General features: G+C 40.2%; 55 protein-coding genes and 2 pseudogenes (1 of these 57 running past the window's edge). 42 read left to right on the plus strand and 15 right to left on the minus strand.

Features of this window, described 5'->3' with window-relative positions:
- Positions 1–229 precede the first annotated feature (229 nt).
- Together ntdP and recX are read right to left on the minus strand one after the other, a co-directional pair.
- A complete protein-coding gene (gene ntdP, locus ACFOSE_RS03565; protein ID WP_380430601.1) occupies positions 230–763 on the minus strand; it encodes a nucleoside tri-diphosphate phosphatase in 534 nt (177 codons plus the stop codon).
- A gap of 87 nt (positions 764–850) precedes the next feature.
- Positions 851–1,627, minus strand: coding sequence for a recombination regulator RecX (gene recX, locus ACFOSE_RS03570; protein WP_380430604.1), 777 nt, complete (start codon positions 1,625–1,627; stop codon positions 851–853).
- 146 nt (positions 1,628–1,773) lie between these two features.
- On the opposite strand from recX, the gene rlmD reads away from it, so the two are divergent.
- The 19 genes from rlmD (at position 1,774) to ACFOSE_RS03665 (ending at position 21,480) form a co-directional block, all read left to right on the plus strand.
- On the plus strand, positions 1,774–3,129 hold the full coding sequence (gene rlmD, locus ACFOSE_RS03575; RefSeq protein ID WP_380430607.1) for a 23S rRNA (uracil(1939)-C(5))-methyltransferase RlmD: 1,356 nt from the start codon (positions 1,774–1,776) through the stop codon (positions 3,127–3,129).
- A gap of 115 nt (positions 3,130–3,244) precedes the next feature.
- Positions 3,245–3,874, plus strand: coding sequence for a hypothetical protein (locus ACFOSE_RS03580; RefSeq protein ID WP_380430610.1), 630 nt, complete (start codon positions 3,245–3,247; stop codon positions 3,872–3,874).
- An 88-nt stretch (positions 3,875–3,962) separates the two neighbouring features.
- Positions 3,963–4,895, plus strand: coding sequence for a manganese-dependent inorganic pyrophosphatase (locus ACFOSE_RS03585; protein WP_380430613.1), 933 nt, complete (start codon positions 3,963–3,965; stop codon positions 4,893–4,895).
- Between the two features lie 154 nt (positions 4,896–5,049).
- Complete coding sequence (gene proB / locus ACFOSE_RS03590; RefSeq protein ID WP_380430616.1) at positions 5,050–5,850, plus strand: glutamate 5-kinase; 801 nt, start codon at positions 5,050–5,052, stop codon at positions 5,848–5,850.
- Between the two features lie 3 nt (positions 5,851–5,853).
- Entirely contained in the window at positions 5,854–7,104 is a 1,251-nt protein-coding gene (locus ACFOSE_RS03595; protein ID WP_380430619.1) for a glutamate-5-semialdehyde dehydrogenase, read from the plus strand.
- Between the two features lie 328 nt (positions 7,105–7,432).
- Positions 7,433–8,383, plus strand: a complete 951-nt coding sequence (gene rsmH / locus ACFOSE_RS03600) for a 16S rRNA (cytosine(1402)-N(4))-methyltransferase RsmH (RefSeq protein WP_380430622.1) — start codon at positions 7,433–7,435, stop codon at positions 8,381–8,383.
- An 8-nt stretch (positions 8,384–8,391) separates the two neighbouring features.
- Entirely contained in the window at positions 8,392–8,727 is a 336-nt protein-coding gene (ftsL, locus tag ACFOSE_RS03605) for a cell division protein FtsL (RefSeq protein ID WP_380430625.1), read from the plus strand.
- 3 nt (positions 8,728–8,730) lie between these two features.
- Positions 8,731–10,989 carry a penicillin-binding protein PBP2X gene (pbp2x, locus tag ACFOSE_RS03610; protein ID WP_380430627.1) on the plus strand — a complete coding sequence of 753 codons (2,259 nt, stop codon included), beginning with the start codon at positions 8,731–8,733 and terminating at the stop codon, positions 10,987–10,989.
- Position 10,990: 1 nt separating this feature from the next.
- Positions 10,991–12,007 carry a phospho-N-acetylmuramoyl-pentapeptide-transferase gene (gene mraY / locus ACFOSE_RS03615; RefSeq protein WP_380430630.1) on the plus strand — a complete coding sequence of 339 codons (1,017 nt, stop codon included), beginning with the start codon at positions 10,991–10,993 and terminating at the stop codon, positions 12,005–12,007.
- Positions 12,008–12,433: 426 nt separating this feature from the next.
- On the plus strand, positions 12,434–13,777 hold the full coding sequence (locus ACFOSE_RS03620; protein WP_380430632.1) for a DEAD/DEAH box helicase: 1,344 nt from the start codon (positions 12,434–12,436) through the stop codon (positions 13,775–13,777).
- A 142-nt stretch (positions 13,778–13,919) separates the two neighbouring features.
- A complete protein-coding gene (locus ACFOSE_RS03625) occupies positions 13,920–14,753 on the plus strand; it encodes a transporter substrate-binding domain-containing protein (RefSeq protein WP_380430634.1) in 834 nt (277 codons plus the stop codon).
- A 270-nt stretch (positions 14,754–15,023) separates the two neighbouring features.
- Positions 15,024–15,881, plus strand: a complete 858-nt coding sequence (locus ACFOSE_RS03630) for an amino acid ABC transporter permease (RefSeq protein ID WP_380430778.1) — start codon at positions 15,024–15,026, stop codon at positions 15,879–15,881.
- Entirely contained in the window at positions 15,868–16,611 is a 744-nt protein-coding gene (locus tag ACFOSE_RS03635) for an amino acid ABC transporter ATP-binding protein (RefSeq protein ID WP_380430636.1), read from the plus strand. Before ACFOSE_RS03630 ends, ACFOSE_RS03635 begins: the two co-directional genes overlap by 14 nt.
- Positions 16,612–16,685: 74 nt before the next feature.
- Positions 16,686–16,913, plus strand: a complete 228-nt coding sequence (locus ACFOSE_RS03640; RefSeq protein ID WP_380430638.1) for a DUF4059 family protein — start codon at positions 16,686–16,688, stop codon at positions 16,911–16,913.
- 62 nt (positions 16,914–16,975) lie between these two features.
- Positions 16,976–17,890: a thioredoxin-disulfide reductase gene (gene trxB, locus ACFOSE_RS03645; RefSeq protein ID WP_380430641.1), complete on the plus strand. Its 915-nt coding sequence runs from the start codon at positions 16,976–16,978 to the stop codon at positions 17,888–17,890.
- Between the two features lie 126 nt (positions 17,891–18,016).
- Entirely contained in the window at positions 18,017–19,474 is a 1,458-nt protein-coding gene (locus ACFOSE_RS03650) for a nicotinate phosphoribosyltransferase (protein ID WP_380430644.1), read from the plus strand.
- Positions 19,475–19,485: 11 nt separating this feature from the next.
- Complete coding sequence (gene nadE, locus ACFOSE_RS03655; RefSeq protein ID WP_380430647.1) at positions 19,486–20,310, plus strand: ammonia-dependent NAD(+) synthetase; 825 nt, start codon at positions 19,486–19,488, stop codon at positions 20,308–20,310.
- Between the two features lie 78 nt (positions 20,311–20,388).
- On the plus strand, positions 20,389–21,081 hold the full coding sequence (locus ACFOSE_RS03660; RefSeq protein ID WP_380430650.1) for a LexA family transcriptional regulator: 693 nt from the start codon (positions 20,389–20,391) through the stop codon (positions 21,079–21,081).
- A gap of 192 nt (positions 21,082–21,273) precedes the next feature.
- Complete coding sequence (locus tag ACFOSE_RS03665; RefSeq protein WP_380430653.1) at positions 21,274–21,480, plus strand: bacteriocin; 207 nt, start codon at positions 21,274–21,276, stop codon at positions 21,478–21,480.
- Between the two features lie 75 nt (positions 21,481–21,555).
- On the opposite strand, the gene ACFOSE_RS03670 is transcribed toward ACFOSE_RS03665, so the two are convergent.
- Positions 21,556–23,835: a Xaa-Pro dipeptidyl-peptidase gene (locus ACFOSE_RS03670; RefSeq protein WP_380430655.1), complete on the minus strand. Its 2,280-nt coding sequence runs from the start codon at positions 23,833–23,835 to the stop codon at positions 21,556–21,558.
- 192 nt (positions 23,836–24,027) lie between these two features.
- Between ACFOSE_RS03670 and gla the strand changes: the two genes are divergently transcribed.
- The gene (gla, locus tag ACFOSE_RS03675) at positions 24,028–24,834 is read left to right on the plus strand and encodes an aquaglyceroporin Gla (protein WP_380430781.1); all 807 of its coding nucleotides are present in this window, start codon (positions 24,028–24,030) and stop codon (positions 24,832–24,834) included.
- A gap of 44 nt (positions 24,835–24,878) precedes the next feature.
- On the opposite strand, the gene ACFOSE_RS03680 is transcribed toward gla, so the two are convergent.
- Complete coding sequence (locus ACFOSE_RS03680; RefSeq protein ID WP_380430658.1) at positions 24,879–25,760, minus strand: sodium:solute symporter; 882 nt, start codon at positions 25,758–25,760, stop codon at positions 24,879–24,881.
- Between the two features lie 112 nt (positions 25,761–25,872).
- On the opposite strand from ACFOSE_RS03680, the gene ACFOSE_RS03685 reads away from it, so the two are divergent.
- The 3 genes from ACFOSE_RS03685 to ACFOSE_RS03695 are packed head-to-tail and all read left to right on the plus strand — an operon-like array spanning position 25,873 to position 28,063.
- Positions 25,873–26,625, plus strand: coding sequence for a CppA N-terminal domain-containing protein (locus tag ACFOSE_RS03685; protein ID WP_380430661.1), 753 nt, complete (start codon positions 25,873–25,875; stop codon positions 26,623–26,625).
- Positions 26,622–27,554 (plus strand): serine hydrolase domain-containing protein, encoded by a 933-nt coding sequence (locus ACFOSE_RS03690; RefSeq protein WP_380430663.1) that lies wholly within the window; start codon positions 26,622–26,624, stop codon positions 27,552–27,554. The genes ACFOSE_RS03685 and ACFOSE_RS03690 overlap by 4 nt, the downstream gene beginning before the upstream one ends.
- Before the next feature lie 11 nt (positions 27,555–27,565).
- Complete coding sequence (locus ACFOSE_RS03695) at positions 27,566–28,063, plus strand: DUF1697 domain-containing protein (protein WP_380430666.1); 498 nt, start codon at positions 27,566–27,568, stop codon at positions 28,061–28,063.
- A 52-nt stretch (positions 28,064–28,115) separates the two neighbouring features.
- On the opposite strand, the gene ACFOSE_RS03700 is transcribed toward ACFOSE_RS03695, so the two are convergent.
- The 3 genes from ACFOSE_RS03700 to pflB form a co-directional block, all read right to left on the minus strand.
- Positions 28,116–28,550, minus strand: coding sequence for a GNAT family N-acetyltransferase (locus ACFOSE_RS03700; protein WP_380430669.1), 435 nt, complete (start codon positions 28,548–28,550; stop codon positions 28,116–28,118).
- Positions 28,551–28,722: 172 nt separating this feature from the next.
- Complete coding sequence (locus ACFOSE_RS03705) at positions 28,723–29,385, minus strand: alpha/beta fold hydrolase (protein ID WP_380430784.1); 663 nt, start codon at positions 29,383–29,385, stop codon at positions 28,723–28,725.
- A 438-nt stretch (positions 29,386–29,823) separates the two neighbouring features.
- Positions 29,824–32,151 carry a formate C-acetyltransferase gene (gene pflB, locus ACFOSE_RS03710; protein WP_380430671.1) on the minus strand — a complete coding sequence of 776 codons (2,328 nt, stop codon included), beginning with the start codon at positions 32,149–32,151 and terminating at the stop codon, positions 29,824–29,826.
- A 247-nt stretch (positions 32,152–32,398) separates the two neighbouring features.
- On the opposite strand from pflB, the gene dinB reads away from it, so the two are divergent.
- Positions 32,399–33,493 carry a DNA polymerase IV gene (gene dinB, locus ACFOSE_RS03715; RefSeq protein ID WP_380430674.1) on the plus strand — a complete coding sequence of 365 codons (1,095 nt, stop codon included), beginning with the start codon at positions 32,399–32,401 and terminating at the stop codon, positions 33,491–33,493.
- Between the two features lie 41 nt (positions 33,494–33,534).
- On the plus strand, positions 33,535–33,768 hold the full coding sequence (locus ACFOSE_RS03720; protein WP_380430676.1) for a GlsB/YeaQ/YmgE family stress response membrane protein: 234 nt from the start codon (positions 33,535–33,537) through the stop codon (positions 33,766–33,768).
- 62 nt (positions 33,769–33,830) lie between these two features.
- Here ACFOSE_RS03720 and ACFOSE_RS03725 read toward each other — a convergent pair whose 3' ends face one another.
- The 5 genes from ACFOSE_RS03725 to rnhC form a co-directional block, all read right to left on the minus strand.
- Positions 33,831–34,310 (minus strand): hypothetical protein, encoded by a 480-nt coding sequence (locus ACFOSE_RS03725; protein WP_380430679.1) that lies wholly within the window; start codon positions 34,308–34,310, stop codon positions 33,831–33,833.
- A 65-nt stretch (positions 34,311–34,375) separates the two neighbouring features.
- Complete coding sequence (locus ACFOSE_RS03730) at positions 34,376–34,837, minus strand: hypothetical protein (protein WP_380430681.1); 462 nt, start codon at positions 34,835–34,837, stop codon at positions 34,376–34,378.
- 33 nt (positions 34,838–34,870) lie between these two features.
- Positions 34,871–37,294, minus strand: a complete 2,424-nt coding sequence (gene recD2 / locus ACFOSE_RS03735) for an SF1B family DNA helicase RecD2 (RefSeq protein ID WP_380430684.1) — start codon at positions 37,292–37,294, stop codon at positions 34,871–34,873.
- A 95-nt stretch (positions 37,295–37,389) separates the two neighbouring features.
- Positions 37,390–38,058 carry a signal peptidase I gene (gene lepB, locus ACFOSE_RS03740; protein WP_380430686.1) on the minus strand — a complete coding sequence of 223 codons (669 nt, stop codon included), beginning with the start codon at positions 38,056–38,058 and terminating at the stop codon, positions 37,390–37,392.
- A gap of 9 nt (positions 38,059–38,067) precedes the next feature.
- Entirely contained in the window at positions 38,068–38,976 is a 909-nt protein-coding gene (gene rnhC, locus ACFOSE_RS03745; protein ID WP_380430688.1) for a ribonuclease HIII, read from the minus strand.
- Positions 38,977–39,153: 177 nt separating this feature from the next.
- Here rnhC and ACFOSE_RS03750 point away from each other — a divergent pair, with 177 nt between their 5' ends.
- From ACFOSE_RS03750 to ACFOSE_RS03825, 17 genes and pseudogenes are all read left to right on the plus strand, one after another.
- A complete protein-coding gene (locus tag ACFOSE_RS03750; RefSeq protein ID WP_380430690.1) occupies positions 39,154–39,468 on the plus strand; it encodes a hypothetical protein in 315 nt (104 codons plus the stop codon).
- A 726-nt stretch (positions 39,469–40,194) separates the two neighbouring features.
- Entirely contained in the window at positions 40,195–41,016 is an 822-nt protein-coding gene (locus ACFOSE_RS03755) for a ZIP family metal transporter (protein WP_380430693.1), read from the plus strand.
- A 117-nt stretch (positions 41,017–41,133) separates the two neighbouring features.
- Positions 41,134–43,479, plus strand: coding sequence for an endonuclease MutS2 (locus ACFOSE_RS03760; protein WP_380430696.1), 2,346 nt, complete (start codon positions 41,134–41,136; stop codon positions 43,477–43,479).
- Positions 43,480–43,503: 24 nt separating this feature from the next.
- Positions 43,504–43,932: an acyl-CoA thioesterase gene (locus ACFOSE_RS03765; protein ID WP_380430787.1), complete on the plus strand. Its 429-nt coding sequence runs from the start codon at positions 43,504–43,506 to the stop codon at positions 43,930–43,932.
- Between the two features lie 47 nt (positions 43,933–43,979).
- Positions 43,980–44,803, plus strand: a pseudogene (locus ACFOSE_RS03770) (Cof-type HAD-IIB family hydrolase).
- Positions 44,804–44,853: 50 nt separating this feature from the next.
- On the plus strand, positions 44,854–46,002 hold the full coding sequence (gene nagA / locus ACFOSE_RS03775) for an N-acetylglucosamine-6-phosphate deacetylase (RefSeq protein WP_380430699.1): 1,149 nt from the start codon (positions 44,854–44,856) through the stop codon (positions 46,000–46,002).
- Positions 46,003–46,125: 123 nt separating this feature from the next.
- Positions 46,126–46,536 (plus strand): annotated as a pseudogene (locus tag ACFOSE_RS03780) (SRPBCC family protein).
- Positions 46,533–46,991 carry a MarR family winged helix-turn-helix transcriptional regulator gene (locus tag ACFOSE_RS03785; protein WP_380430702.1) on the plus strand — a complete coding sequence of 153 codons (459 nt, stop codon included), beginning with the start codon at positions 46,533–46,535 and terminating at the stop codon, positions 46,989–46,991. Before ACFOSE_RS03780 ends, ACFOSE_RS03785 begins: the two are co-directional and overlap by 4 nt.
- Entirely contained in the window at positions 46,984–47,394 is a 411-nt protein-coding gene (locus ACFOSE_RS03790; RefSeq protein WP_380430705.1) for an EVE domain-containing protein, read from the plus strand. The genes ACFOSE_RS03785 and ACFOSE_RS03790 overlap by 8 nt, the downstream gene beginning before the upstream one ends.
- 280 nt (positions 47,395–47,674) lie before the next feature.
- Positions 47,675–47,956 carry a GFA family protein gene (locus ACFOSE_RS09710; RefSeq protein WP_447449904.1) on the plus strand — a complete coding sequence of 94 codons (282 nt, stop codon included), beginning with the start codon at positions 47,675–47,677 and terminating at the stop codon, positions 47,954–47,956.
- Entirely contained in the window at positions 47,859–48,071 is a 213-nt protein-coding gene (locus ACFOSE_RS03795) for a glutathione-dependent formaldehyde-activating, GFA (RefSeq protein WP_380430708.1), read from the plus strand. Before ACFOSE_RS09710 ends, ACFOSE_RS03795 begins: the two co-directional genes overlap by 98 nt.
- Before the next feature lie 205 nt (positions 48,072–48,276).
- Entirely contained in the window at positions 48,277–49,194 is a 918-nt protein-coding gene (gene glyQ / locus ACFOSE_RS03800) for a glycine--tRNA ligase subunit alpha (protein ID WP_380430710.1), read from the plus strand.
- Positions 49,194–51,233, plus strand: a complete 2,040-nt coding sequence (gene glyS / locus ACFOSE_RS03805) for a glycine--tRNA ligase subunit beta (RefSeq protein ID WP_380430713.1) — start codon at positions 49,194–49,196, stop codon at positions 51,231–51,233. The genes glyQ and glyS overlap by 1 nt, the downstream gene beginning before the upstream one ends.
- Before the next feature lie 112 nt (positions 51,234–51,345).
- A complete protein-coding gene (locus ACFOSE_RS03810) occupies positions 51,346–51,603 on the plus strand; it encodes a DUF896 family protein (RefSeq protein WP_380430716.1) in 258 nt (85 codons plus the stop codon).
- A gap of 142 nt (positions 51,604–51,745) precedes the next feature.
- On the plus strand, positions 51,746–54,571 hold the full coding sequence (uvrA, locus tag ACFOSE_RS03815) for an excinuclease ABC subunit UvrA (RefSeq protein WP_380430719.1): 2,826 nt from the start codon (positions 51,746–51,748) through the stop codon (positions 54,569–54,571).
- Positions 54,572–54,642: 71 nt separating this feature from the next.
- On the plus strand, positions 54,643–55,593 hold the full coding sequence (locus ACFOSE_RS03820; RefSeq protein WP_380430721.1) for a zinc-binding alcohol dehydrogenase family protein: 951 nt from the start codon (positions 54,643–54,645) through the stop codon (positions 55,591–55,593).
- Between the two features lie 160 nt (positions 55,594–55,753).
- Positions 55,754–56,206, plus strand: coding sequence for a deoxycytidylate deaminase (locus ACFOSE_RS03825; protein WP_380430724.1), 453 nt, complete (start codon positions 55,754–55,756; stop codon positions 56,204–56,206).
- A gap of 51 nt (positions 56,207–56,257) precedes the next feature.
- Here ACFOSE_RS03825 and ACFOSE_RS03830 read toward each other — a convergent pair whose 3' ends face one another.
- The 3 genes in view from ACFOSE_RS03830 to ACFOSE_RS03840 are tightly spaced (each overlapping or abutting the next) and all read right to left on the minus strand, a layout consistent with a single transcriptional unit that may run on beyond the window.
- The gene (locus tag ACFOSE_RS03830) at positions 56,258–56,785 is read right to left on the minus strand and encodes a ClbS/DfsB family four-helix bundle protein (protein ID WP_380430726.1); all 528 of its coding nucleotides are present in this window, start codon (positions 56,783–56,785) and stop codon (positions 56,258–56,260) included.
- Positions 56,782–57,414, minus strand: coding sequence for a GyrI-like domain-containing protein (locus tag ACFOSE_RS03835; RefSeq protein ID WP_380430729.1), 633 nt, complete (start codon positions 57,412–57,414; stop codon positions 56,782–56,784). Before ACFOSE_RS03835 ends, ACFOSE_RS03830 begins: the two co-directional genes overlap by 4 nt.
- Positions 57,411–57,671 carry the 3' portion of a GyrI-like domain-containing protein gene (locus tag ACFOSE_RS03840; protein WP_380430731.1) on the minus strand. 150 nt of this gene lie beyond the right edge of the window, so the window shows 261 of its 411 coding nt (coding positions 151–411); the start codon falls outside the window, past its right edge — the gene reads right to left on this strand; it ends in the stop codon at positions 57,411–57,413. The genes ACFOSE_RS03835 and ACFOSE_RS03840 overlap by 4 nt, the downstream gene beginning before the upstream one ends.

The following is a 57,671-nucleotide window of genomic DNA, read 5'->3' on the forward strand; positions in this document are numbered from 1 at the left end:
CTTAGCTCAGTTGGTAGAGCATCTGATTTGTAATCAGAGGGTCGCGTGTTCAAGTCATGTAGCCGGCATTTTAGATTTAGATTTTTAAGCTGGAATTTCTTCCAGCTTTTTATATATCAAATTTTAAAGAGAATGGGATCAAAATCGGTAAACTGTAATCAACTACTGCATTAATCTGGTAAAGCAAAATAAAAAAGCAGGACTTTTGTCCCAGCCTCTTTTTGCAACTTTAACGACTCTTGAGTTCAAGATAACGTTTGTACCAAATATTGATGTATGACTCTGAAAAAGGCCCTTTTTCATTATTAATCCAATCAACAAGAATTTTAACATTTTCTTTTAAGATGAAATCAATATCTTTTGAATAGTGCATTTCTCTCTTGTGAGTCTCATACTCGTCTACATCGAGCAATTTTTTTTCGTGATTCTCAAATACTTTAACATCTAGATCATAATCTATATATTTGAGAGCCTCTTCATCCATAACATAAGGACTTGCCAGATTACAGTAATAGGAAACGCCATTATCACGAATCATTGCAATGATATTAAACCAAAATTTTTTATGGAAATAAACAATTGCTGGTTCACGAGTCACCCAACGTCGGCCATCACTTTCAGTTACGAGTGTGTGGTCGTTAACGCCGATAATAGCATTTTCTGTTGTTTTTAGTACCATAGTGTCGCGCCAGGTTCGGTGCAAACTACCATCATGCTTATAACTCTGAATTGTAATAAAGTCGCCTTCTTTTGGTAATTTCATGGCATCTGACCTTCTACAATTAGTTTATCTGTTATAGTTTATCATAATTTAGTAGAAAAATCACTGCTGAAAGCTGAAAAGGTCTTTTTAGAGGTAATCACGTAGAGCTGCTTCTATATCTGTAAAGTCATATCCTTTTCTAGCTAGAGCTTGAGTCAGTCTTTGTTTCAAATCATAGCCTTCATATTTTTTTTGATATTTTGGTAATAGTTTATCTAACTCACGATAGATGAGTTCCATATCATCTAGGTCATCTTTTTGAATAGTAAGGCCTGCAAGAGCTATTTTAGCTGCTTGATAATCAAATCCTTTATTGAGTAAATTTTGGGTGATTTTATCTTTAATAGCTTTGGTCGGAAAACGCCCTTCGTATTTTTTATACAATTTTTTAGCGGTTCGCTCAGCAATTTCTGAGAAATCTTGGCTTTCTGTTACTTCTGAAATGACAGACTTAGGGATTCCCTTTTGACTAAGCTTTTGGCTCAATATATGAGGGCCTTTATCACCATTATAAAAGTTTTGAGTGATTATATTTTCGGCATAGCGATAATCATCAATCCACTTATTTCTTTTAAGATTATCCAGAACTTGGGGAATTATGTTACTATCAATTTCATGTTTATAAAGATAGTCTTTAATCTCTTTTTCAGTTCGTTGTTTAAAGGAAAGATAGTAGAGAGCAAGATTTTTGCCATAAGAGAATTGTGCGAAGGTTTGAATATCGTCTAGTTGTTCTTTACTGATATCCATTCCTTTGGAGAGCATAAATCGGACAATGGTATCTTCAGTAATATAAAGTTTTTCTTTGTCATCTAATTCAAGGAAATAAAGGTGTTTTTTCTTTTCAATTTTAGTGATTTTCATAGGTTTATTATAGCAAAAATGTTAGAATAAAAGGGCATCTAGCAAGAGTTTTGTCTTAGGTGCAAAGCTATCAAGAGCTGCTTTATCAAGCTACTTATCAGTAAATTTAATTGTTTTTTATAGCATTTTTAGAAAGGTTTCCCATAATGAATTTACAGCTTAAGCAAAGAATCCCGCTAAAAATAAAGCGTATGGGGATAAACGGCGAGGGAATTGGATTTTATAAGAAAACCTTGGTCTTTGTTCCAGGAGCCCTCAAGGGGGAGGATGTTTTTTGTCAAGTAACAGCACTTAAGCGTAATTTTGCGGAAGCTAAACTATTAAAAATTAATAAACATTCCAAATTTCGTGTAAAGCCTCAGTGTCCTATTTATGAGGAATGTGGAGGCTGCCAAATTATGCATTTGCGGTATGATAAACAGTTGGATTTCAAAGATGATATGGTTGTCCAAGCCTTAAAAAAATTTAAACCTTCAGACTATGAATCTTATGAAATCCGTAAGACCAAGGGAATGGAGGAGCCCTATCATTATCGCGCAAAATTGCAATTTCAAACACGCTCATTCGGTAATTCAGTTAAGGCGGGGTTGTTCGCTGCTAATTCTCATCGTCTGGTATCTCTACAAGACTGCTTGGTGCAGGATTCATTGACACAAGAAATTGTTAATAAAGTAACTCTTTTATTGACTAAATATAAGATTCCTATTTATAATGAACGTAAAATTGCTGGTATTCGAACCGTCATGGTACGTAAGGCTCAGGCTAGCTCCCAGGTGCAAATTATCTTTGTCACGAGCTGTCAGCTTCGTTTGACAGCTCTTATTAAGGAGTTACATCTAGCCTTTCCAGAAATCGTGACGATTGCAGTCAATTATAACCGCTCCAAATCGAGTGAAATTTATGGAGAAGAAACGGAAATCATCTGGGGGCGAAAAACTATTCAAGAAGAAGTGCTTGACTATAGTTTTGCCCTTTCTCCTCGTTCTTTTTATCAGTTGAATCCTGAACAGACACAGGTGCTTTATACTGAAATTGTCAAAGCTCTTGATGTATCTCCAAATGACCATTTGATTGATGCTTATTGTGGTGTGGGTACTATTGGTTTTGCTTTTGCAAACAAGGTGAAGTCGGTGCGTGGTATGGATATTATTCCGGAAGCTATAGAAGATGCCAAGAAAAATGCCTATGCTATGGGATTTGAAAATACATATTACGAAGTTGGGAAAGCAGAGGATTTAATTCCAAAATGGTATGATGAAGGCTACCATGCCGATGCTCTCATTGTGGATCCACCAAGAACTGGCTTAGATGATAAACTTTTACAAACCATTATTGAGGCTGCACCAGAAAAAATGGTTTACGTCTCCTGTAATGTTTCGACTTTGGCACGAGATCTGGTTCGACTGACACAAATTTATCAAGTTGATTATATTCAATCGGTAGATATGTTCCCACACACCGCTAGAATAGAGGCGGTTGTTAAGCTGAAAAAAAGAGCTTAGGGTAAGACTATTTTGATGATATTTTCAAGTTGACTATCTTCAATAATAGGGAGAATGCCTATTTTGACAGCATTGTGAATTTGTGATATGATGAATCGAGAAAGTTGAGTATTGTATGTATCGCGTATTGAGAATTGATAACGAGGTCGTTGTCCTTGCTAATACGGACGGTCAAGTTAAACGGATTGATCGTTCGTCTTTTAGTTTTGTCCCTAGGTTAGGAGATAGGGTGGATCTTTTTCAAGATGACAATGGCGAATTTGTAGCGGTGAGAGCTAGAGAGCAAGGTGACTCTAAAAATGGGTCAAGGCATGTTAGATCGGCTCTTTTGCAGGGGATTTTCGATTTATTTATGGAAATCGTTTCACTCCACAATGATCAAGTGGGTGATTTAAAGCGTATCCTGACACAAATCTTTATCACCTTTTTCATGATTTGGGGTTTGTTGGGCGTTGTTGTTGTTGAAATTATTATTTTTATTGAATCATTATTAATTTGGGCTTATCAGCTGGCTCTGATTGCTATTAAGTATCTTCATGATCTTATTAGTAGAAAAATGGCTGAAAGAGATAAGAAGCGTGATTCTCAGCTTTATGCCTCTTATCAGGAGCCGATTTACGAACATGGGCAGGACTATGCTGATTCTGTAAATCCAGAAGCTTATGACGAATATGAAGGTGATTCATATATTATTGATTTAGATTCTCTGGAACTCTCTCCAGATGAGTCTGACAGAGATTATTGAGAGAAATGGGAAATTTCCTATTTCTCTTTCTTTATGTTTGGAAATTTGCTAAAATGTTAAGGAAATAAAGTTTTTACGAGGTAGAGTCATGTCACAAATTTTAGTTTTTGGACACCAAAATCCTGATACTGATGCGATTGCATCATCATATGGCTGGGCTTATTTAGAACGTACAGCTTGGGGACGCAATGCTGAGTGTGTTGGGCTGGGAGAACCAAACGAAGAAACAGCTTTTGTATTAGACTACTTTAAGGTTGAAACTCCGCGTGTAGTAGAATCTGCTAAGGCAGAAGGAGTAGAACAGGTTATCTTAACAGACCACAATGAATTCCAACAATCTATCAAGGATATTAGTGATGTTGAAATCATGGCTGTCATTGATCACCACCGTGTTGCCAATTTTGAAACAGCTAATCCACTTTACATGCGCCTTGAACCTGTTGGTTCCGCCTCGTCAATTGTTTTTCGTGCTTTCAAAGAAACTGGCACAGCAATTCCTAAAGAAGTAGCTGGCCTGCTCTTATCAGGCTTGATTTCTGATACTCTGCTTTTGAAATCACCAACAACTCATGCGTCAGATCCAGCAGTTGCCAAAGAATTGGCTGAAATTGCTGGTGTTGATCTGGAGGAATACGGTTTAGCTATGTTGAAAGCAGGAACCAATCTTGCTAGCAAATCTGCTGAAGAATTGATTGATATTGACGCTAAAACTTTTGAACTCAATGGCAATAATGTGCGTGTAGCTCAAGTCAATACAGTTGATATCAATGATGTTTTGATGCGTCAAGCTGAAATTGAAGGAGCGATTGAAAAGTCGCGCGCAGCCAACGGTTACTCAGATTTTATTCTTATGATTACAGATATCCTCAATTCAAATTCTGAAATTTTGGCTTTGGGGAGTAACATGGATAGAGTTGAAGCAGCCTTTGATTTCGTCCTCGAAAATAACCATGCTTTCTTGGAAGGTGCAGTTTCCCGCAAGAAACAAGTTGTTCCACAGTTGACGGAGAGCTTTAATTAAGTTATCAATGATTAATTGACAGATTGACTGTCAGATTTTGATAAAATTTTTAGATGGCGAGGCAGTACATCTTAAGGGGGCTGAAGAGAGTTAGTAGCTAGCTTCGAATTCCTTGTGAGATGGATGCCCGCCTTCTCTTTATATAAGAATAAATATGAAACGAAATTTTGATACGGTAAAACGTTTGGTTATTAAGATTGGAACCAGCTCCCTGGTTTTACCAAATGGAAAAATCAATCTAAATAAAATTGACCAGCTAGCTTTTGTCATCGCTAGTCTGATGAATCAGGGCAAGGAAGTCATCCTGGTTTCTTCTGGAGCCATGGGATTTGGTCTCAATGTATTAAATGAGGAGAAACGTCCGACCGATATTGATCAACAACAGGCTGTTTCGAGTGTGGGACAGGTGGCGATGATGAACCTGTATTCGCAAATTTTTTCTCACTATCAAACCAATGTCAGTCAGCTGTTGATTACAAGAGATGTGGTGGTGTATCCTGAAAGTCTGGAAAATTTCACCAATGCTTTTGAAGCCTTGATTGCCAGAGGAATTGTTCCCATTGTCAATGAAAATGATGCGGTCAGTATTGAAGAGATGGATCATCAGACCAAATTTGGGGATAATGACCGTTTGTCAGCCATTGTAACGGGTATCACCAAGTCTGACTTATTGATTATGCTGTCTGATATCGATGGTCTTTTTGATAGGAATCCTAATGTTTACGAGGATGCTGTCTTGCGTGATCATGTCACTGAAATTACCGATGATATTTTGGCCTCTGCAGGTGGTGCAGGTAGTAAATTTGGAACCGGTGGGATGTTGAGCAAAGTCCAGTCGGCTCAAATTATTTTTGATCAGGGTAGACAAATGGTCCTAATGAATGGCAAAAATCCTAGGGATATTCTGCGACTTTTAGCCGGTGATAAGTTAGGAACTTGGTTTAGAAAGGAGTAACCAATGACAGTTATTAATCAATTAGGACAAAAAGCAAAGTCAGCCAGTCGTGAATTGTTAAGCATTGGAGCGATAGATAAGAATGTTATTTTAGAGCTTATTGCTAAAAATTTAATCGCTAATAGTGCTCATTTGTTGACTGAGAACACCAAGGATTTGGCAGTGGCGGAGAAACATGGGATTAGCTCAGTGATGACGGATCGGCTCCGTCTAACTTTAGAACGTATTGAGGCAATGGCAGATGGTCTGCATCAGGTTGCGGATTTAAAGGATCCCATTGGGCAGGTAGTGCAAGGTTTTACCAATAGCGATGGTCTTAAAATTCTACAAAAACGTGTCCCTTTAGGCGTCGTTGGAATGATTTTTGAAAGTCGCCCCAACGTTTCTGTAGATGCTTTTAGTCTAGCCTTTAAAACCAATAATGCGATTATTTTACGCGGTGGTCGTGATGCAATTCACTCCAATATGGCTCTTGTAAATATTATCCGACAAACTTTGACAGAAGCAGGGGTCACACCAGATGCTGTTCAGCTGATTGAAGATACTAGCCATGAAGTTGCCGAAGAGATGATGAAGGCAACCGACTATATTGACGTGCTGATTCCTCGCGGCGGTGCTCATCTAATTCAGACGGTCAAAGAAAAAGCCAAGGTACCTGTCATTGAAACAGGAGTTGGTAATGTTCATGTCTATGTTGATGAAACAGCTGACCTAGAGATGGCTACGAAGATTGTGATCAATGCCAAGACTCAACGCCCTAGTGTTTGTAATGCAGCAGAGAGCCTGATTGTCCACCAAGCTGTGGCTGAAGAGTTTCTAGCAAAATTGGAAGACGCAATTGTTGAGGCTCATGAGGTGGAATTTCGGGCAGATGATCGTGCCAAGAGCTATTTAAAAACCGCTCTTCCTGCTAAGCCAGAAGATTTCGGCCGAGAATTTTTAGATTATATTATGTCGGTCAAGATTGTTGATAATTTATCTCAAGCAATTGACTGGATTAATACCTACACAACTCATCATTCCGAAGCCATTATCACCCAAAATATTGCAGCTGCCGAGGCTTTCCAGGAGCAGGTAGATGCAGCTGTGGTCTATGTCAACGCTTCAACGCGTTTTACAGATGGTTTCATTTTTGGCTTGGGTGCCGAAATCGGTATTTCAACTCAAAAAATGCATGCGCGTGGACCAATGGGCTTGGAGGCTTTGACTTCAACCAAGTTCTACATCAATGGACAGGGACAAATCAGAGAATAATCATAGATGAGATTAGTAATCTTATAATTATGTTAACCAAAAAAAGAAGGCTGGAGCAAGATCCTGCCTTTTTGTTTTGCCCTAGCTTTACCAGATTAAAGCAAAGGTTGATTGGCAGTCCTTATCCCTTGCTAAGCAAGTGATAGCTGGCAACCTAATCAACTGTGCAGAAAAAGGCGGGATGACAAAATCGATAAATTGCGATTGTATCACAGTTTAGTGATTTTTATCCCACTTTCTTTTGTTTGGAGTATTAGTCTAATTAGACGAGTTGTTATTTAAAATATTATTAGCGCAAAATTACCTAAATTATGGTAAAATAAAAGCTATGACAAACGAATTTCACCATGTGACAGTGCTGCTTTCTGAGACCGTAGATATGCTGGCTATTAAACCAGATGGTATCTATGTGGATGCAACCTTGGGTGGAGCTGGTCATAGCGCTTATCTCTTGTCCCAACTGGGCCCAGAAGGTCACCTTTACTGCTTTGATCAGGATCAGATAGCGATTGATAATGCTCAGGTTAAATTGAAAGAGTATATCGATAAAGGCATGGTGAGTTTTATTAAAGATAATTTTCGCCATTTAAAAAAACAGTTGACCCAAAATGAGGTAACTGAGATTGATGGTATTCTATATGACCTAGGTGTTTCTAGCCCGCAGTTAGACGAGCGGGAGCGTGGCTTTTCCTACAAAAAAGATGCGCCACTTGATATGCGTATGAATCAGGAAGCTAAACTGACTGCCTATGATGTGGTCAATAGTTACACCTATCAGGATTTAGTCAGGATTTTTTTTAAGTATGGTGAAGATAAATTTGCTAAGCAGATTGCCCGCAAGATCGAGCAGGAGAGAGCTAAAGGACCAATTGAAACAACGGGTCAGTTAGCAGAAGTTATCAAATCTGCTAAACCAGCCAAGGAACTCAAGAAAAAAGGTCATCCTGCTAAGCAGATTTTTCAGGCCATTCGCATTGAGGTTAATGATGAACTTGGTGCAGCAGAAGAATCCATTCAGCAAGCCATGGAAATGTTAGCGGTTGATGGTCGTATTGCTGTTATCACTTTTCATTCCTTGGAGGATCGATTGATCAAGCAAGTCTTCAAAGAAGTTTCTACGATTGATGTTCCTAAAGGGCTTCCCTTTATTCCAGAGGATATGCAACCTAAAATGGAATTAGTTAACCGCAAGCCCCTTGTACCGACTCAATCGGAATTGGATGTTAATAATCGTGCCCACTCAGCTAAGTTACGGGTGGCTAAAAAAATTCGAAAGTAGATGTTAATATGGCTAATAAAAAGCAAGAAGAAAGAGCAATCAGAGATGCTTTTCAGCGGCGTTTTCGCAAGTTTTCCAGACTAGAGGTGGCCTTTTATGGCTCTATCATCATTGCGGCAGTTTTAATGTCTGTCGGTATCATTTATTTACAGAGTCGCAATCTGCAAGTTAAGCAAGAAATCACGCAGATTAATAGCCAGATTAGTGATGCAGAAACTGATCTGAACAATGCCAAGCAGGAAGTAAATGAATTGACACGCTCCGAGCGTGTCGCTGAAATTGCAGAGCGTGCTGGCTTGTCGATTGATAATTCTAATCTTGGGAATATTGGGAGTAATGAGTAAGACATGAAAAATTTAATCAATCGATTTTTGACTTTTGTAACTAGAGATCGTCGGAGTCCTCGTGTCAATCGTGAGCATGTTGGACAAAATTTGATGATTACGACGGTCTTTATCTTTTTTGTCTTTCTCATCAATTTTGCTATTATTATTGCGACCGATAAGAAGTTTGGAGTTGATTTATCTAAAAACGCTAAGGATGTTTATCAAACAACCGTTACCAAGGCGGCTAAGCGAGGTTCTATTTATGACCGCAATGGCAATGTTATTGCGGAAAATTCTACAACTTATACGGTTTATGCCATTATCGATAAAAAATATGTTTCAGCTTCGAAAGAGAAACTCTACGTTCAAGACAGTCAATTTGATAAATTGGCTGAAATTTTAAACCAGCAGATTGGGATTGATACTGATTACGCCAAAAAACAATTAGAGCAGAAGGATTTAACACAAGTTTATTTTGGATCCAGTGGATCTAAGCTGTCTTATAGCACCATGAAGGCCATTCAAGAAGCTGCTGAGAAAGAAGGGATCAAAGGAGTTGATTTTGACTCCAGCGCTAGTCGTCTCTATCCTAATGGAACATTTGCTTCTGAATTTATCGGGATTGCCCAAAGTAAAAATGGTAAAAAAGGTGATGCTACCCTAGTTGGGACAACTGGAATGGAAGCCTCAATGGATGATACGCTCTCTGGTACAGATGGTAAGATAACTTACGAAAAAGATGAGAATGGTAATATCCTATTTGGTACCGGAAAAACGGTTAAGAATACAGTTGATGGTCGTGATGTCTATACAACGCTTGATGCTACCTTGCAAAATTATCTGGAAACCCAGATGGATGTTTTTATGAAAGACGTTGGTAGTGCGACAGATGCCAGTGCAACCTTGGTTAATGCTGAAACAGGAGAAATTTTAGCAACAACACAGCGTCCAACCTACAATGCTGATACCTTGCAGGGAATGAGTAAAGATGAAGGTTACAACTGGCTCAATATGCTCTATGGGACCAACTATGAACCAGGGTCAACCATGAAGGTTATGCTCCTAGCATCGGCTATCAATGAGGGGGCTTTCAATCCCAATCAGTCCTATTATAATGGGGATGGAATTACCATCGCTGACACAACAATAAATGACTGGTCGGTCAACAACGGAACCTCTACAGGGCAAAATATGACCCTAGCTCAAGGTTTTGCCTATTCTTCAAATGTTGGCATGACCATTCTGGAGCAAGAGTTAGGAGATTCAACATGGGGCAGTTATCTCTCCAAATTCCGTTTTGGTCTTCCAACGCGCTTTGGAATGGCTAATGAAGAATCCGGGTCGGTATCACTGGATAATGAGGTAACGACAGCAATGTCGGCCTTCGGTCAAGGAGTTTCGGTAACAGAGACTCAAATGTTGCGCGCCTTTTCTTCTGTTGCCAATGATGGCGTCATGCTAGAACCCCGTTTCATCAGTCAGGTCTATGATCCTGATAAGAATAGCAGCAGAGTTGGTTCTACCGAGGTTGTTGGTAATCCAGTATCATCAGATGCTGCTAGCCAAACGCGTGATTACATGGTAACTGTTGGGACAGATAGTCAGTATGGAACACTCTATTCATCTTCAACAGCTTCTCCAGTTATTCAGGTTGGAGACTATTCTGTAGCTGTGAAATCTGGTACTGCTCAGTATGCTAAAGAAGACGGAGGCTATGAGGAAGGACAGAATAGTTATATCTACTCTGTCGTCGCCATGGTTCCATCTGATGATCCTAAGTTTGTCATGTATGTTACCTTGAAGAAGCCTGAGCATTTCAGTATCACCTATTGGTCAGATGTCATCAATCCAGTATTGGAACAGGCTATGCTGATGCAGGATGAATTATCTTCAACGGCTGTTGCTTCACAGTCTTCTGGTGAGACAGCTTATAAGATGCCAGATATCACTGGTAAGAGTGCCGGTGATGCTGCTGTCACGCTGCGTCAAAATCTAGTTCATGTGGTTTCCTTAGGAACAGGAAGCAAGGTTAAAAAAACTTCCGTTAAAGCAGGAACGAATCTGTCTGCAGGTAGTCAGGTCTTGATTTTAACAGACAAGATCAAAGAGTTACCAGATATGTATGGATGGACCAAGGAAAATGTACAAACTTTTGCCGATTGGATGGGTCTCAAAGTGACCTTTAAAGGATCAGAATCTGGAACTGTTATCAAGCAAAATATTAATTCCGGAACTGATTTGAAAGACGTTAAAAAATTAACCATTACTCTAGGAGAATAAAATGCTACTCACCTTATTAGCGGGATTGACAGCCTTTATTTTAACGGTTGTCAGCATGCCCTTCTTTATCAAATTTTATCAGAAGAAAAAAATTGCTGGTCAACAGATGCACGAGGATGTTAAGCAACATATGGCTAAGGCTGGAACTCCAACTATGGGGGGAACAGTCTTTATTCTTGCTGCTACTCTTGTGACCTTGATTTTCTCATTTTTAAATTCTTTCAAGGGTCCAGCATTTGGAGCGACAGCAGGTATTTTATCAGTTGTTGTCATTTATGGTATTATTGGTTTTCTCGATGATTTCTTGAAGATTTTTAAAAAAATCAATGAAGGGTTGACACCTTGGCAGAAGATGTCGCTGCAAATTATTGCTGGTCTCATTTTTTACTTTTTGCATGTAAGACCGAGTGGCACCGATGCTATAAATATCTTTGGCTATCAGCTACATATTGGTATTTTTTATCTGATTTTTGTTCTTTTTTGGGTTGTCGGCTTTTCAAATGCTGTTAATCTGACAGATGGGATTGATGGTCTGGCCTCAATTTCGGTAGCTATTAGTTTGGCTGCCTATGGTATTATTGCTTATATCCAAAAGCAGACTGATATTCTCTTGATTATTGTGGTAATGATTGGTGCTCTCCTAGGCTTCTTTGTCTTCAATCATAAGCCAGCCAAAGTTTTCATGGGAGATGTTGGTAGCCTAGCCTTGGGGGCTATGTTGGCTTCAATTTCTATTACTCTGCGTCAGGAATGGACTCTGTTAATTATTGGCTTTGTTTATGTGCTTGAGACCGCTTCGGTTATGCTTCAAGTTTCTTACTTCAAGTACACTAAGAAGAAGTATGGTGAGGGGCAGCGTATTTTCCGTATGACTCCCTTCCACCATCATTTAGAACTTGGCGGTTTAAGCCTTAAAAAAGAGGGAAGTAAGTGGTCTGAGTGGCAGGTTGATGCTTTTCTTTGGAGCCTCGGAGTCCTTGCCAGCTTGATTGTATTGGGGATATTGTATCTCTTGTAAAAAAGCTAGTTTAATAGACATTTGCTTACATGAAGTTCTTAGGTGCAAGTCTGAGAACTTTTCTTGTTCTCAATTATTTTTTAAGGAGGTAAAAATAAAAAGCAAAATTATGATTATGGAATGTATGCTGTTGGTAAAACATTGGTGATTTGATGAAACAAATGCTAAACCCGTAGACAAGAAAAATTTGAGACTAGATAGGTCAAGATAGAGAAGAGTAATCAACTAATAATTATTCAAGAATTTTACCTTACATCATGTAAAAATAATTTATAACTCTTTCCAAACTGAGTTTTAACTGATCATTTGAGAATTTGAAAAAGCGAACAATCCTATTTCATGTTATAATATAAGGGCATTGAGCATTAGCATGGTAAATAAGTTGATAGAAGATCCGACTTTCAGTAATTATAAATTGAGGTAAGCATGTCATTTAAAGATTTTAATTTTAAACCCTATATCCAAAAGAGTTTGGATGAAATGAAATTTACTGAACCGACTCCGGTTCAGCAAAAATTGATTCCCCTCGTTCGTTCGGGTCGTGATTTAGTAGGTGAATCAAAAACAGGATCTGGTAAGACCCATACTTTTTTGATACCTATTTTTGAAAAATTAGATGAAAATGATAAGGATGTACAGGCTGTCATTACAGCGCCCAGCCGTGAATTAGCTAGGCAAATTTATCAGGCTGCTAAACAAATTGCAGATCAGTCTGAGACAGGGATACGTATCGCCAACTATGTTGGAGGAACGGACAAGCTTCGCCAAACTGAAAAATTGAAATCCTCCCAGCCTCATATTGTTATTGGTACACCTGGTCGGATTTACGATTTGGTTAAATTTGGGAGTCTTAACATTCATAAGGCACAGATCTTTGTTGTTGATGAAGCGGATATGACCTTAGATATGGGTTTTCTGGATACGGTAGATAAAATTGCAGCTAGCCTGCCTAAACAAGTCCAATTTTTGGTTTTTTCAGCAACGATCCCACAAAAGTTACAGCCCTTCCTGAAAAAATATTTAACCAATCCTGTTATTGAACAGATCAAGTCAGAAACAGTCATTGCAGATACGATTGATAACTGGTTAATTTCCACCAAGGGACGGGATAAAAATGCACAGATTTTAGAAATTGCTCAGGTCCTGCAACCTTATTTGGCTATGATTTTTGTCAACACCAAGGAAAGAGCTGATGACCTGCACGCCTATTTGACTGGCAATGGTCTCAAGGTTGCTAAGATTCATGGAGGGATTCCGCCGCGGGAGCGTAAGCGGATTATGAATCAAGTCAAAAATCTTCAATTTGAATATATTGTCGCGACCGATTTGGCTGCAAGAGGGATTGATATTGAAGGTGTCAGTCATGTTATCAATGATGCTATTCCTCAAGACCTATCCTTTTTTGTTCATCGGGTAGGTCGAACAGGGCGCAATAGTCTATCAGGAACGGCTATTACCCTGTACCAGCCAAGTGATGACGGTGACATTCGTGATTTGGAAAAGATGGGAATTAGGTTCAGTCCCAAAGTTTTGAAGGATGGTGAGTTTCAGGATACTTATGAACGTGATCGCCGTGCTAATCGTGAAAAATCCTATCAGAAACTAGATACTGAAATGATTGGTCTGGTTAAGAAGAAAAAGAAAAAGGTGAAACCTGGCTACAAGAAAAAAATTCAGTGGAAGGTTGACGAAAAGCGCAAGCGTGAACGTCGAGCTGAAGCACGTGCTAAAAGTCGGGCTAATCGCAAAGCTAAAAAGCAAACATTTTGATGTTTGATAGATACAAGAGGCTGGGACAAAAGTCCTGCCTTTTTGATATGCTTTAGCTATCGACTGATAGAAAATCAGTATTATCCAAAATGTTTTTAAGATGCTAAACTAGTATCATCTTGAAGAATGAGGTGAAGGAAATATGAAATTGAGAAAAATACTAGCAGCAGGTTTGGTCATAGGTCTTGGTATCCTTTCTCTTACGGCTTGTTCTTCTAAAGCAGGATCGGGTAAGGAAGATATTATCGTGGCAACAGACTCTGATACTGCCCCCTTCACCTTTACCAATAAAAATAATAAGCATACTGGTTATGATATTGAGGTATTGCAGGCTGTTTTCAAGGATTCTGATAGATACAATCTAAAATTTGAAACGACCGATTTTGATTCAATTCTGCCCGGAATTGATTCGGAGCGTTATCAAATTGCTGCCAATGATTTTAATTACAATGAAGATCGAGCTAAGAAGTACCTCTTTTCTGACCCTATCTCGGTATCAAATTATGCTATTGTAACGAAATCAGGAAAGGCATATGATAGTTTAGATGAACTGTCTGGCAAGTCAACAGAAGCGATCGCGGGTTCAAATTATGCTCAGACACTGGAAAATTGGAATGACAAACATCCCGACAAATCTCCTATTCAGGTCAACTATGTTTCAGGAGATACAGGTTTCTCATCGCGTCTGCAAGACCTAGAGCAAGAGAAGATTGATTTTATTTTCTATGATCAAATCTCGTCATCCTATGCTGCTAAAGATCAAGGTTATGATTTTGCAGTGACGCCGCTAAAAGATGATGTAGGCTCTTCTAAGGATGGCTTAGAATATTTCTTATTTGCCAAGTCTGATCAAGGTAAAGAATTGAACAGTTTTGTGAACAAACGTCTCAAGGAGTTACAAAAGGACGGTACCTTGGTTAAACTTAGCAAGAAATATTTTGGTGGAGACTTTGTCTCAAGTCTTGATAATAAATAAGTTTAGGCGAGGAGATATTGATAATACGGTTAATATTTTAATAGCTGCATTGCTATATTAAACGGAGTAGAGGCTTTGGTGCAAGCCTCGTTTATTTTGGGAGTCTAGTAAACTTATTTAAAACGAACTATTTTACAGCTAGCTTTTAGGGTGGTAAAATTAAAAAGATAGTTGAAAATCACAGGAGAAATTATGATACAAATACAAAAACTTAAATTAAATAGCTCTAATACTAGGGGGGGACAATTTTTAAAGTCAGTCAAAGGGCAGATGCTTGTCTTTTTTGCTCTAGTCCTTGTACTCCTTGCGTTAGCAGTATGGGGCTGGCATTACCTTATCGATTCAGGTCAATATGATGGATTTTTAAGGTCTTTACCAGACGGTAGGCTCTTTAGTATTCGTTCTGTTTTTAGTGCTATTCCTAATATTTTAGAGCGTCTACCGATGACTCTGTGGCTAACCTTCTGGGGTTCTATTTTTGGTTTAGCTTTAGCCCTTCTATTCGCCATTGTTAAAATAAATCGTGTACCAGTTCTTTATCGCCTCCAAGCATTCTTTGTTAGTTTTTTACGGGGAACGCCTATCTTGGTTCAACTGATGTTGACCTACTATGGGATTCCACTTTTGTTGCGCTATCTAAAGATGGAATACAATTTGAACTGGAATATCAACGATGTTCCGCCGATCATCTTTGCTGTTGTAGCCTTTGCTTTTAATGAGGCGGCTTACACCAGTGAAACGATTCGTGCAGCCATTCAAGCAGTCGATTCGGGAGAGATTGAAGCAGCCAAGAGTCTGGGGATGACCAATGTTCAAATTTATCGTCGGGTCATTATTCCTAATGCTGCCGTTATTGCGACCCCAAGTTTGATTAATACTTTAATTGGCCTAACCAAAGGAACTTCATTGGCTTTCAGTGCAGGTATTATTGAAATGTTCGCCCAAGCTAAAATTATTGGTGGTCGTGATTACCGCTACTTTGAACGCTACATTTCGGTTGCCCTTATTTATTGGATAATCAGTATTATTATTGAAAATATCGGTCGCTATATTGAAAAGAGCATGGAAATTAAGTCGCCCGATAATATTACCCTTAAGGAAGGAGAACTGGCTAATGATCAAGATTAGGAACTTAACCAAGGAATTTTCAGGCCAAAAGGTTTTAGATGGTCTTGATTTGGATATCCAAAAAGGAGAGGTTATTGCTCTCGTTGGTGCTTCAGGTGCTGGGAAATCCACCTTTTTGCGCAGTATGAACTATTTGGAAACTGCTGATTCAGGGACGATTGAAATTGATGATTTTAAGGTGGATTTTACAACCATCACCAAGGATCAAATTCTAACCTTGCGTCGCAAATTGGCCATGGTCTTTCAACAATTTAATCTTTTTGAACGCCGCACAGCGCTTGAAAATGTCAAGGAAGGCTTGAAAATTGTCAGGAAGTTACCCGATGCCGAGGCGACAGAAATTGCAGAGGAAGAACTCCGCAAGGTAGGCCTATATGACCGTCAAAACCACTACCCTCGTCACTTGTCGGGCGGACAGAAGCAACGGGTTGCTCTGGCGCGAGCCTTGGCCATGAAGCCGGATGTTTTACTTTTAGATGAACCTACATCAGCCTTAGACCCTGAATTAGTCGGAGAAGTTGAGAAATCAATCGCTGACGCTGCTCAATCTGGTCAAACTATGGTTTTGGTCAGTCATGACATGAACTTTGTTGCTCAGGTAGCCGATAAGGTTCTTTTCCTAGAAAAAGGGCATATTCTTGAGCAGGGAACTCCTGATCAACTTTTTAATCACCCTAAAGAAGAACGGACAAAAGAATTTTTTGCTAGTTACAAGAAATCTTATATTTGATATAATAGAGATAAGTTTTATTACTCGTCTGGTTAACCAGACGAGTAATTATTTTCAAACGAAGAAGGATAATCATGTTAACAACCATTTTTAAGTTCTATTTGCAAGGACTATTTCTCGCTCTGATTTTCGTTATTTTAGCTGTTATTTTTTGGATATCCTATCGTGCTTTAAAGCTTAAGGATAAAACGGTCAGTGAGCGTCAAAATACTCTGTACGATGGTATTATGATGGCTCTTATTTCAATTCCTGTCCTATCATTTGCTTTCATGGCTATTATTCTTATAATCAAGTCATCTTGATTGACCATTGTTGACTTTTGGAGTAAACTAAGGATACTAAGATACGAAAAAAGGAGAGAAATATGTATGATGCACTTATTATTGGTTCAGGACCAGCAGGTATGACCGCAGCTCTCTATGCTGGACGCAGTAATCTCAAGGTGGGGATTATTGAACAGGGAGCTCCAGGTGGCCAAATGAATAATACTTCGGATATTGAAAATTATCCTGGTTTTGAAGCCATCTCCGGACCGGAGCTATCTATGAAAATGTATGAACCTCTGGAAAAATTTGGAGTAGAAAATATTTATGGAATTGTTGAAAGGGTTGAGGATCACGGCGATTTTAAACGTGTTTTGACCAGCGATGAATATTATGATGCTAAAACAATTATTTTGGCAACAGGTGCTAAACATCGACTAGTAGGTGTCCCTGGTGAAGAAGAATTTAATAGTCGCGGTGTCTCTTACTGTGCTGTTTGTGATGGAGCTTTCTTCCGCGGACAAGATCTTTTGGTTGTGGGCGGTGGTGATTCTGCTGTTGAGGAAGCCATTTATCTCACCCAATTTGCTAATAAGGTAACCATCGTCCACCGTCGCGATGAATTGCGTGCCCAAAAGATTTTACAGGATCGTGCTTTTGCTAATGAAAAAATTGATTTTATCTGGGATTCTGTTGTACAAGAAATCAAGGGTGACGATGTCAAGGTCAGAAGTGTCGACATAAAAAATGTTAAAACAAAAGAGGTGACCAACCATGAATTTGGCGGTGTCTTCGTCTATGTCGGTCTCGATCCTGTATCAGAAATGGTGACAGATTTAGGCATTACAAATGAAACTGGCTGGATCATTACCGATAAAGATATGAAAACTAGTCTTGATGGTATCTATGCTATCGGTGATATCCGCCAAAAAGATTTGCGCCAAATCACTACAGCTGTCGGCGACGGTGCAGTAGCAGGTCAGCAGGTCTATAAGTACATTACAGAACACGCTTAGTGGATGACTCAATCTTACTAAGCCAGAACAATAGGAATATTTTTTAAAGCTGGACTTAGTTTTCCAGCTTTTTTATATCCTTCTTTAATTATGTTATAATAGTCACAAATTTAAAGGAGACCATTCATGTACCAAGATGATAGTTTAACACTACATACCGATTTATATCAAATCAATATGATGCAGGTCTATTTTGACCAAGGCATCCACAATAAAAAGGCCGTTTTTGAGGTTTTCTTCCGCAAGGAGCCCTTTGCCAATGGCTATGCTATTTTTGCAGGCTTAGAAAGAATTATCAATTATCTTGAAAATCTACATTTTTCAGAAACGGATTTAGCCTACCTGAAAGACTTGGGTTACCCAGAAGATTTTCTAATTTATTTGGAGAATTTGGAACTAAGTCTTAGCGTCAAATCAGCCCAAGAAGGGGATTTAGTCTTTGCCAATGAACCGATTGTACAGATTGAAGGACCACTAGCCCAGTGTCAGTTAGTGGAAACAGCTATCTTAAATATTGTAAATTACCAGACCTTAATTGCGACCAAAGCAGCTCGTATTAGGTCTGTTATCAATGATGAGCCTCTGCTAGAATTTGGGACACGCCGAGCACAGGAACTAGACGCTGCTATTTGGGGAACGCGTGCAGCTGTAATCGGCGGCGCTAATGCGACCTCAAATGTGCGGGCTGGTAAAATATTTGATATTCCAGTATCAGGGACTCATGCTCACGCTCTAGTTCAAGCCTATGGTAACGACTACGATGCCTTCATGGCCTATGCAGGAACGCATAAGGACTGTGTTTTTCTAGTGGATACTTACGATACCCTACGCTTGGGTGTACCTGCAGCTATTCGTGTAGCCAAGGACTTGGGTGATAAAATCAATTTCTTGGGTGTTCGTTTGGATTCTGGCGACTTGGCCTACCTCTCTAAAAAGGTGCGCAAACAGCTGGATGAAGCTGGTTTTACCGATGCGCACATTTATGCTTCAAATGATTTAGATGAAAACACAATTTTGAATCTCAAAATGCAAAGGGCTAAGATTGATGTTTGGGGTGTCGGCACCAAGCTGATTACCGCTTATGATCAACCTGCTCTCGGAGCAGTCTATAAAATTGTTTCACTAGAAAATGATGAAGGCCAGATGCAAAATACTATCAAACTGTCCAATAATGCTGAGAAAGTCTCTACTCCGGGTAAAAAGCAGGTTTGGCGAATTACCAGCTGTAAGAAGGGTAAGTCGGAAGGGGATTATATCACCTATCATGATGTTGATGTCAATGAATTTGAAGAGTTGCACATGTTCCATCCGACTTACACCTATATCAATAAGACTGTCAAAAATTTTGAAGCTGTTCCGCTGCTGGTTGATATTTTTGACCAAGGGCGTTTGGTTTATAAGCAACCGAGCCTAAATGAAATAAGAGAATATGCCAAAGCCGAATTGGATGATCTCTGGGATGAATATAAGCGTGTGCTTAACCCTCAGGATTATCCGGTCGATCTGGCACCGGACGTCTGGCAGGATAAGATGGACTTGATTGCTCAAATGCGTCAAAAAGCTAATCAGACAGAGAATTTTTAAGGAGTAACCTTATGACTCTACAAGAAAAAATTATTAAAGAATTAGGGGTTAAGCCCGTCATTGATGCTAAAACAGAAATCAGACGTTCGGTAACCTTTCTCAAGGACTATATGCTTAAACATCGTTTTTTGAAAACGTATATTTTGGGCATTTCAGGTGGTCAAGATTCTAGTCTAGCTGGACGTCTAGCTCAAATAGCAATCCAAGAATTGCGGGATCAAACTGGTGATGAAGACTATCGGTTCATCGCTATTCGCCTTCCTTATGGGGTTCAAGCGGATGAAGAAGATGCGCAACGAGCTCTGGCTTTTATCAATCCTGATATTTCGCTGACTATCAATATCAAGGAAGCTGTTGATGGTCAGGTTGCTGAATTAGCTAAAGCAGGAGTGGCTGTATCTGATTTTAATAAGGGAAATATTAAAGCTCGCCAGCGTATGATTACACAATATGCTGTTGCTGGCGAAAGGCAAGGAGCTGTCATCGGTACGGATCATGCAGCAGAAAATATCACGGGCTTCTTTACCAAGTTTGGTGATGGTGGTGCCGATATCTTACCACTTTATCGTCTCAATAAACGCCAAGGGAAGCAGCTCTTAGCAGAGTTAAGGGCTGATAAGCAGCTCTATGAAAAAATTCCAACAGCTGACTTGGAAGAAAATAAACCAGGTATTGCTGATGAAGTTGCCCTTGGAGTCACCTACAAGGATATTGATGACTATCTTGAAGGAAAGACAATTAGCCCAGAAGCCCAAGAAAAAATTGAAGCTTGGTGGTACAAGGGTGAGCACAAGCGTCATCTTCCTATCACGGTCTTTGACGACTTTTGGAAATAATAAGAAAATCTCCTTGATGAATGTTTTGTTATGTGTTATACTAACAGTAAGTTAAAAAACTAACCAAGGAGGTTTTTTATGTTTTCAGCAGCCAAATTAAAAAAACGCCGACAAGAACTGGAGATGTCACAAGCAGATCTCGCCCGCCTTTTAGGGATTTCCAGACCTTCTTACTTCAACTGGGAAAACGGTAATACCAAGCCAAATCAGAAAAATTGGGACAAACTCAGTCAAATTTTGAAGGTCAGCCCATCATATTTCTTATCTGAACATGAAATTGTTGAGACTTATGTCCAACTCAATAAGGCTAATAAGAGAAAAACGCTGGATTTTGCTCACCATCTTTTAGCGGATCAAGGGAAGGTTAAATCAGAGTCTGGTAAGAAGCTCTATGCTTATAAAGTCTTTGAGCGTTTATCAGCTGGTACAGGTTACACCTATTTTAATGATGGTAATTATGATGAGGTTTTTTATGATGAAGAGCTGGATCATGATTTTGCTTCATGGGTTTTTGGAAATTCAATGGAGCCAACCTATCTCAACGGTGAGGTTGTCCTGATTAAACAAACCGGTTTCGATTATGATGGCGCTGTTTATGCTGTTGATTGGGATGGACAAACCTATATTAAGCGTGTTTATCGAGAAGAAGAGGGTCTGCGACTTGTTTCTATTAATAAACAATATGCTGATAAATTTGCTCCCTACGATGAAGAACCACGTATCGTTGGAAAAATCGTTGGTAATTTTATGCCAATTGAAGCTCAAGCTTAAAGCCTTTAACTAAAATATAAATTATTTTCATTTGAAAGAAAAATGACAAACTAATTTTAGAGTTTTTCATTCTTCTAACGCAGTAGTTAAAGTTCACTTACTTTCAGGTTTTGGGTTTACAACTACGTCTTAAGCATTTACAATGGCCTTGTTAGCTTGGAAAAGTTAACAAAAAAGAAAGGGGTGTTTATTATGACACAATCAATTAAGGAATTCACTACGATAGATGCGGATATGCTGATGGCCGTTGAAGGCGGTAAATACTACGGTAATGGTGTATATTCTGATCCCTATAATGGTGTTCAAGTAGATTGGGGGCGGACAATTGTTTCTATTGGGAACAATTCAACAGCCAACCTACTTACTGGTGGAAATGCCGGCTGGAATTCTCGATATTAACTGCTTGACTGATATTAGATATTAGCATCTACCTATAAGTTAAAAGCCTTGGGGGCCATTTGGCCCCCAAGGCTTTTAACTTATAACAGGAAGCAATAATTGGGATGCTGCTAAATCAACTCTTAATTGGTAGGGGCTGTTATCACGAATGGTATGTTCAAAATCGGTGGTATAAAGCAGGAGACGGAGCTGATCGCCCTTGAATAGTCTGTAGATGGTTGGCTGTAGATCTAAGGTTAGAGTCATCCATTCATCAGGCACAATTTCTTCAATTTTGAGTGGTCCCTGACGATTTTGTAGATTGAGAACAGCCTTGCTAATTAGGCGATAAGGGGTTTCGGTGAAAGGAAGCTCCGAGCAATTCTCAAGCGCATAAAGGCGACCATTGTCGATGCCTTTGGCGACCTGAACGCTAGGGACATCCTTATGACGCTTTTTCTTACCATAGTCTAAGAGCTGAGCTGAGAGGATACCTTTGGCAAGGGAAGATTTTACTTTTAAGATCAGGCGCGGACGCCCGTTTAAATGCAAGGCCTCATTAAGCTTTAAATCAATGGTAATCTGATTAGCCTTACCATCATAGAGGTGGGCTTTAAAAATTTTATAGTCTTGGCTGTAACTCTCAAATAGTTCTTCTGTATACTGGTTTGGAATACTTTCTTGGTTTTCCCCTAGCTCAAAAGCATAGTAATGCTCACTACCAAATTGCCCTAGGATTTGCCAGGTTTGCTCTTGGCTATTGTCCTGCCAAATGATCTCTGGCAACTCATATCCATTATCTTGTCCGAGAAGTTTTTTACTCAAGAGGGCGTTCATACTTTCACGGAAATCAATGGACTGCCAGTTGTTCATGTAAACGTGCATTCCGTTGTGGAAGAAGAGGTGTTTTTTAACTTGTTCAGGTAGGGCTCTAAACATCTGATAGGCATGAATAGGTTTGACATTCCAGTCCTGACTGCCGTGAGTTATGACTACTTCAGTTTTGACCTTGTCGGCGTGGACAAGATAATTACGGTCATGCCAGAATTGGTTATAATCGCCTGTTTCACGTTCTAACTCATCACTTTGTTTTTGGAGGAAGGCCTGATAGGCTTTGTTGCTGCGAAGATATTCACCAGCGGATAGATTGCGAGAATAGGTGTACTCTGTGAGCACATCCAAATCTTCACCAGGGTAGCCACCAGGGCTTGAAACTAAGCCGTTTTCACGGTAGTAATCATACCAAGAAGAAATGCCAGCTTCGGCAATGATGACTTCCAAGCCCTCAGCTGCAGTCGTAGCAAGAGCATTGGACATGGTACCTAGGTAAGATAGCCCTGTGCTTACTACCTTGCCTGAAGCCCAATCAGCCTTAACCTGTTTTTGGCGCTTAGGGCTGGTATAGGCGTTTGCTCTACCATTAAGCCAGTCAATGACAGCGCGGAATCCCTTGACTTGTTGGTAATCTCCGCTGGTCATAAAGCCTTGAGAAGCTAGCGTCCCCAAGCCAGATACATAGATGTTAGCAAAGCCACGCGCCAGTAAATAATCGTTAAGTGTATAGTTGGTAATCTGAGTGAAGGTTTCTGTTGCTGGGCTTTCAGGGACCTTTGTTGGCTCATAACTCGGTTCGGATATAGCTTTGTCTAAGATATGAATATGTTTAGATTCTTTGTAGCTTAATTGCTTCTCCATCTTATGCATTTTCTTATCATTGGCGACAGGATTGGTTCCTTGATGATAGGGACTGGCTGTCATGGCGACAGGTAGGGCTTGAATAGCCCTTGGTCGTAAGATATGAACACGAATCAGATCCTTTTGCCCGTCAAGATCACTATCTACATCGGTCTCAACATAGACAACCTCACGGATTAAATTAGAGGTATCAAAGGTTGCTAGACTCTTACCATTAAAATAATGATGTTGATTATCTACGGGTATGATTTCCTGACTAATCAAGCGATCAAGCAAGGTCATTCCTGATTTTTGACGTGTGGCTAGGAGTTGGTGGAGATTGAGCAGGAACTCATCGGGATTATAGACAATAGGGAAACGACTCTTGGCAACAAAGGTCTGGCCATCAGTAAAATCAACGTTTGGGATAAAGCCCAGAAGCTGCAGAGCAATGGTATCAAATTCTTCCTTTGTTAAAGCCCTATCCGATTGAAAAAAAGTTAACAGATCTGTCTCAAAATCAGCAATCATGTTAGATACTGGAAAGTCCTTATCTTGATATTGAAAAAGAATGTGACGGACAAAGATTTCCAGATTCTTTTTGTTTGTATTTTGGGGATTAAGATCAAATCCCAATGCCCATAATTCCTTCTCGGCAGTTTTTAAGGATACTGGAATATAGCTAAATTGGTTGTATTTCATAAATGACCTCACTAGTAAACGTTTTAATTTCAATAATTCCTTTACTTTATTTATTATACTTGATAAAATGGTAACTGTCTAAATTGTTGTAATCAGAAAGGATTTTCTAGACGAATGAATGATTTTTTTAAAGAAGCGTTAGCGCAGGAATGGCTAACCAAGTATATTACCGAAGTTATTGCGACAGCTCTCATGGTTTTACTCGGTAACGGTGCTGTTGCCAATGTTGAGCTTAAAGGTACTAAAGGTCGTGCTTCAGGTTGGCTCGTCATTGGCTTTGGTTATGGTTTTGCCGTAATGATGCCAGCCTTGATGTTTGGTAGTGTTTCGGGTAATCATATAAACCCTGCCTTCACCTTGGGCTTGGCTGTATCAGGTCTGTTTGACTGGACCTATGTTCCAGGTTATCTCATTGCTCAATTTGTTGGAGCCTTTATCGGCCAAAGTCTTGTTGTTTTGGGGCACATCCCTTATTTCAGACAAACGGATAATCCTAACAATATCCTCGGTTCATTCTCAACCATCCCAGCTATTGATGATGGTACGGAAGAAAGCCGTCGACCAGCTCTTATCAATGGTTTTATTAATGAATTTATCGGTTCCTTCGTTCTCTTCTTTGGTGCGATGGCCCTTACTAAAAATTACTTTGGTTCAGAAATACTTAAACCAATGGCTGAACAATATGGTCTATCAGTAGATGAATTTATTGAACAAGCTGGTGGACAAGTTTCATTACTGACTTCTGGCTCCCTATCAGTTGCCCATATAGGTATTGGTTTCCTCGTTGCCGCTCTCGTTATTTCACTCGGCGGACCTACAGGCCCAGCCTTGAATCCAGCTCGTGACCTCTCACCGCGTTTGCTCCACCACTTATTACCAGAAACAGTTCTTGGTGAAAATAAAGGGGACTCTAAATGGTGGTATGCCTGGGTACCGGTAGTTGCTCCCATTCTTGCATCTATCGTAGCTGTGGCTCTATTCAAAACCATCTTTATGTAATGAATGATAATGCAAAACCAAGCTTGCTGACCAAGCTTGGTTTTTTAGATTTTTTTAATCAATGATGCGCGGATGAGCATGATACCTGTAAAAATGACGATGCCGACGACTAATGTCTTTAATGTATTAAGATTAATACTGGTCAAAAAGCGAACCGCAATAAGGACACCAATCACCCCACCGACTGCTAGTCCAGCATAACCAGTCCAATTGACACGATTAGCCTTGATAAATTGACTACTGGAAGCTGTCATAATCATAGCCGCATCAAGCATCATTACGGGCATAGCAATAGTAGGGCTGAGTCCCATCAGTGAAAAGAAAATGAGTTCAGGAGCGTAGTTTCCAAGCCCCATAGTCATAAGAACACCAATGATGAAATTAAAGATAACCCCGACCAGCAACCAAATGCCATGCAGACCGTGGACATTGTCAGAGAGATTGGCCCCAGGATTTGTTATCATGCGATAAAGCATGATCATAGCTGCCACAATCAGTAGCAGTCCCAAAATGAGCTGGACTAGTCTTTCGTTCCACCCTTTTGTCAGACGGGTTCCAAAAAGTGCCCCCATAAAAGAAGCACCAGCCATTAATAATAGAGTCAGCGGTTCAACCTTGACAACCAAGATAAAACAAAGCGCCTGAACCATAACTGGAATAACATGAGCTGTATTCATAGTACCGGGGAGTTTACTGTCATCTTCATTGAGTTTGGTGATTTTAAAAAGGGTAGTTGTCGTAGCAAAGGAACCAATCCCCAAAGTGTCCAACATATCAGTGACCATACCAATCCACAATCCTGTGAAAAAGCGTTTAAAAATATTGATTTTATGCCGCCGAATATGAAAAAAAAGTTCAAGAATAATAAGAACCATGGCAATGATCAAAGTTGCCTGAATTACATGTAAAATAGTTGTTTCATTCATATACCTAGTTTACAGAAAAAAAAGACAATAGTAAATAGTTTTGTTTAAAGCATACAATTATTTGTAAATTTGGAATTTTTTAACTAAAATGGAAGAAGTTAGGAGATACATTATGACAATTTTTGAAGGCATTAGATTATTATCCCCTGTTATCCGTGTTAATAATCGTGAGCACAATATCAATTTTTATTGTAAGGTCTTAGGACTAAAAATCTTGAAGGAAGAAAATGCTGAAGTTTTCTTCTGCGCTTATCATAATCCATCTATTCTTTTTACTATTGAAGAATCCCCATCGATGCGTGCTCGTGCTGTTGAGGGGCCTAAAAAGCTTAATTATCTCTATATTAAAGCAGCGAAAGCCGAAGAAATCGAGGCTTTATTGGCTACTAATATTTCCTTTTCGCGTCTTTTTAAGGGAGAAAAGGGCTATGCTTTTGAAGTTATCTCTCCTGAAAAGGATGTCATTCTACTGCACGCAGAAGATGACAGGAGTAGCCTCCAAGAAATTTCCGGTCAAAATTTGACTTTTAGAGCTCTTGAAGGCTTTAAAGGTTTGTCTGATTATCAGATAGATAAGCTTGTTTTAAATGTCGAGGATCTAGCCCAATCTAAATCCTTTTACCAAAATCTTCAGGGACTTTCTTTTTTACCAAACTTTCAAGAAGCTCAAGGACCAGATTTAAAAGTCACTCCGGATACAACTTGGGATATTGAGATTATTAATTACAAGATCCCTGAAAATTACAACTTATCTGTTTTAAAAGAATATTTTGAGGCTAGAAATATTGAAGTGTATATGGATAAGGCTCAGAAAGTTTTAGTTATTTCAGACCCTAGTCAGATTGAATTATGGTTTAGTAAATGAAACATATTATTGAAAAAATCAAGGAACAAATTGAGGCTGACATCTATCCCGGTGCCAGCCTTGCCCTTTTTAATAATGAGTGGCAGGAATATTATTTTGGGACTCAGGATGAAAGAAGAGCTGTGACTCAAGGTTTAATTTATGACCTAGCCAGTGTTTCAAAGGTTGTCGGTGTGGGAACTGTCTGTATTTTTTTGATCAATAAGGGGATTATTGAATTAGACAGTCCCTTAAAGGTTTATTATCCAGACTTTCATGATGTTAGTGTTACCCTGCGTCAACTCTTGACACACAGCAGTGGCATTGATCCCTATATTCCTAATCGTGATAACCTATCGGATCAGGAGCTAAAAGCTGCTATCAACAATATCAAGGTAGGCTCTGACAGATCATTTAAATATACTGATATCAATTTTCTCTTACTTGGATTTATGCTGGAGGTGATTTTTAATCAGTCGCTTGATAGAATTTTGAAAGAACAGATTTTTAATCCCTTTGGTATGTTAGAAACCTGTTTTGGCCCCGTTGAGAATGCCGTTCCGACAGTTCAAGGAGTGACTGCAGGAACAGTCCATGATCCTAAGGCACGTCTTTTAAGGCATCATGCTGGATCGGCAGGCTTATTTTCAACCGTGACAGATTTAGAAATCTTTTGTCAACGCTATCTCAAGGATGATTTTTCATCCCAATTAACAGAAAATTATTCTAGGAGTAATAAGGCACGGTCTTTGGCCTGGGATTTGGATGGTGACTGGTTGCTACACACGGGCTATACGGGAACCTTTATTCTAGTCAACATTCTCCAGCAAAAGGCCGCTATTTTCTTATCTAATCGGACTTACAAAAAAGATGATCGTGCTCAATGGATAGTGGACCGAGATGAACTGATTAAGGTAATTGAAGAAAGTTTACTAGAGGAGCAGACATAAGATAAGTCCAGTTGTTAAGAGACATCAATATTGGAGATAAACGTAAGGCTGTAATGACTGGTCTCAAACAGCTCATTGGTTCAGGCTGTCAGGATGTCGTTACCTACATCAAAAACAGGGGCAATCTTTTCTTTGATTCAGAACGTCCGCTGTCAGTTTTAAAAGAATCATTTACCGCCCTTTTCGAGAAACACTATCCTTTTGTAAAATCCTTTGTCTTATTAAGCCAAATCGACTATCAAAAAGATGCCGACCGTTTGCCGGCATGGTGGGAGGAGAACTTGGCGCGAAAGGATGTCCTTTTCTATTCAGACAAGGTGGATCGGTCCTTTCTGGAAGACAGGATTGCTCAGCTTCCGTTGACCGCTGATGAACTTGTCCATTTTGGTAAGTCTGCGGTTTTTTGGGGTAAAAAAGATGAGAAAAATTACCTCAAGACAGCCTACCATAAATACCTTCTTAAAGAACCTTTTTATAAAGATATTACGATCCGTAATGGAAAGACCTAGGTCAAAATCGGAGAATTAGTGACAGTTTAAAAAGCGGCAAAAATTCCGCTTTTTATAATCTTTTTTTCATATGAATATGCTGGATACCGGCTTCTTCAAAGAGGTCTCCAAAGTTGCTGTAACCTAATTTTTGGTAAAAAGTCTGAGCGCTTACTTGTGCATGCAGACTAATCTCCTCGTAGCCTAATTCTTTGGCGAACTGACTGGCTTCCTTTAATAATTGGCTTCCAAGCGCCTGTCCTTGGTAATCAGGAAGGACAGCCATTCGTTGAAGGAGAACTTGCTGATCATTTTGAGGCAGAAGCCGGCAGGTTGCCAAAGGTCTGTCCTGATCATCATAGAGAACGAAATGGATGCAGAGCGCCTCGTTTTCGTCAATTTCAATTTTTAAGGGAACACCCTGTCCTTCAACAAATACGAGGTTCCGAATTTTGAGAGCGTCCAGATAGACGGGAGATAGAGTATCGCGTGTGTTTTTAATTATCATAATATGGCTATTGTATCTAAACTGAAAAATTTTTACAAGCCATAAAATTCAAAAGCTTCTTGATCATCAAGTTTTTGGATTGATAAATTAATCATAAAAGCGAACAAAGCTAGTTTTCTGACACTCAGAATTCTATTTTATTCACTTTTTATATTAAAGTTGGACTTTTGTCCTAGCCTCTGTTTAGAAATACTTCGATTATTTTTAAATAGTTATCGTCAAATAAGGGATCACCATGAGCACCACTTTCTATCCAAATAACTTCAGGATTTTTCATTAAATTCAGTAAAGCTATTTGGGCTTCCTTTGGGAAAAAGTCATTTTCAGGGAAAATCAACAGTGTCTTACTATCCAAAAAATCAAAATCAGTTGATTGACAATTTTCACTACCGAAAAGATTTAATAAAAGATACCCCATATTCATCACAGTTTCTTTGGAGCAATCTTTATATAGTTTATTAACAGAGAATTCAATTAAGCTCTTCTTTTGCTTTGTTTCATTCCTATTTGTAAGATTTTTAATAGATTTTTTTATAATCATTTTTCGTACTAGTTTAAAAGGTAAGATTTTAGCAGAAATAATGGAGAGTTTAAATATGAACTTGTATTTTTTTAAAGAAAGCTTTGTCTCAGAAGTTAATCCAGCTCCTGAGATTAAAACGAGTTTATCTACATACTCCGGAAAATTTTTCGTAAATAACTGCGCGAGTAAGGTTCCATATGAAATACCAATAAAAGTAGCTTTATTAATACAAAGTTTATCCATCAGCTCTTTTATTGCATTTACTTGCTCGCTATTCGTAGGTAAGTTATCAGGAAAAGGAAAAGTTAGAATTTGAAATTTTTTTCAAAGAAATTGATATATTCAAACCAAGCCTCAGAAATCCCCATTCCGCCATCTAGGAAAATTAATGTCCGTTTCCCTTCACCGCATAGCAGATAGCGAAACAAAGTATTAGATACCTTTAACTCTTTATATTCATGCGTATTGATAAAATGACTTATCTTTTGTGAAACATTTAGATTATTCAATCAAAAACTCTCCTTTTGTCAAATTGTTTTTGGCTTTTTTTCTCTTCCAAGGCCAAACTGGAGGTAGGTGTCCGATATCCCCATAAAAGTCATTAACCATATGCTTTTAGTTAACTTCAAAAAAGTATTCTTATTACTTTAAATATAAAGAAAGAGAGAACAAACTGTTCTCTCTAAATCTTAGCCTTTCATCACCTTGCTACTACAGCTTTTGACGAAAGAGCCTTACCTTTAATTGATATTAATGACCAGATAACTCACGAGCTGCGTCATCCATTGAAAGCACTTCGTGGAAAACACGCTGTGTTAATTCAGTCTTTTGTTCTGGTGTTAGATACTTGGTATTGACACAGTAACCAGAGATACGAACGATAACGTCTTCCCCATTCATAATCTTATCATAGACATCCTTGAGATCCATGACATTCAAGTTAACGTGTTGGCCACCGTTTTCAAAATAACCATCAAGAATTGTTACCAAGTTATCAACTTGTTCATCATGAGTTTTACCGAGAGCACGTGGTGATACCTGAGTTGTCAATGAAATGCCATCAGCAGCATAACCGAAATCAAGACTAGCTAGAGAGTTCAAGTTTTGCAACCAGCCCCCTTTAGCTTTGTTCGATGGGTTTGCACCTGGTGAGAAGAACTCAAGTTTAGACAAGTTAACTGAACCATCTTCGTTGAGGTAGACTCCTTTATGAACCGGAGAGTTACCAGTTTGTTTAGAGTAGGCTACATTTGAAGTGATTGTGAGAAGTGAAACCGTTGCTTCAGCATTCTTGTAGAGTTTGTGACTACGTAGACGAGTTGTGTAAGCTTCAATCAACCATTCGGCTAATTCGTTTGAACGAGGATCATCTTCGCCCCAACGTGGGTAATCACCAATTGTTTCATAATCGTAGATATAGCCATCTTCGTCACGGATAGGTTTCACTGTAGCATATTTGATAGCTGATAAAGTATCAACAGTGTTAGCGAAGCCACAGATACCGAATCCCATATTAGCACGTTGATGTGTTGGTAAGAAGGCCATTTGAACAGCTTCATAGTTGTATTTATCAGTCATGTAATGAATGATATTAAGAGCATCTACGTAAGTAGCTGTCAACCAATCAAGCGATTTTTCGAAGTTAGCTTTAACTTCATCAAAGTTAAGGATATCAGTTGTAATAGGATCAATATCAAAGACTTTATAATCTTTATGAACATCATCGTAACCACCATTAAGACCTGTTAGGAGCGCCTTAAGAACATTAACACGTGCACCGAAGTACTGGATATTGTGACGTTGTTCTTCATTTTCAGGGTCGAGCGGTGATACACAACATGAGATACATGACATTTCACCATAGCCGTCTTTAGCCATTGTTGTTACACCTTCATATTGAATTGAAGAGTGTTTATGGCTCATGTGCATACAGTAGTGACGGAAAGCATAAGGTAATTTGTCAGTCCAAAGAACAGTCAAATTTGGTTCAGGAGAGTTACCGATATTATCTAGGGTATTTAGGAAACGGTAGTCCATCTTGGTAACACGATGACGACCATCAGCCCCCATACCAGCCATAGAAGTTGTGATAAAGGTTGGATCCCCTGAATAGAGTTCATCATAAGCTTTGGTACGGGCGAATTTCACTGTGCGCAACTTCATAACGAAGTCATCGACAAATTCTTGGATTTCTGATTCGGTGTAAGTACCACGAGCCAAGTCACGTTCTGCATAAACATCAAGAACGATAGGTACACGTCCAAGAGAAGTAGCAGCCCCATTGATAACACGACATACAGCCATGAAAGCAATGTTAGTCCATTGGATGGCTTCTTTAGTATCGTAAGCAGGACGACGAACATCTACACCATAGAGGTCACCAAGTTTAACTACATCTTGAAGAGCTTGATATTGCAGGTTCACTTCTTCACGAAGACGAATAGATTCTTCATCAATTTCAGTGATAGCATTCCAGTCATTCACCTTTTCCTGCATCAGATAGTCAGCTCCATAAAGCGCCAAACGTGTATACACTCCGATGATACGCCCGCGTGAATAAGCATCTGGCAAACCAGTTACAGTATGCGCATGGCGAGCACGACGGATGTTAGAAGTGTAAGCACGGAAGATACCATCATTAACAGTTGTTACATATTTTGTAAAGATTTCATGAACAGCTGGATCTGGTTCATAACCATGCTCTTTCAAAGCAGTTTCCGCCATGCGGATACCACCTTTTGGCATAAAATTCAATTTGAAGAGTTGATCATTTTGAATACCATAAATTAACTCTTGGTCTTTATCAATGTAACCTGCATCAATATCAGAGATTGAAGTAGGACGAGTATCCATTGGGAAACGCCCTTCAGCTTCATAACCAGCCTTGGTTTCATCAACAAGTTTTTTGATGTGCAAGGTGCGGTCAGTTGGTCCGGCTAAGAAACTTTCATCACCATCATAAGGCTTGTAGTTATCCTGAACAAAACGTGAGATACTTGCCTTTTCTTTCCAGTCAGTTCCTTTAAAACCTTCCCAAGCTTTTTCAAAGACATCAGTATTGGTTTTTACAGTAGCCATAATAAAATTCTCCTAATATTCTAGCAACAGTCTATCTGTTACAATTTACACTATAATATTAGCATACGGTAATCGTTTTCACAAGGAAAAAACCGTAATTAAGTACTTTCTTTTATAATACAGTTCACTAAAATAGCTCAGCTGTATTATAAATGTTCTAAAATAGCTAAAAGGTGAAAAAAAGATTATAATGATAATATCTAATAATCTTCCCCTTGGCTAGCCAATCTATTGAAAGGAGTTCCCCATGTTGATTTTTCCTTTAATCAACGACACTTCACGAAAAATTATTCATATCGATATGGATGCTTTTTTCGCTGCTGTTGAAGAGCGGGATAATCCTAATTTAATTGGGCAACCGGTGATTATTGGGGCTGACCCTAGAAAGACCGGCGGTCGAGGTGTCGTTTCTACCTGTAATTATAAGGCGAGGGAATTTGGTGTACATTCGGCCATGAATAGCAAAGAGGCTCTAGAACGCTGTCCCGCTGCTATTTTTATCTCCGGAAATTATCAAAAATACAGAACTATCGGCAATCAAATCAGAGAAATTTTCAAACGCTATACTGATTTGGTAGAGCCCATGTCTATTGATGAAGCTTATCTGGATGTCACAGAGAATAAGCAGGAGATTAAATCAGCCGTTAAGATAGCTAAGATGATTCAATATGATATTTGGCATGAGCTACAGCTGACCTGTTCGGCAGGTGTTTCTTACAATAAATTTTTAGCTAAATTAGCCAGTGATTTTGATAAGCCTAACGGCTTTACTCTCATTTTGCCCGAGCAGGTTGAAGCTTTTTTGAGTGAGCTGCCCATTGAAAAATTTCATGGTGTTGGCAAACGTTCAGTAAAACGGCTACATGAACTTGGAGTTTATACAGGGGCAGATTTATTGGAAGTGCCGGAGATGAAGCTGATTGATATCTTTGGTCGCTTTGGTTATGATCTTTACCGCAAGGCACGTGGCATCTCTAATAGCCCTGTCAAACCCAATCGTGAGCGAAAATCTATAGGGAGTGAGCGAACCTACGGGAAATTACTGGCTGCAGGAGCTGATATCAAGGCCGAAATTTCTAAAAATGTTCGGCGGGTAGCTGATAGTTTGCAGCGACACCAGAAAAAAGGTAAGATTATTGTTTTAAAGGTTAGATATTCCGACTTTTCAACCTTAACTAAACGTCACAGTCTAGAGGTGGCTACTCAAAATGCTGAGCTCATTGAAAAAGAAGCCTATGCTATCTACGATGGTCTGGATGAAAATGCCTCAGGCATCCGTTTGTTAGGAGTGACAGTGTCTGGACTAGAAGATGAAGGTGCAAAAGAAATTAATCTGTGCTAAAATTAAATTGTTTAGCCATACAAAGTAAGAGAGGAAAAAATATGATTTGGTCTTTAATTGTAGGTGCTTTGATTGGGATGATTGCGGGTGCCATTACTAACAAAGGGAGTTCCATGGGGTGTCTAGCAAATATTTTTGCTGGGCTTGCAGGAGCTTGGGTAGGCCAGACCTTATTAGGTTACTGGGGACCTCAGCTAGCTGGAATGGCCATTATCCCATCCATTATCGGAGCAGTCATTGTAGTCGCAGTTATCAGCTTCTTTACTGAGAATTAAAGCATTAAAAAAGAGTTGAGAAAATCGCTTTAAGAAGTAAGATTCTCTCAACTCTTTTTGGTTTAACCGTCAGCATTTAATTTTTTAGCTTGTAGATAAGTTGCGATATAAACAATAGCGTAAACCGCAATAATTATAAAACTTAAGGGACTAAAACCAGCACCAATGCGAACTGAAGTAATGAAATTATTAACCAAAATAATAATAATCAATCCGCCTCCTAGAAGATAAGGAAGGTAGCTTACATATTCTTTATTCTTGATAGCTTTAAGATTTTTGACAGCTAATACCAAGATTATGATACCCATGACTAATATAACAAGACCAATGGTAAGAAGTAAAGGGGTAGTAGATTTGCGGATCATTTCTATTTGTTTGGCTGTGTAACCAAGTTTTTCAAAGTTACCATTTTTTAAACTAGCCAGGCTTGTATAATAACTAAAAATGGTTATTAAACCACCAAGAATGTGAAAACATTCTAAGACAATGACAGTAATATTAAGAGATTTAACAGTATTTTCAAGTTTTTCAATTGAAATCATAAGTTCCTCCTGAAATGAATTTTGTATTATTATAACAAAACATATGTGAGATTTAAACTCATAATTTAAATAGAATTGTTAATTAAGCGAGCAGCACGCAGGCTAGCAAAATAAAAGGGCAGATAAAATAGCTGGAGGAAGAAATTAATACTGAGACCACCGGACATGAACTCAGCTAGGCTATTGATGATTAAAAGAGCATAACCAAGTTGATGGGGAAAAACGTTTAATTCTTTCCCTTGGGCCAATTTTGACTTGTTATTAAAGGCCAGAATCATAATAGTCAGGTTAAACAAGATATTGATCAGAAGGTTAAAGAAGAAGTTTCCAGAAAGAGCCTGAGTGATAGTCTCCAATGATTGTGCAGAGAATTGGCCAGTTTTTTGATAAAAGCCAGATTTTAGTCCATACATAACGATAAAATAAACAAAAATGGTCAAGATGTTAAGGATCAAATTGATGAGATGTAAGATAGCTACCGTTCTGTTGGATGATTTAAACAATATTTTAAGTTCTTCTATTGGCATATAAAACTCCTAGAATTTTAGTGGTGAAGATGGTTAAGACTGCCCATGATCTGTTTTAAAGAAAGCGGAGAAATCAGCTTCTGTTAGACCAATCATGGGATCAATAGTTAATATATTATCTTCTGTCAGCTGGTAAATTTGCGGTTCTGTCTGAGAAATGAGCTCAATTGCCTGTTGGCTGTTTTTTTCAGTCTGTCTATCAGTTTGGATTAGAGGAGCACTTGTCGCTTTTTCCTGCTGATCAAGGTTTTCTTCAAAACGCTGGACAAGAAAGGTTTTGCGTTTGCTGCCCTGATTTTTGACAGCGTAGGCAAAGGCTGAAATTTCTCCTAGCATGATGAGTTTACTCTTGGAACGTGTGATGGCTGTGTAGATGAGGTTGCGCTGCAACATTCTACTGCTCTGGCGGGTTAAGGGGAGGATGACAACCTGAAATTCGCTTCCCTGAGATTTGTGGATGGACATGGCATAGGCCAATGTAATCTTATGCCACTCATTGCGGGGGTAGACGACCTCATTGCCATCGAAGTCCAGATAAATTTCGTCCTGTTTACTTTCGGTGTATTTTCCGGGAATCAAATCGCTAATATAGCCGATATCGCCGTTGAAAACGTTAAGTTCAGCATCATTGACTAGATGAAGAACACGATCTCCCTTGCGAAATACTAAATCATTAAAGATGAATTCATTACCAGTTGTTAGCGGATTGATGAGCCCTTGCATTAGGGTATTAAGATTGGTGATACCAGCCTGGCCGCGGTACATGGGAGCGAGGATTTGAATATCACGGACCTCAATGCCACTTTTAATCGCTGAAGTGACGATTTGTTCAACCATCTTAGGAATATGTATGGGCGGGGCTTCAAAGTAGGAACGGTCAGCCTTTTTAGCGGTGAAATCATCAGGTAGTAGCCCTTGTCGAATTTGGCTGGCCAGAGTTACAATAGTGGAATCATTAGACTGTCTAAAAATTTTAGTGAGGGTAACTTGGGGGAGTTCTGGAATTTTTAGAAGATCAGCTAAAACCTGACCAGGTCCGACGGAAGGGAGCTGGTCACTATCGCCAACGATAATTACTTGGGTATTGGATGAAATACTGGATAGCAGTTGATTCGCCAACCAGGTGTCCACCATGGAAAACTCGTCAACAATCATCAGGTCGCAGTCCAGATAATCTTCAATTGCTTGATAGTCGCTCTCTTCAGACGTTAAGCCTAGATGGCGGTGGATTGTGGCAGCTGGGAGTTTGGTCAACTCATTCATTCGGCGACTGGCTCGACCGGTTGGTGCCGCCAAAATGATAGGAATATCGCCCTTGTTGAAATCTATTTTGTTGAGTTGGGCATAGGTCTTGATGAGTCCATTGATAATAGTTGTCTTACCTGTGCCAGGACCACCTGTTAAGAGGAAGATCTTGCTGGTCAAGGCTGCTTGGATAGCATCTTTTTGGGTTGGATCATAGGCAAGACCGGACTCTTCCTCAATGTCAGCTAGGGCTTCTGCAATCTCTGCTGAACTATGTTCAATAGCCAGTGGTGTCTCTAAAATACGCTTGATATTGTTTTTTATGCCTTCCTCAGCATAGAAAAGGGTATTGTCGAAGATACGGGTACCCCTATTTTGGACCTTATTTTCGGCGATGAGGTTGGTCAATTCGTTAGCTACCAGGCTGGGCTCAATCTCGATTTGACGTGCCTCCTCTAAAAGGTTAACAGCATATTCCAATAAATCACGTGCTTCAACATAAGTATCACCGCGTTCAATAGAAAGTTCCGTTAAGCTGTGTACCAAAGCTGCTCTAAAGCGCTGAGGAGAATCATTTTCAATTCCCAACTGTTTGGCTAGATTATCGGCGATTTTAAAACCAACTCCCTTGATATCTTCAACCAGCTGATAAGGATTGTCCTGAATAATATCTAGCGTTTCATCCTTATAATAATCAAAGATATCGAGAGCTTGACGATTGCTCAAACCGTATTCAGCCAGCTTGGATAGTACCTGCTCTGTGCCGTAATTGAGCTTGAGTTTGGTCAAAAAATTGTCACGACTACTCTTGGAAAGCCCAGTAATACTATCCAGTTTATCTGGCTTGCTGAGAATCTTATCAATGGTATTATCTTCGCCATAGACCCTAACAATCCTTTGGGCAGTCTTTTTGCCGATCCCCTTAAAGTTATCACTGGCGAAATATTTAACCAGACCGTCCCAAGAGAGCTTGGAGCGTTCATAGCGAGCGGCTTTGAGTTGTTCACCGTATTTAGGATGCTGGGCCAACTGCCCCCAGAAGGTATAACTTTCTTCCTCCATAATATCTGCCATAGTTCCTGTGATGATTATTTCGCTATCATCATAGCTGGGATGGTTTGTATCATCAATAGTCAGAAGTAAAATTTTAAAAAAATTGCTGGCGTTTTCAAATATAATCCGATCTACGGTTCCTGAAAAGAAATATTCCATGTTTTGTTTCCTTGATGTCTGCTATTAGCAAAAAAGGGAGCACGGTAGAAATCGCCTGGAATTTAAATACGATTTCTGCCTTCTCCCCTATATTTTTACTCTACGGTTCCTATTTTGGTGACTGGCCAAAAGCGGAATTTGACTTCTCCTACGATAGCATCTTTTGAGAAGGTTCCTACTTCGCGACTGTCTTTTGAGACAATGCGATCGTCACCAAGGAGGAAATATTGCCCCTTGGGAACAATGACAGTAAAGTTGTTGGCCCCTGTTTTATCAACGGTGAAAGCAGAGGATGAACGAGCTAATTGACGGAAATAGTCACTGGTGTAGGTCGATTGTAGTTTATCTTTGGCAAAGGCTGCCCGATATTCTTTGAGATAGCTCTCATTGATCTTTTTGCCATTGACATAGAGGGTATCGTTTTCGTAGGTAATAGTATCTCCCGGCATTCCAATAACCCGTTTAACAATCTGCTTTTTCTTGCCGTTTTCATTTTCTTTGGCTACAACAATATCGAAACGATCAATTTTGGCTGTTTTGACAACGATAAGCCGTTGATTGGCTGCTAGTGTAGGGTCCATGGAATGGCCGTCTACAGAGACACTGGTCCAAATGAAGATACGGCTGAGGATTAGTATGAGGAAAAAGAGGGTGAATAAGCCCCATTCTTTTAGGAAGTTTGTCAGCTTGTGGGAAAAGTTTTTAAAACCAGCCTCATTTTTTTTACTTGTCTTGGTTTTTGCTACTTTTTTTGAGTCAGTCATTGAATGTATTTATCCTTTATTTTTTAATAATGTTTGTGCTTTTTGGGTGTTGGCAAAATGCAGTTTAGCACAGTAGTCCAATCCTTGCATACCGTAAGCGGCTAAAATTTGGCTGGCAACTTCATCGCAGAGCCGTCCGGCTCCACTGGGAAGTTTGTAACCTAAATCTTCTCCTAATTTTTTGAGATTGTCCAGAAAAAGATTGCGAGCAATGATAGAGCTAACAGCAACAGCTAAGTACTTGCTTTCTGCTTTCTCAACAAGGACTAAGGGGTCATTGAATTGATTAGTTTCTTGCTTGAGATACTTTTGGTAGTTTTTAGGGCTGGTGAAAGCATCAATAACAATTTGATCTGGTTTTTCCACCTCTTGTAGGAGTAGAAAAATGGCTTGATTATGCAGGGCAACCTTAACGGAGACGGCGTTATAAGTTTTGCCTTCCCCAACGACCTCATTATATTTTTTGGGAGTTAGCAAGAGTGCCTTATGAGGAATCTTTTCTTCCAAAATGGGAGCAATTTGCTGAATTTTTTGATCTGTCAAGCTTTTAGAATCAGCGACACCTAGATTTTTCAAAAAGACATGTTCGTTTGGTGTAACGAGGCTAGCAACTACAGCCAAACCACCAAAATAAGAACCATTTCCTACCTCGTCAGAACCAATTAGGGTTAGATTTTGATCAGTTTTGTTCTCACTGGTTTTGTCTTCATCACCAGTCCAACCAAAACTACCGGCCAAGCTGGCGGCCTTCTTACCTTGAAATACAATTTTTCCGGACTGATAGACAAGGATCGTTACTCCCTGCACCTTGGCAGCGAAGTCTACATAAGGATTAGGATTAGCAATTTGGTAATCGGCTAGTTTAGTCGTCAGTGAAGCTGTTGTACCTTCACCCATTTTCATGACGAGAGTATTCATGAAGACTATTTTATCATAAAAGCTTAGGTCATGCCCAATAGAAGACAGATAAATTGCTAAGAAATTTTGATCGTAAAAATTGACGAGTGCCTTCGATTACAGTGAATATTCTATTTATTTTGATGATTGTCGAAAGGAAAAATTTACGATATAATGACTGGTAAAGAGGTACCGAGAATGACTAAAATAAAAAACCGTTACAAATTTATATTTGGTGAAAAACCGCTGACCTTAACGACCGACAAGGATAACCTTTTCATGGAAGAGGTTGAACGTGTTGCCCGTGAAAAATATGATAGTATCAAAGAACAACTGCCAGCAGCAGATGACGAGACCGTTGCTATCTTGATGGCAATCAATTCCCTATCAACCCAACTAAGTCGCGAAATTGAATTTGATAAAAAAGAAGCAGAGCTTGATGCCCTTCGTAGAAAAAAATTGACCGATATTAAAGGGAAGGCCAACAGAGCGACTGACGGAGATGACATATGATCTCCTTATCTTTCTCTTACTCTTGCTTGGCGTTTTTATATCGGTTATAGATGAGGCTTATTTGCTACAGGCTTTTTACTTTCTGGCAAGCTTAGTAGCTCTCCTCTCTCTATCCAAGGGCACTTATCACAGTTTTTTATCTCTGCCTTCCCTGGGCAGGTCCAACAGAAAAAAAGCGTCAGGATGCGCTTCTTTCAGTTGGAAAATCAGTTTAATTTGAATTGTTTCTATATTTATGCTGATGTTGCCTTTCTAGGTCTTTATCTTACTCATCTACTTGTTTTCTGCTCTTTATGGTAATCTTCGTCTCTGCTTTTAGCTGATCTAAACTTGAGAATCTTTTCCTAGTAGCCGTCTATTGCTGCTGGTTTGGCAGTTATGATTACCATATTTTTTCAACATCTTAGCAACAATTCCAATTACTAGCCTGCATAAATACATTGGCTGATAACTAAATAGTGAAAGTCGTGGCTGTGATTTTATTAAGGTTTTAAATCAGATAATAATTTAAAAGGGAAGAGCGTTTTATGGTTGGTTTTAACTGTAGAGCGCCTTTGAATTTTATGGTTTTCAATTGGGAAGTATGTATAGATCTTAAATTGTGGTATTTCCTGTTGCTGTTGATGTAAAATAAAAAAAGTCCCATATGCTTAGAGATAAGGACATTACTTAGAAGGATATAGAATCGATCCTTTTATCATTTTAATATAGGAGATGGAAAATATAATGGAGTGGTTAATTTCACAAAATATCATTTTGTTGGCTTTTTTGGCAGGTCTTTTTACTTGGGGGTGCACCATTATTGGTTCAGCTATTGTCTTCTTCTTTAAAAATATCAGTCGTAAGTTGCTGGATATTATGATGGGATTTGCAGCTGGTGTTATGATTGCAGCTTCTTTTTGGTCTCTCTTGGCCCCTTCGATTTCATATGCAAAAGAGGCCTCTTATGGGAATTGGTCTTGGATTCCTGCTGCGGTTGGTTTTCTAATTGGTGGTTTTTCTTTGCGTTTAATTGATGCCATTGTTCCCCACCTACATTTGGGTAAGGATATTAAGGATGCTGAAGGAGTGCCTACGAAGAAACTTTCAAAAACGGCCCTGCTTTTTCTTGCCATCACTATTCATAACTTTCCAGAAGGATTGGCCGTAGGGGTAACCTTTGGAGCTTTGGCTGCTGATGGAGCAAGCAAAGCAGCCCTATTGGGGGCAATAGGTTTAGCAGTTGGGATAGGAATTCAAAATTTTCCAGAAGGAGCAGCGCTCTCTATACCTATTCGAGCAGATGGCAAATCACGTTTGTCAGCTTTTTACTGGGGGTCTATGTCGGCGATTGTTGAGCCGATTGGAGCAGTGTTAGGGGCAGCGCTTGTTATGGTGATGATGCCTATCTTGCCTTATGCTTTATCTTTTGCCGCAGGAGCTATGATTTTTGTTGTGGTTGAAGAATTGATCCCAGAATCACAAACCAATGGTAATACAGATGTGGCAACGCTAGGACTCATGCTTGGTTTCGTGCTGATGATGGTATTAGATGTGGCTTTAGGATAAGGAGCTTAGTGTGAAACTTATCGCAAGTATTAGATTTTGATGTCAGACTGCGAATTGACGCCCAGCTATTGCTTTGTCAGCCTTTGTTTGATGAAAAATTTGATATAATAAATCTATATGAATACAAAAATTTTAGAAGCTTTGGAGTTTGCCAAGGTCAAAAATCAATTTGAGCCTTATTTACAGACAGAAACTGGTCAGCAAGAGCTGCGCGACCTGCTTCCTGAAACCAATCGTGAAAAAATTGAGCGTGCCTTTGCTGAAATCCATGATATGGAGCAGATATTCGTAGAAGAGCACCATTTTTCTGTCGGTGCTATTCGGAATATAGCCGAAAGTCTTCGCCGTTTGGAATTGAATGCAGATCTCAATGTGGATGAATTATTGGCTATCAAGCGTGTCTTGGAAGTATCTGCGGAGATCAGTCGCTTTTATGATAATCTTGAAAATAATGACTTGACTGCTCTCAACCGTCTATTTGAAAATTTGGAGACTTTTCCTAATCTACAAGGTGGTCTGCAGGCGATTAATGATGGGGGTTTTATTGAGAATTTTGCAAGTCCAGCCTTGGAGAAAATCCGTCGCCAAATTCAACAAGGGGAAAGTCAGGTTCGTCAAATTTTACAGGGCATGCTCAAAAATAAGGGCGATTTGCTGGCCGAAAATCTGATTGCTAGTCGTAATGGTAGGAGTGTCCTTCCTGTTCGCAATACCCACCGTAATCGTGTGGCTGGTATGGTACATGACATTTCAGCTTCGGGTAGTACTGTTTATATTGAGCCACGTGCAGTTGTTGAACTCAATGAAGAAATTACCCAAGCAAGGGCGGATGAGCGTCATGAGCTCCATCGTATCCTGCACGAGTTCTCTGATATGCTTCGTCCCCATACTCAAACTATCCGCAACAATGCTTGGCTAATCGGGCATTTGGATTTTGTGCGGGCTAAATATCTCTTTATGCAGGAAAATCAGGCCAGCCTGCCAAGTCTATCAGAGGACAAGATGGTTCATTTATTGAATGCTCGCCACCCCTTATTGAGCAATCCGGTTGCCAATGATTTGCATTTTTCTAATAATCTTACAGTTATTGTTATTACAGGACCCAATACTGGTGGTAAAACCATTATGTTAAAAACCTTAGGGCTGACCCAGTTGATGGCTCAATCAGGTCTTCCTATTCTAGCAGATCCTGGTAGTCATGTAGCTATTTTTAGTGAAATATTTGCTGATATAGGTGATGAACAGTCAATTGAGCAAAGTTTGTCAACCTTCTCCAGCCACATGGGCCATATCGTAAATATCTTAGATCGAGCTGATGAGGATAGCTTGATTCTTTTGGATGAATTGGGAGCCGGAACGGACCCTCAGGAAGGTGCCAGTCTGGCCATGGCTATTCTGGAGCACCTGCGTCTGACAGATATCAAAACCATGGCGACAACTCATTATCCTGAGCTCAAGGCATATGGAATTGAAACAGCCCATGTGCAGAATGCTAGCATGGAATTTGATGTGGATAGTCTCAGTCCAACCTACCATTTTATGCAAGGGGTTCCAGGTCGTTCTAACGCTTTTGAAATTGCCCGCCGTTTGGGTCTGTCAGAACTTATTGTCAAAGATGCTCAAGAAATGACTCAAGACGATAGCGATGTCAATGACCTTATTGAAAAATTAGAAGCTCAGACAGCAGAGAGTCGTCGACGCTTAGACCATATCCGTGAGGTTGAACAGGAGAATCTAAAATTTAATCGTGCAGTCAAGAAGCTCTATAATGAATTCTCGCATTCTTATGATAAGGAATTGGCTAAAGCCCAAGAAGAGGTGCGCCAGTATGTTGATAAGGCTGTCAAAGAAAGCGATCAGATCCTTAAAGCTCTCAATGAACACTCTCAACTTAAACCACATGAAGTGATTGAGGCCAAGGGAAAACTAAAAAAACTAACTCCTAGCGATGATTTCTCCAAGAATAAGGTCTTGCGCAAAGCCAAGAAACAAAATGCCAAGCGAGCTCCCAAGGTGGGAGATGATATTATCGTACTGGCCTATGATCAGCGCGGAACTTTAACTGGTCAACTTAAAGATGGCAGATGGGAGGCTCAGGTTGGCCTTATTAAGATGACTCTCAAGGAAGTAGAGTTTAATCTGGTGAAAAATCAGGAAGAACCAAAACAAAGTTCTAAGAAGAAACAAATCAATGTAGTCAAAAAGTCGGTTGCATCAGGTCCTAGAGCCCGCCTAGATCTACGCGGTAAGCGCTATGAAGAAGCCATGCAGGAGTTGGATGACTTTATCGATCAGGCTCTGCTCAATAATATGGCTCAAGTTGATATTATCCATGGTATCGGTACAGGAGTCATCCGTGAGGGTGTAACTAAGTACCTGCGCAGCAACCGCCACGTCAAAAGTTTCGGCTATGCGCCACAAAATGCTGGTGGTTCAGGCTGTACGATTGCTAATCTAGGTTAACTGATGATTGAAAAGGAGCATATGATGAAAGGCTATACTCATGCCGTGCAATACTATGAAACGGATCGAATGGGAATTACCCACCATTCTAATTATGTTCGATGGATGGAAGAAGCGCGTGTCTATTTTTTGGAAAAAGTCGGTCTTCCGTACGAACAACTGGAAGCCGATGGTATTATTTCACCTGTGACTAGGGTTGTCTGCCAATACAAAGCGACATCAACTTTTGCAGATCTTATTGCTATTGATATTAGGGTTAGCTTGCTCAAAGGAGCTAAACTCAGTTTTGACTATACAATGACTAATCAATCTGGTCAATTAGTTTGTCAGGCTCATTCAGAGCATAGCTTTCTTGATCAAACAGGTCGCTTTGTAGCCCTCAAGAAGGTTTATCCGGATTTTTATGAGAAGGTACAAAAGATGCTTGCAGATCAAGATCAGGCTATGGAATAACTGGTGTTTTGTCACCCTAATGCAAAGACATATGGTAAGGAGATCCCATGATTAAACTGATTGCTGTCGATATGGATGGTACCCTGTTGAACAGTCAAAAAGAAATGATACCAGAGAATATTGAAGCCCTTCAAAGGGCTGCCGCTGCTGGGGTTAAAATTGTCCTCTGTACGGGACGCCCCAGGTCTGGTATTAAGCCTTATTTTGATCAAATAGGTTTGACAGGTGAAGAATATATCATTATGAATAACGGCTGCAGTATTTATAAAACTCCCAACTGGGATTTACTGTCTTATGAATCTCTCAATAAAGAGGAATTGCAGCGTTTGAACAGAGTTTGTGCTGATAATCCAGATATTTGTCTGACTTTAACGGCTGAAAAAAACTACTACGCTCTTGCATCGGAAGTACCAGACTTGGTTGCTTATGATGCTAGTTTGGTTTTTGATCAGGCTAAGGCAAGAAGTGTTGAAGAATTATCGAAGAGGGGCAGGTCATTTTTCAAGCTATGTATATGGGTGAGTCAGCTGCCTTGGATCGTTTTCAAGAAAAGGTGGACGCAAATCTCAGTCAGGATTTTTCGACCGTACGTAGCCAGTCTTATATCTATGAAATTATGCCTGGAGGTACGACCAAGGCCAGTGCTCTAAAAGCCCTCACCAAGCAACTGGGCTACCAGCCCAAACAGGTTATGGCACTGGGAGATGCTGCTAATGACCTTGAGATGTTAGCATTTGTTGAGCACAGTGTTGCTATGGGGAATGCTAGTGATGATGTTAAAGCGGTCTGTCGCTATGTTACCGATACTAACGACAAGGCTGGCGTCGCCAAGGCCATTTATCAATACGTACTGGATTACAATGGTCAATAGCAGTAGACTGGAAGAAGTATCTTAAATACCAATATGGGAGGCGTTTTACAGTGGTAAAATATGTCAAGGCGAATTATTTTTACTATCCTTATCAGGTCAAGACAGCTGGCTATCTCGCCATTGAAGGAGATAAGTTTGGTGATTGGCAGGCAGAAGTACCTAGCAATGCTGAAATTATTGATTACAGTGGTTATAGTTTAGCACCTGGCTTGGTGGATACCCATGTGCATGGTTTTGCGGGCTATGATGTTATGGACAATCGCCAAGAGTCGCTAGCAGGTATGAGTCAGGCCTTGTTATCAGCAGGAGTGACAAGCTTTCTACCAACAGGTCTGACAGCTTCGTTTGAGACGCTAGATCAGATTTGTCAAACGCTGGCGGCTTTTGCTGGCCAAGAGGCCGGTGCTCGAATTCAGGGTCTCTATTTTGAGGGGCCATACTTTACAGAGAAGTATAAGGGAGCTCAAAATCCGGCTTACATGCGCAATCCTTCTGTTGAAGAACTTAAACAGTGGTTGACGAGTTCCAAGGGACTCTTGAAAAAAATCGCTATTGCTCCTGAACGTCAAGGGACAGGGAACTTTGTTAATTATGCTAAAGAACAGGGTCTTACGGTGGCTTTAGGGCATTCTGATGCCACTTATGATCAGGCCCTTGCAGCTGTTCAGGCAGGAGCGAATGTCTGGGTACATGCTTACAATGGCATGCGTGAACTTAATCATCGTGAGCCTGGGATGGTTGGAGCTGTCTATGAAATCCCTAATACTTATGCCGAATTGATTTGTGATGGTCATCATGTCCACCCTTCTGCCTGTGATATCCTTTTACGTCAGAAAGGATTTGATCATGTGGCTCTAATCACTGACTGTATTAGTGCAGGTGGCTTGCAAGATGGTAACTATATGTTGGGTGAATATCCTGTTATCGTTGAAAAGGGAACGGCTCGCCTGAAATCCAACGGTGCCTTGGCAGGTTCGATTTTGCAACTTAAGGACAGTGTTAAAAATGTTGTTAATTGGGGGTTAGTCTCTAAGTCAGAAGCCCTTATGATGGCCAGTCTGATTCCAGCAATTTCTGTTGGTATTGATGATAAATGTGGTCAGATTAAAAAAGGACATCCAGCCGATTTTATCATCTTGGATGAGGCGATGAACCTTAAAGCAACTTATTTAGGAGGACAGGCAGTCTATCAAGCTTGAAAATAAGTGATTGGCTGCTTCAGCTGATGGTATGAGGGTAGAATAACCTTTTACCTTTTTTCTTGACTTATATTATAAGTTAACTTACAATGCAAACGCTTATTAAATATGGAGGAGTTTATGATGAAATTTTCTTTTGAATTGGTTATCAATGCTAAAAAGAGGACGCTTGGGTCTACTATTCTCAAGTTGATCAGTGATTTGTCTGGGAGGGTGATTTGGAAGAGATTAGCTTAGATGGTGATTTCACTACAGGGCAAAAGGGAAAAATGAAGATGGAAGGAATGCCTGAACTTGACTTCACTTTAGTTGAGGTGCGTGAGAATCAGTATTTTTCTGATTTAACAGCATTTTGACAATGTTCTTTTTGAGCATGAGATAGTTGAAGATCCTGCTGAAGGCATTAGTCTGAGACATTCCGTTTCTTTGACAGACGGTGATACGACAGAGGAAGCCTTAGCCTTTTTGAAACAGATTTTTGCTGATGTGCCAGAGAGTGGTGGAAAACTGATACAGATTTTGGAGGCGGCATGACAAAAGTTTTTCGTTCCCAGTATGCGGACAACCATCAGGAGTCAACAGGTTTCCTATTTGCCAAAGTATACAATGACTGGCATGCTAAGGTTAAAAACACCCTTAAGGATGTTGATTTGACTCACCCTCAGTTTATCATTTTGAGCAGTTTGGGAGCTTTGGAATTACAGCGGGATTTGATTTCCCAGGTCAATCTGGCCACTTTTTCAGATATGGATGTGACGACGGTCTCACAGGTTCTCAAGCTTTTATTGAAAAAGGGCTTGATTGAACGGCGGGAACATCCAAAGGACAGCCGGACAAAGGTTATTTTTCTGACGGATTCAGGCAGAGAGCACATGAACCGGGCTCTGCCTCTCGTTGAGGAGATTGATCAGACTTACTTTGGTCAGTTGGGAGAGCAGGTAACAGATTTTAATCAGCTGTTGATAAAATTGGAGGAAATGAATGGTTAAATTTTGGGTCGGAGTCGTTTCGGAAAATCACGTCAAACGCGGCGTTGAAGGTGGTTTTTGCCAGATCTGCCACGGCAAGGGCGGCCCTCTTAAACGGATGAAGAAGGGAGACTATCTGCTTTATTACAGTCCAAAGGTGGCTCTAGATTCTGATCAAAAACTGCAGGCTTTTACAGCCGTCGGGAAAATGAAGGATGACAAGGTTTATCAGTTTGAGATGGCGCCGGATTTTATTTCTTTCAGAAGAGATGTAGAGTATTACAACTCTGTCCGACCTTGCCCAATTGAAGTAGCCAGACAGCATCCAGATTGGAAAAACTATGCCAGTCAGTTGCGCTATGGCCATTTTGAAGTCAGTCAAGATTTCTTTCTGTCTGTTTTCAACTACATGAAGACAGAGTGAGTCTAGACAAGTCCGACCTTTTCTGCTATAATACCCCTTAAGAAAGAAAGTCTTATGGCGTTTCTGCAGCGAGCCTGAGAGAGTGCAAGTCAGGTGAAACAAGATAAGAAACTGGCGCTTTCTCTTGGTGATGACCAAGTTAATGATGAATAAATGAAGTGAAAAATTAGGGTGGAACCGCGTCTCTACGCCCCTATGTCAACTGGCATAGGTGGGATGAGACGAGGTTCTTTTCTGTTTTGTCAGCTTATCAGAATCAATTTATTAGACGGGAGTCAAGATGGAAAAAACATATCAAGGAAGTTGCCACTGTGGGCAGGTAAGCTATGAAGTTCAATTAGACTTTTCAAAAGGAACCCAGCGATGCAACTGCAGCTATTGTACAAAAACGCGAAATTGGGGAATCAGAACGACATCTGATAAATTTACTCTCTTAAGTGGAGAAGATAATCTAGCAGATTATCATGGTAGTGCCCACAAAATCTTCTGTAAAGAATTGTGGGACAAACCTCTACTATTATGGGAATATACCAGAAATGGGCGGAGAATTTCTGACGGTTAGGGTCAATACGCTGGATCATATCACCAATGATGAGATTTTAGAGCAGCCAATTATCTACTCTGACGGAAAAAATGATGCTTGGTGGCAAGAGCCACAAGATATCAGAACACTCTAAACACCATTAGAAAAAGAAAAGGGAATAACTTATGTCAAAAAACGTACTTTTCACAGCGTCAGTGGCATAGTTTCCTTTCAGTCGAATTGCCACACGCTCATCGCTATGGCGACTGAGCTAGACGCTGTACCACCTCGCTTTTCCTAGCGGTATCGGCTAGGAAAGGCTCACGTCGCAATCAATCTAATAGAAAAGAGGATATATTATGGCAAAAAAATTAACTTTCCAGGAAATCATCTTGATCTTACAACAATTCTGGAATGACCAGGGCTGTATGCTCATGCAGGCCTATGACAATGAAAAGGGAGCTGGGACTATGAGTCCTTATACGTTCCTGCGGGCCATTGGACCAGAGCCGTGGAATGCCGCCTATGTAGAGCCATCACGTCGTCCTGCCGATGGTCGTTATGGTGAAAATCCTAACCGTCTTTACCAACACCACCAATTCCAAGTGGTGATGAAACCATCTCCGTCAAACATTCAAGAACTTTACTTGGAATCTTTGAAAAAATTAGGTATCAATCCTTTAGAACACGATATCCGTTTTGTTGAAGATAACTGGGAAAACCCATCAACAGGTTCTGCTGGACTTGGTTGGGAAGTTTGGCTTGACGGTATGGAAATCACTCAGTTTACTTACTTCCAACAAGTTGGTGGCTTGGCAACTGGACCTGTTACAGCTGAGGTTACTTATGGTTTGGAACGTTTAGCCTCCTATATTCAAGAAGTGGACTCGGTTTACGATATTGAGTGGGCCCCAGGTGTTAAATACGGAGAAATCTTTTTACAGCCTGAGTACGAACATTCAAAATACTCTTTTGAAGTTTCAGATCAAGATATGCTCCTGGATAATTTTGAAAAATTTGAGGAAGAAGCTGGCAAAGCTCTGGAATTGGGATTGGTACACCCAGCTTATGATTATGTGTTGAAATGTTCGCACACCTTCAATTTGCTCGATGCTCGTGGGGCAGTATCGGTGACAGAGCGTGCAGGTTATATTGCTCGTATCCGTAATTTGGCGCGCGTGGTTGCTAAAACCTTTGTAGCTGAGCGTAAAAAACTTGGTTATCCATTGTTAGATGAAGCGACGCGTGCAGAATTATTGAAGGAGGAGGCAGAATAATGACGAAAAATTTACTTGTAGAATTGGGTCTTGAAGAATTACCAGCCTATGTTGTCACACCGAGTGAAAAACAATTGGGCGAAAAAATGGCAGCCTTTTTAAAGGATCATCGTTTGGATTTTGAAAGCATTCAAACCTTCTCAACCCCACGTCGTTTGGCAGTTCGTGTCCTTGGTCTGGCTGATAAACAATCCGACTTGACTGAAGATTTTAAGGGACCAGCTAAGAAGATTGCCTTGGACGCTGAGGGTAACTTTACCAAGGCGGCACAGGGCTTTGTTCGTGGTAAAGGTTTGACAACCGATGACATTGAGTTCCGCGAAATCAAAGGTGAGGAGTATGTCTATGTCACCAAACAAGAAGCTGGTCAGCCGGCTAAGGAAGTGCTGGCGGGTGTCCCAGAAGTTCTTAATTCTCTTACTTTCTCTGTCAGTATGCACTGGGCTAATAATACCTTTGAATATATCCGCCCTGTTCACACTTTGACCGTGCTTCTTGGTGATGAAGCGCTGGATTTGGACTTTTTGGATATTCATTCGGACCGTATCAGCCGTGGTCATCGTTTCTTAGGCCATGAAACAGAAGTTGCTAATGCCGATTCTTATGAGGAAGATTTACGCCAACAATTTGTCATTGCAGATGCTAAAGAACGTGAAAATATAATTGTTGAGCAAATCAAGGCGATTGAAAGTCAAGAAAAAGTTCAGGTTGATATTGATGAGACTCTTTTGAATGAAGTCCTTAATCTGGTTGAATACCCAACAGCTTTCATGGGTAGTTTTGATGAGAAGTATCTGGAAGTGCCTGAGGAAGTTTTGGTTACTTCTATGAAAAATCATCAGCGTTACTTTGTCGTGCGTGATCAAACTGGTAAACTCATGCCTAATTTTATCTCGGTACGCAATGGTAATGCAGACTGCCTCGAAAATGTTATCAAAGGGAATGAAAAGGTTCTTGTAGCCCGTCTGGAAGACAGTGAATTTTTCTGGCATGAAGATCAGAAATTAAAGATTGCCGATTTGGTTGCCAAATTGGATCATGTTACCTTCCATGAAAAGATTGGTTCTCTGTCTGAGCACATGGAACGCAGTGGCGTAATTGCGGCTTATTTGTCAGAGAAGGCTGGCCTGACAAGGGAAGAGACTCAGGCTGTAGCTCGAGCTGCTCAAATCTATAAATTTGATCTTCTCACTGGTATGGTTGGAGAGTTTGATGAGCTTCAAGGTATCATGGGTGAGAAATATGCCCTTCTTGCCGGCGAAGAAAAGGCTGTGGCAGCAGCCATTCGTGAGCACTATCTTCCCGATTCAGCCGATGGAAAGCTACCAGAAACCAAGATTGGTGCGATCTTAGCCTTGGCAGATAAATTGGACACACTACTTTCCTTCTTCTCGGTTGGCCTCATTCCAAGTGGCTCCAATGACCCATATGCCCTTCGTCGTGCGACACAAGGGATTGTCCGTATCCTTGATGCCTTTGGTTGGGATATCCCAATGGATGAGCTGATTGATAGTCTCTATAGCCTTTCATTTGACAGTTTAACTTACGCCAATAAAGCAGACGTACTGGACTTCATTCGTGCGCGGGTTGAAAAAATAATGGGAACCGATGTTCCTAAAGATATTCGTGAGGCCGCACTCGCCGGTTCAACCTTTGTCGTCTCAGAAATGTTAGCAACGGCTGATGCTCTTGTGGCAGCAAGTCAGACAGAAAACTATAAGTCAGCTGTTGAAAGCCTTTCGCGTGTCCTTAACATAGCAGACAAGGCTGACTCTTCTATGGTGGTTGATGAATCTCTCTTTGAAAATGATCATGAAAAAAACTTGGTGGCAGCTATTGATGAACTTACTCTTTCAGGCAATGCTGATGATAAGATTGCTCAACTCTTTGCTCTCAGCCCAGTTATTGATGCCTTCTTTGACAATACCATGGTCATGGTGGAAGATGAAAAAATTAAAAACAACCGCTTAGCCTTGTTGGCTGGCCTAGCTGAGAAGACTCAAACAGTGGCGGCCTTTAATCAACTGAATACAAAGTGAAAACAACAACTCCAGTTGTTTATTGAAAAATTTAATAGAAAGGAACTGAATTCGATTAGAAAGCTGGCCTAAATTTCTCAGCTTTTCTGATTATATTCTTGACATCTTAATTATGGATCCTAAAAAAATTGAACGTATTAACGAGCTTGCTAGGAAGAAAAAGACAGATGGTTTAACCAGCGAGGAAAAAGTCGAACAGGCTGAGCTTCGCAAAGAGTATCTCGAGGGTTATCGTCGGTCTGTGCGTCACCATATTGAAGGAATTAAGGTAGTCGATGAGGAAGGTAACGACCTTACTCCGGAAAAACTGCGCCAAGTTCAGCGCGAGAAGGGTCTGCACGGCCGCAGTTTGGATGATCCTAACAGCTAAGAAAAATCATTGTATTAAGAAGGTGAGACTTAGTCCTAGCCTTCTTTTTTTCTGTGCGCGGATAGCGGTAAAAGCGTCGAGTTTTTGATATAATAAGGGCACTCATACAGTGTCAATCAGAAAGGATCTGAATAGATAGATTATGCAAGATAAATTAGTTATTCACGGGGCGCGTGCCCATAATTTAAAAGACATTGATTTGGAAATACCAAGAGATAAAATGGTTGTAGTGACAGGCCTGTCCGGTTCTGGGAAGTCCAGCCTAGCCTTTGATACCATTTATGCTGAAGGTCAGCGTCGCTATGTTGAAAGTTTGTCAGCCTATGCCCGTCAGTTTTTGGGCAATATGGAAAAGCCTGATGTAGACAGCATTGATGGTCTCAGTCCGGCTATTTCTATTGACCAGAAAACTACTAGTAAGAATCCTCGTTCGACTGTGGGAACCGCTACGGAAATCAACGATTACCTGCGCTTGCTTTATGCTCGTGTGGGTGTGCCCTACTGTATCAATGGACATGGTGAAATTTCCGCCAGCTCAGTAGAGCAGATTGTCGATCAGGTTTTGGCTTTGCCTGAGCGCAGCCGCATGCAGATCTTGGCACCGGTCATTCGTCGCAAAAAGGGTCAACACAAAACCTTGTTTGAAAAAATTCAAAAGGAAGGTTATGTTCGTGTGCGTGTGGATGGTGACATCTATGATGTCACAGAAGTACCTGAGCTATCCAAATCAAAAATGCACAATATCGAAGTGGTCATCGACCGTCTAGTCAACAAGGAAGGTATCCGCAGTCGTCTATTTGATTCTGTTGAAGCAGCCTTAAGGATTGCTGACGGGTATGTCATCATTGATACAATGGATGGTAATGATTTGCTTTTCTCAGAGCATTATTCCTGCCCGGTCTGTGGTTTTACAGTGCCTGAGTTGGAACCTCGTCTCTTCTCTTTCAATGCTCCTTTTGGTTCCTGTCCGACCTGTGATGGTCTGGGGATGAAGCTGGTTGTGGATATGGACCTTTTGATTCCTGAACCTAGTAAAACATTGCGCCAAGGGGCACTAGCTCCTTGGAATCCTATCTCGTCAAATTATTATCCAATCATGTTAGAGCAGGCCATGACACAGTTTGGCGTTGATATGGATACACCTTTTGAAGATCTAACCAAAGACCAACAGGATTTAGTCCTCTATGGCTCAGATGAGCGTGAGTTCCATTTTCACTATGTTAATGATTTTGGTGGGGTACGCGATATTGATATTCCCTTTGAAGGGGTTGTCAACAACGTCAACCGCCGCTATCATGAAACCAACAGTGATTTCACCCGTAATGTCATGCGGGGTTACATGAATGAGTTGATCTGTGCAACCTGTCAGGGTTATCGTCTCAATGATGCTGCTTTAGCAGTGAAATTAGGGGGTGAAAAAGGGCTTCATATCGGTCAGATTTCGGACTTATCGATACAGGATCATCTCGCCCATCTTAAAGATCTAAAACTATCAGCTAATCAAGAAACCATTGCCCGCCCAATTTTGAAAGAGATCAATGACCGTTTGACTTTCCTAAACAATGTTGGCCTCAATTATCTAACCCTATCTCGGACAGCTGGAACCCTGTCCGGTGGAGAAAGTCAGCGGATTCGTCTGGCAACACAGATTGGTTCCAATCTGAGCGGTGTCCTCTATGTGCTGGATGAACCTTCTATTGGTCTCCATCAGCGGGACAATGACCGCCTCATTGCCAGTCTTAAAAAGATGCGCGACCTCGGTAATACCCTGATTGTGGTTGAGCATGATGAAGATACTATGCGTCAGGCCGATTGGCTGGTTGATGTTGGCCCCGGAGCAGGCCAGTTTGGTGGTCAGATTGTCGCCTCGGGGACACCTAGTCAGGTTGCCAAAAATAAAAAATCAATCACTGGTCAATACCTTTCAGGAAAGAAAGAAATTCCAGTACCGCTTGAGCGCAGAAGTGGCAATGGACGTTTTATAGAGGTCAAGGGAGCCAGCGAGCACAATCTCCAAAATATTGATGTGAAGTTTCCCTTAGGTAAATTTATCGCTGTAACGGGTGTGTCTGGTTCAGGCAAATCTACCTTGATTAATAGTATTCTCAAAAAATCCATTGCCCAAAAACTCAATCGCAATTCTGAAAAGCCGGGTAAACATAAGGCTGTCGAAGGAATTGAACATATCGAGCGCTTGATTGATATTGACCAGAGTCCAATCGGTCGTACGCCACGTTCCAATCCTGCAACCTATACCGGTGTCTTTGATGATATTCGCGATCTCTTTGCCAAAACAAACGAAGCTAAAATTCGCGGTTACAAGAAGGGGCGTTTCTCCTTTAATGTCAAGGGGGGACGCTGTGAAGCTTGCTCAGGTGATGGCATCATCAAGATTGAGATGCACTTTTTGCCAGATGTCTATGTCCCTTGTGAAATCTGCCACGGCAGCCGCTATAACAGTGAAACGCTAGAGGTTCATTACAAGGAGAAAAACATCGCTGAAATCCTTGATATGACAGTCAATGATGCCGTTGATTTTTTTACTCCAATTCCTAAAATTGCCCGCAAGCTGCAAACGATTAAAGATGTCGGACTGGGGTATGTGACCTTAGGACAGCCTGCAACGACCCTCTCAGGTGGTGAGGCTCAGCGTATGAAATTGGCGAGTGAACTCCACAAACGCTCAACTGGCAAATCCTTCTATATTCTGGATGAACCAACGACTGGTCTCCATACCGATGATATTGCCCGTCTCCTTAAAGTTTTGGAGCGCTTTGTTGATGAAGGCAATACCGTTTTAGTTATCGAACATAATCTGGATGTCATCAAAACAGCCGATCATGTCATTGACCTAGGACCAGAAGGCGGTGTCGGTGGTGGTACCTTGGTAGCCCAAGGGACACCTGAAAAAGTTGCCCAAAATACTGATAGCTTTACCGGTCAGTATCTCAAAGAAAAATTGAACTAGAGAATGCCACACCCCAATGCGGGACAGAAGAAAACCACTTTTTAATATGACGAACAAAGGAGGAAGTTACTATGAAAGCAGCACTTGTTTATAAAGCCGGTGGACCAGATGTTTTTGTTATTGAAGACAGACCAATTCCTAAACTTAAAACTGGGTGGAGTGTTATTAAGGTTTTGGGGTTTGGGATTAATCATTCTGAGATTTTTACCAGACAAGGTCTGTCCCCAAGTGTGACTTTTCCTCGGATTTTAGGGATTGAGTGTGTTGGTGAAGTTGTCGAAACACAGGCTCCTCATTTAAAGCCGGGCCAAAGGATTATTTCAATCATGGGAGAAATGGGGCGTGCATTTGATGGTTCTTACGCAGAATACACACTTTTGCCAGATGAGCAGATTTATCCTGTCAAAACAGAATTACCTCTGGAAAAGTTGGTAGCTTTGCCTGAAACTTATTATACAGCTTACGGTGCTTTTAAAAATCTACAAATTAAAGCTGGAGATACAACTCTGATACGTGGTGCGGCATCAGGCGTTGGTTTAGCCATGCTTGATCTTATCAAAGCGCAATTCCCTCAAAATGAGGTTTTTGGCAGCAGCCGTCATTTAGAAAAAAGGAAGACTTTGCAAAAATGTGGTTATGATGGGATTATTCTAGATAAAGATAATGTCTTGCAGACTGACTTGACTTTTGATAAGATCTTAGAATTGGTTGGACCGTCTTCCATAAAGGATTCCTTTAATCATATCAAGGAAAAAGGGGTTATCTGTTCCAATGGGCAGCTGGGTGGCCGCTGGTTTTTGGAAGATTTTGATCCTATTATGGACCTAAAAAACAATAGTTATCTGACAAGTTTTTATTCTGGGAATGTTAGCCTAAAAAAATTACAGGAAATGTTAGATTATGTTGCTGCATTTCAGGTACCGGTTCATGTTGAAAAAATTTTCAAATTGGATGAGATTACTGAGGCCCATGCTTATATTGAAAGTAAAGAAAGTTTTGGCAAGATAATTGTTTTGACCTAGAACTTCCTAGTGTCTTCATTATTGAATACTAATGTATCTATTTCTCATATCCTTGTCTTTCGCCCGTTTTAAAATTATGGTAAACTTAGAAAAGCAGAAGTTTTAGGGAGGTTGGATCTTATAAATCTTCTTGAATGAGTGATTGTGTAGGTAGAAATATATGACAGAACAAAGATTATCTTGGCAGGATTATTTTATGGCAAATGCAGAGTTGATTTCTAAACGTTCAACCTGTGATCGTGCCTTTGTCGGTGCTGTTTTGGTAAAGGACAACCGGATTATTGCAACTGGTTATAATGGTGGTGTTTCAGAGACTGATAACTGTAATGAAGTCGGGCACTATATGGAGGACGGTCACTGCATCCGTACGGTCCATGCTGAAATGAATGCTCTTATCCAGTGTGCTAAAGAAGGAATCTCCACCAATAATACTGAGATTTATGTCACCCATTTTCCTTGTATTAACTGTACAAAAGCTCTTCTGCAGGCAGGTATCAAAAAAATTACCTATAAATCGCACTACCGTCCTCATCCTCTGGCCATAGAGCTGATGGCGAAAAAAGGTGTGAATTATATTCATCATGATGTTCCGCAAATAACTCTGGGAGAGTAATTAAAATATTGACAGAAAAAGGCCCTTATCACAAGTGTAAAAGGAGCAGGTTTAAAAGCCTGCTCCTTTTAATTTCTTCCATTTTCTGATTTTAGTTCTAAAGGTGCCAAAAGGAGCCACGGTATTGACATGGATAAATCTAGCAACTTCCCAGACAGCTGTTTTGGTAGCAGTGTCTGCCCATTTTCTCTGATGAGGCTGGAAGAGATCGGTTTCAGACATATCCTCAATCATCTGATAAATACTCGCCACATTAGCATCTAACTGACTTTTCAATGCTGTCAAGGACTGGTGGCTGTAGGTCTCGTTGAACCATTGATAGAGCTGCCCCAACTGGTTCCATTTAAATTGTTCTGATGGTGTTTGGACATCCAAACCAGCTGTTTCGTCTGCCTTCCATTTGAGGAGAAGAGTCGTCCATCCTACTTGATAAGCTAAGTTTTCGGCTGGTGTACGGTCAATTCCTTCCACTCGGCTGTCTTTGAGTTTTTCTGGAATGACTGCAAACTCTGCTATGTATTTGCCATAGGCTGTTTGGATAGCTGTAATGAGTTCTGCTTTTGATTGGTATTGTTTCATATTTCCTTCACTTGATAGCGTAGAATAGTCTTGAGTTTATCCTTAGCAGTTCTCTGAGCATTGCTGAGGTAAATCTCTCTGTGAATTTGCGAGGAGCGCTGTAGGTTGTGTTTTTTTGCAAAGGCATCCAATTTTGCAAAAGATTCGGGTTCATCGTCATAGGAACCAATATGAAGAACTTGGATGCTCTTGCCATCTGTTATGTCTTCAAAAGAAATCTCATCATAAAAAGGATTTGGCTTCTTTATTCTGACCTTCTCCAAGGCTTCTAAAAACAATTCTTGGCTGATAAAATCAGGCTGCTGGATCATTATTTTATAAGATAGTCTGTCTTTAACCAGCTGATCCTGCTTGGCATTTTCTTCCTGCTGCCAAAGTCCCTCCAAAGGGAAGACTGTAAAATCTGTAATAGCCTGACTGTCCATTTCATCCTTCTTAGCCTTTTTATAAGCCATTTTTATCCCATAAGCGAGAGAATAGAGAGCTGAAACTTGATTTGAAAACTCTATATCATTAGGATTTCCCTGTCCTTTGATGGTGATGAACTGCTGCCTCTTGACCTCTAAAATAGTTGGCTGTGTTTTGACCCCATAGATTTCTTTTTCAGCTTTGCGCCATTCGTATTTCATTTTCCAACCTCCTTTTTAACACCAATGTAAATGCTTGCCTTGCCATCTGGATCGTATTTTTCAAAGTCCAACTGGTAAAGACGGCTGAGCTGCCCTGCTTCTTCTAAATGCCAGATTTTCTGCCAAGTTTGAGGGATTTCTTCTCTTGTTGTAGAAAAAATCGCATAATCCTGTTTGGGAACTGTTAGCGATTTCGCTCCGTCTAGCGGTCTTTCTAGGGCGATGCTGACAGCATAGTCTCCCTTATAATCTGACTC

The organism is Streptococcus dentapri, from assembly GCF_042649885.1.
Classification (GTDB): Bacteria; Bacillota; Bacilli; order Lactobacillales; family Streptococcaceae; genus Streptococcus; species Streptococcus dentapri.

Coding starts and splice junctions, on each gene's coding strand:
- ntdP (WP_380430601.1), bottom strand. CDS start 763: ATGAAATTACCAAAAGAAGGCGACTTTATTACAATTCAGAGTTATAAG.
- recX (WP_380430604.1), bottom strand. CDS start 1,627: ATGAAAATCACTAAAATTGAAAAGAAAAAACACCTTTATTTCCTTGAA.
- rlmD (WP_380430607.1), top strand. CDS start 1,774: ATGAATTTACAGCTTAAGCAAAGAATCCCGCTAAAAATAAAGCGTATG.
- ACFOSE_RS03580 (WP_380430610.1), top strand. CDS start 3,245: ATGTATCGCGTATTGAGAATTGATAACGAGGTCGTTGTCCTTGCTAAT.
- ACFOSE_RS03585 (WP_380430613.1), top strand. CDS start 3,963: ATGTCACAAATTTTAGTTTTTGGACACCAAAATCCTGATACTGATGCG.
- proB (WP_380430616.1), top strand. CDS start 5,050: ATGAAACGAAATTTTGATACGGTAAAACGTTTGGTTATTAAGATTGGA.
- ACFOSE_RS03595 (WP_380430619.1), top strand. CDS start 5,854: ATGACAGTTATTAATCAATTAGGACAAAAAGCAAAGTCAGCCAGTCGT.
- rsmH (WP_380430622.1), top strand. CDS start 7,433: ATGACAAACGAATTTCACCATGTGACAGTGCTGCTTTCTGAGACCGTA.
- ftsL (WP_380430625.1), top strand. CDS start 8,392: ATGGCTAATAAAAAGCAAGAAGAAAGAGCAATCAGAGATGCTTTTCAG.
- pbp2x (WP_380430627.1), top strand. CDS start 8,731: ATGAAAAATTTAATCAATCGATTTTTGACTTTTGTAACTAGAGATCGT.
- mraY (WP_380430630.1), top strand. CDS start 10,991: ATGCTACTCACCTTATTAGCGGGATTGACAGCCTTTATTTTAACGGTT.
- ACFOSE_RS03620 (WP_380430632.1), top strand. CDS start 12,434: ATGTCATTTAAAGATTTTAATTTTAAACCCTATATCCAAAAGAGTTTG.
- ACFOSE_RS03625 (WP_380430634.1), top strand. CDS start 13,920: ATGAAATTGAGAAAAATACTAGCAGCAGGTTTGGTCATAGGTCTTGGT.
- ACFOSE_RS03630 (WP_380430778.1), top strand. CDS start 15,024: ATGCTTGTCTTTTTTGCTCTAGTCCTTGTACTCCTTGCGTTAGCAGTA.
- ACFOSE_RS03635 (WP_380430636.1), top strand. CDS start 15,868: ATGATCAAGATTAGGAACTTAACCAAGGAATTTTCAGGCCAAAAGGTT.
- ACFOSE_RS03640 (WP_380430638.1), top strand. CDS start 16,686: ATGTTAACAACCATTTTTAAGTTCTATTTGCAAGGACTATTTCTCGCT.
- trxB (WP_380430641.1), top strand. CDS start 16,976: ATGTATGATGCACTTATTATTGGTTCAGGACCAGCAGGTATGACCGCA.
- ACFOSE_RS03650 (WP_380430644.1), top strand. CDS start 18,017: ATGTACCAAGATGATAGTTTAACACTACATACCGATTTATATCAAATC.
- nadE (WP_380430647.1), top strand. CDS start 19,486: ATGACTCTACAAGAAAAAATTATTAAAGAATTAGGGGTTAAGCCCGTC.
- ACFOSE_RS03660 (WP_380430650.1), top strand. CDS start 20,389: ATGTTTTCAGCAGCCAAATTAAAAAAACGCCGACAAGAACTGGAGATG.
- ACFOSE_RS03665 (WP_380430653.1), top strand. CDS start 21,274: ATGACACAATCAATTAAGGAATTCACTACGATAGATGCGGATATGCTG.
- ACFOSE_RS03670 (WP_380430655.1), bottom strand. CDS start 23,835: ATGAAATACAACCAATTTAGCTATATTCCAGTATCCTTAAAAACTGCC.
- gla (WP_380430781.1), top strand. CDS start 24,028: ATGGTTTTACTCGGTAACGGTGCTGTTGCCAATGTTGAGCTTAAAGGT.
- ACFOSE_RS03680 (WP_380430658.1), bottom strand. CDS start 25,760: ATGAATGAAACAACTATTTTACATGTAATTCAGGCAACTTTGATCATT.
- ACFOSE_RS03685 (WP_380430661.1), top strand. CDS start 25,873: ATGACAATTTTTGAAGGCATTAGATTATTATCCCCTGTTATCCGTGTT.
- ACFOSE_RS03690 (WP_380430663.1), top strand. CDS start 26,622: ATGAAACATATTATTGAAAAAATCAAGGAACAAATTGAGGCTGACATC.
- ACFOSE_RS03700 (WP_380430669.1), bottom strand. CDS start 28,550: ATGATAATTAAAAACACACGCGATACTCTATCTCCCGTCTATCTGGAC.
- pflB (WP_380430671.1), bottom strand. CDS start 32,151: ATGGCTACTGTAAAAACCAATACTGATGTCTTTGAAAAAGCTTGGGAA.
- dinB (WP_380430674.1), top strand. CDS start 32,399: ATGTTGATTTTTCCTTTAATCAACGACACTTCACGAAAAATTATTCAT.
- ACFOSE_RS03720 (WP_380430676.1), top strand. CDS start 33,535: ATGATTTGGTCTTTAATTGTAGGTGCTTTGATTGGGATGATTGCGGGT.
- ACFOSE_RS03725 (WP_380430679.1), bottom strand. CDS start 34,310: ATGATTTCAATTGAAAAACTTGAAAATACTGTTAAATCTCTTAATATT.
- ACFOSE_RS03730 (WP_380430681.1), bottom strand. CDS start 34,837: ATGCCAATAGAAGAACTTAAAATATTGTTTAAATCATCCAACAGAACG.
- recD2 (WP_380430684.1), bottom strand. CDS start 37,294: ATGGAATATTTCTTTTCAGGAACCGTAGATCGGATTATATTTGAAAAC.
- lepB (WP_380430686.1), bottom strand. CDS start 38,058: ATGACTGACTCAAAAAAAGTAGCAAAAACCAAGACAAGTAAAAAAAAT.
- rnhC (WP_380430688.1), bottom strand. CDS start 38,976: ATGAATACTCTCGTCATGAAAATGGGTGAAGGTACAACAGCTTCACTG.
- ACFOSE_RS03750 (WP_380430690.1), top strand. CDS start 39,154: ATGACTAAAATAAAAAACCGTTACAAATTTATATTTGGTGAAAAACCG.
- ACFOSE_RS03755 (WP_380430693.1), top strand. CDS start 40,195: ATGGAGTGGTTAATTTCACAAAATATCATTTTGTTGGCTTTTTTGGCA.
- ACFOSE_RS03760 (WP_380430696.1), top strand. CDS start 41,134: ATGAATACAAAAATTTTAGAAGCTTTGGAGTTTGCCAAGGTCAAAAAT.
- ACFOSE_RS03765 (WP_380430787.1), top strand. CDS start 43,504: ATGAAAGGCTATACTCATGCCGTGCAATACTATGAAACGGATCGAATG.
- ACFOSE_RS03785 (WP_380430702.1), top strand. CDS start 46,533: ATGACAAAAGTTTTTCGTTCCCAGTATGCGGACAACCATCAGGAGTCA.
- ACFOSE_RS03790 (WP_380430705.1), top strand. CDS start 46,984: ATGGTTAAATTTTGGGTCGGAGTCGTTTCGGAAAATCACGTCAAACGC.
- ACFOSE_RS09710 (WP_447449904.1), top strand. CDS start 47,675: ATGGAAAAAACATATCAAGGAAGTTGCCACTGTGGGCAGGTAAGCTAT.
- ACFOSE_RS03795 (WP_380430708.1), top strand. CDS start 47,859: ATGGTAGTGCCCACAAAATCTTCTGTAAAGAATTGTGGGACAAACCTC.
- glyQ (WP_380430710.1), top strand. CDS start 48,277: ATGGCAAAAAAATTAACTTTCCAGGAAATCATCTTGATCTTACAACAA.
- glyS (WP_380430713.1), top strand. CDS start 49,194: ATGACGAAAAATTTACTTGTAGAATTGGGTCTTGAAGAATTACCAGCC.
- ACFOSE_RS03810 (WP_380430716.1), top strand. CDS start 51,346: ATGGATCCTAAAAAAATTGAACGTATTAACGAGCTTGCTAGGAAGAAA.
- uvrA (WP_380430719.1), top strand. CDS start 51,746: ATGCAAGATAAATTAGTTATTCACGGGGCGCGTGCCCATAATTTAAAA.
- ACFOSE_RS03820 (WP_380430721.1), top strand. CDS start 54,643: ATGAAAGCAGCACTTGTTTATAAAGCCGGTGGACCAGATGTTTTTGTT.
- ACFOSE_RS03825 (WP_380430724.1), top strand. CDS start 55,754: ATGACAGAACAAAGATTATCTTGGCAGGATTATTTTATGGCAAATGCA.
- ACFOSE_RS03830 (WP_380430726.1), bottom strand. CDS start 56,785: ATGAAACAATACCAATCAAAAGCAGAACTCATTACAGCTATCCAAACA.
- ACFOSE_RS03835 (WP_380430729.1), bottom strand. CDS start 57,414: ATGAAATACGAATGGCGCAAAGCTGAAAAAGAAATCTATGGGGTCAAA.